This is a genomic window from Streptomyces sp. NPDC043726 (genome assembly GCF_056436565.1).
Genome location: NZ_JBWKCI010000004.1, coordinates 57,672 through 113,818 on the forward strand (window position 1 = coordinate 57,672; position 56,147 = coordinate 113,818).

The window sequence follows — 56,147 nt, forward strand, 5'->3', positions numbered from 1 at the left end:
TGCTGTTCCTGCCACTCGGGGGCGAACACCCCGTGCGAGGTGCCCACTTGGAACAGCGGGTTCTTCACGGTCGCGGTGCCGACGTTGCCGACGGTGAACACCAGGGTCCGGGCGGGCGGGGCGCCGAACCAGGTGAGCAGGCCGCTGGAGCCGTCGAGGCGGGTGTCGGTGAGGACGGAGAGGCGTCCGCCGGACGCGTCCGCGGGCAGCGGCTCGACGGCGTGCCCGGCGACCTGGAAGGCGGCGTCGGCCTCGGCCCGCGCGCCCTGGACCGTGGCCACGTGCACCACACAGGGGCAGGGCACCGGCGGTTCGGCCACCGGCAGCTTCCGGCTGAACCGGCCCTCGGCGTCGGTCGTCACGGCCCGTCCGTCGGCGTTGGCACAGGAGTTGGTGCCGCCGGTCACGCCCGAAGCGGGCACCGACTGCCCGCAGATCAGGATCATCAGCAGCGCGCGGGGCCGCCAGCCCTCCCCGGTGACGGTGATCGAACCACCCGTGCCCGCCTGGGACTTGGAGGTCTCCACGGTCGGCGGATCGGCGGCACCGGCGGGCGCCACCGCGAGCGCCAGGAGCAGCAGGGCGAGCAGCGCCGAGATCCGCACTTTGCCGTTCACCGCACGGCTCCCGTCAACTCGGCCTCCGCAGAGGGAACTTGTCGTGCACGGCGCCGGTGACGCCGTACGAGGAACGCGGCGCCGACGGCCGCGCCGCCCGCCACCGGGGCCCACGGCACATGGCCCACCGAGGTCCGTGCCGTGTCGCGCGCGCCTCCCTGGGCGGTCACCGTGAGGCGGACGTCGGCCGCGTCCAGGGCGGGGCGGTCGGGCCAGGGTTCGGTGAGCTTCGCCCGGTGGCCCGGGGGGAGTTCGACGGGGAGGGTGCGGGCCGGACGGTCCAGGAGGGGGCCGAGGAGGCCGTCGGCGCGAACGGCGAGGCGCGGGACGAGGGTGGTCGTGCCGCGGTTGACGATCTCGTACGTGATGCTGTCGCCTCGGACGCGCAGGTGCTCGACCGTCAGGGCGGACAACTCCGGGATCCTGACCCGCAGTCGGAGGGTCACCGAGCGGGGGCCGCCCCCCGGGCCGCGGGCGACGATCTCGGCGGAGCGGTCGGCGCCGGGGACGGTGACCGTGAAGGGGACGTCGGCGCGGGTACGGGGCGGGACGCGGATCGCGGAGCGGGCGAAGGCGACCTCGGCGCCGGTGGCGGAGAGCCGGACGGTGACCGGGTCGCCGCCGCGGTTGGTCACCGACACCGTGTCCTGGAGGACCGCCCCGGGCGCGCCCTCGGCGTAGAAGGAGGGGCGCCCGCCGCCGGAGGGCGCGACGGACCAGTCCCCCGCGGCGGCCGCGGGCGGGGCGGCCGCCAGCAGGAGCAGCAGGGCGGGGACGAGAACACGGGAGGTCGGCGACATCGGCGGCTCCAACGGTCGTACGAAATCCTCAACGGCGAACCGTCCGGCTGCACCGCGCCCTCAGCGACGAACCGTCCGGCTCTACCGCCACCTCGGCGGCCAACCGTCCGGCGGCGCCGCGCCCTCAGCGGCGAAACGTCCGGTGGCACCGCGCCCTCAGCAACGAACCGCCCGGCTCCACCGCCACCTCAGCGGCGGACCATCCAGCTCCAGCCCCACCTCGGCGGCCAACCACCCGGCTTCACCGCCACCTCACCGGCGGACCGTCTGGTTCCGTCGTGTCAGCCACAGGGCGCCGGCCGCCCCCGCGAGCAGGACCGTTCCGCCGAGGGTGCCGAGGGCGACGGCCGAGTCCTCGGGGCCGGTCTGCGGGAGATCCGAGCCGGAGCCCGAGCCGGATTCCGAGCCGGAGTCCGAGCCGCTCTGCGGGGTGCCGCCCCCGCCGTCGGCCGCCTTCGCGTCCAGTGTCAGCGCGGGGCCCGGACTGTTGGACGGGGTGCACGTCGTCGTCGTGCCGAGCGCCTTGATGGTGAGCACGGCCGGGGTGAAGGTGACCTCGCCGGACTTCTTCGGGGTGTAGGTCCCCGTGAGGTCGTTGATCTTGATCGGGGTGTTGGCCGGGATGGCCTCCTGATTGGCCGGACCGGTCACCGTCAGGGTGCCGCTGTCGGCGCCGCCCAGCTTGATGGTGGCGCTCGGGCTCATCGCCCCCTTGCCCAGCTCGACCGGGCTGGAGGAGACGCCCTTCTGCCAGGACATGGTGATCTTGTAGCCATCGCCGCTCCGCACGCCCTTGATGTCGATGGGCGAGACGGCGCTCTTGTCACCGATCGGTGTCTTGCACTGGTAGTTGACGTCGACGACCTCGGCTCGGGCGGCGGGGGCGGCCATCAGCACCGCCGAGCCGGCCAGGGCCGCGACGGACGCGAGCGCGGTTCGTTTCCGGTACGACACGGTTCCGCTCCCTCTCGATTCCTGACGGCACATCAGATCGGGCCGTCAAGGTACGCCCGGGGCCGAGAGGAGGGAAGACAAGTCACGCGCCGGAGTTGTGACGATCCGGCGCGCACGAAAGGGGGTTCGAGTGGAGCTGGTGACCCGGGATGACCCTAGGCGGGGGCGCCGAGCTCCGCCCAGACCGTCTTGCCCGTGCCGCCGGGGGTCCGTACGACCCCCCAGTCCAGGCAGAGTCGCTGCACGATGAACATGCCGTGTCCGCCGGGACGCCCCGCGCGGTGCGGGGTCCGGGGCGCGGGCTGGCCTGCACCCCGGTCGGAGATCTCCAGCCGGATCACCTTGTTGTCGCAGCTGATCCGGAGCCGGTCGGGGCCCTCCGCATGCAGGCACGCGTTGGTGACCAGCTCGGACACCACCAGCAGCACGTCCTCCGCGGCGGCCCGCTGATCGGCTCCGGCCGCGGGCAGCCAGCCCCAGGCGTACAGCGCCTGACGGGTGAAGTCGCGGGCCAGCGGCACGACGCCGCTCTCCCCGGCGAGGCTCAGGGTGCGGACCTGCCCACCCGCCACCGGCTCAGGCTGCCCGGAGGGCTCGTCGGGCATCCCGGAAGCGCCGCCTGGCTCAGGGCCGCGGTCGCCCGGCGAGTAGGGCCGGGTGGTGCTCATCAGCGCTTCACCTCACCGATTCACCAGTTCACACTTGAAGAAGATCACTCAGTACCCAGATCCGGTCGGGGGTCCGTGCCGCCACGACAGCGACATGCTCAGGATGACTCCTGCCCGGGCGGACCGGTGGAACACCCCCGTATTCGGCACGAATCACGTGACGTCCGGACAGTGGCGTTCCACAGGGGGCACCGGATGCGGCGCGCGGGCCGCCGGACCGGCTCAGTCGGCCTCTCCGGCCAGGGCGGACGCGAGGCTGTCGTGGACGACGAATACCGCGTCGGCCCCGGTGATCTCGAACACCCGTGCGACCACTGGCTGCATCGCGGCGAGGTGCACGGCGCCGCCCGCGGCCTCGGCCTTCAGCCGGGCACCGAGCAGAACATTGAGCCCTGTGGAGTCACAGAAGTCGAGCCGTGCGCAATCGACGACCAGCCGACTGAACCCCTTCTCGAGGCAGTCCTCGAGTGGCTCACGCAACAAATCGGCGGTGTGGTGATCCAACTCACCTACGGGGGTCACGACGGCACTGGAGCCCTCTTCCCGCACCTCCACCAGAAGTCGGCCAGACTGTGTGCTGCCGACTGTCCCGCGGTCCATGCCGTCTCTCACTCCTGACGTCGTGGCTGCTGACTGACGCCCCCGAACATTACGCCTTCCCTCCGCCCTTCGATACCCGAACATCCACCCGCAAACGGACATTTCGCCACAGAACGCACTTGCGATGTGCTGCGAAAAACGGGTAGGGCTAGTAGAGACACGTAACCGACACGGCCGGCTTTGGAGGCGCCGCACACCGCAGTGCACGCACAGGCTTCGGCAGCCGTATTTGCCGAGAACGATGGAGGACATCATGTCACCCCGGCTCGACGCCTCGCATACCGACGAAGCGACGTCGACAAACCCCCCGGAACATCTGGCTCCCATCGAGCAGGACGACGTACTCGCCGGACTTCCGGAGATCCCGCCTTACGACGAGGTGGGCCCGGTGGACGCACGGGCCCTGTCCAAGACCCTCTTCGCGCGGCTGGAGTCGCTGGAGGAAGGGACCCACGAGTACTCGTACGTCCGCAACACGCTCGTCGAACTCAACCTCGCGCTGGTCAAGTTCGCCGCCTCCCGCTTCCGCTCGCGCAGCGAGCCCATGGAGGACATCGTCCAGGTCGGCACCATCGGCCTGATCAAGGCGATCGACCGCTTCGAGCTCAGCCGCGGAGTCGAGTTCCCCACTTTCGCGATGCCCACCATCGTGGGCGAGATCAAGCGCTTCTTCCGTGACACCTCCTGGTCCGTGCGCGTGCCGCGCCGGCTCCAGGAACTCCGCCTGGACCTGGCCAAGGCGGGCGACGAACTGGCCCAGAAGCTCGACCGCGCCCCGACGGTGGCCGAGCTCGCCGAGCGCCTCGGGATCTCCAACGACGAGGTCGTCGAGGGCATGGCCGCTTCGAACGCCTACACCGCCTCCTCGCTGGACGCCCAGCCGGAGGACGACGACGCCGAGGGAGCGCTGGCCGACCGGATCGGCTACGAGGACCACGGACTCGAAGGCATCGAGTACGTCGAGTCGTTGAAGCCGCTGATCGCCGAACTCCCGCCCCGGGACCGGCAGATCCTCTCGCTCCGGTTCGTCGCCGGCATGACCCAGTCGGAGATCGGCGAGGAGCTGGGCATCTCCCAGATGCATGTCTCGCGGCTGCTCTCCCGGACGCTGGTGAGGCTGCGCAAGGGGCTGACCATCGAGGAGTGACGGTCGAGGACTGGCGGTCGATGAATTGCCGTCGAAGGATGACCGTCGAAGGATGCCCTGAGCACGTGTCCCACGGCCCGGTTCCCGCGAGGGAGCCGGGCCGTCCGGGTGTCTCCGCCCACCCGCCGTCTCTTTCTGTGCGCCCGCTGTGAGTTACCCACGGAAACACTTTCCCCCGGACTTGCCGTCCACCACTATGTGCCGTCATACCCGCCGGTAGGTGTGGGCTGCGAGGAGGCAGTGGATGGTGGCGTGGGCCGACGAGACTGACGCACGGCTGACCGAGCTGATGCGGGCCGACTCCACCACCGCGTACACCGCGCTCCAGGAGCTGCGCGCCCGGCACCGGCCCGCCGTGGTGGCGTACGCCCGGCTGTGCACCACGAGCGACTCCGTGGCCCGGCAGCTCGCGGGACAGGTCTTCACCCTCGCGGCCCGCGAGACGGCCCGCGGCATCGACCCCGGCGGGCCCTGGCGGCACCGGCTGCTGCTGCTCACCGGGCGCCTCGCCGCGTCCTGGGCCGCCGACGAGCGCGCGGCGGGTCTCGACCCCGGGCTGCTGCTCGTGCTCAACGCGGCGGGCCCGTCAGGACCCGTGCCGCCCATGCTCGGCGCGTTCCAGTCGCTGCCCGCCCGCGCGCAGGGCGTGCTCTGGTACGCCGTGGTGGAGCGCGAACCGGACGAGCGTACGGCCGGCCTCGTGGGCCTCACCCGCGAGGACGTGACCCACGGCACGAGCGCCGCGCTCCACCAGCTCGGCCGCGCCTGTCTGCGCGCCCGCCTGGCCGCCTCCGCCGACCCCGACTGCCGCGACTTCCACCGGCTGATCGAGGAGTCGGTACGGCCGGACAGCCCGCGCGGGAGCACCGATCTGCACGCCCACATGGCCCGCTGCGCGACCTGCACGGTCGCCTGCGAGGAACTCTCCGCCCTGCGCGACGACCCCCGCAGGACCCTCGGCGAGGGCCTGCTGCCGTGGGCGGGCACGGCGTACGTCCTGGACGACCCGGCGCCCGGGGACGCGGAGCCCAGGGCCACGGCAGGCACCGGCTGGCCGCTGTCCCGGCGGTACGCGCTGATGTCTGCGGCGCTGGGGGTGGCCCTGGCGCCGCTGCTGGTCTTCCTGCTCGCCCGGGGCGGATCCACGACGGACGGCCAGGATCCGGTGAGCGCGGTGAGCAGCCCGACGAGCGCACCCCCGGTGACCGTGACGGCGACGGTGTCGGCGACTGCCGCGACCTCGCCCTCACCGTCCCGGACGGCGAAGTCGCCGTCCCCCACGCGGAGTTCGTCGCCGACGCCGTCGAGGACGCCGAGTGCGACGCCCACGCCGACGTACCGGCCGCCGGGACCGTCGTACGCGCGCGTGGTGAACGTCGCCGACGGGCTGTGCCTGGACATCCGCGACGGGGACATGGACAACGGCACGGACGTCGTCGCCGCCCCCTGCGACTCCTCCCGCACCCAGCTGTGGCGGGTCGACGCAGGGCGCGGTGTCGTGCAGTCGTACGAGGACCCCTACTACTGCCTGGACAGCCGGGGATCCGTGGAGCGGGGCGTCGGCATCTGGGACTGCTCCGCGATCGAGCGGAGCCCGAACCTGCGGTTCGCGGTCGACGCGCGCGGGGTCATCCGGCCGGGCATCGCCCCGGACCACGCCGTGGCCCCGTCCGGGGGCGGCTCGGTGTCCCTGGTCGCGGAGGCGGGGCAGGCGCGGCAGCGGTGGCGGGCCGGATGATCAGGACTGGCGTACGCCCTTCCGCCACACCCCGCTGACCAGCGGTACACCGGGGCGGTAGGCCAGGTGAACGTGGCTCGGGGCGTCGAGGAGGGTGAGGTCGGCGCGGGCGCCCGGGGTGATCCGGCCGATGTCGTCGCGGCGCAGGGCCGCCGCGCCGCCCGCCGTGGCCGACCAGACCGCCTCGTCCGGGGTCATCCCCATGTCCCGTACCGCGAGGGCGATGCAGAACGGCACCGACGAGGTGAAGGACGAACCCGGGTTGCAGTCGGTGGACAGGGCGACGGTGACGCCCGCGTCGAGGAGACGGCGCGCGTTCGGCCATTCGGCGCGGGTGGAGAACTCGGCGCCGGGCAGCAGGGTGGCGACGGTGTTGCCGCCGGCCAGCGCGTCCACGTCGGCGTCCGTGAGGTGGGTGCAGTGGTCGGCGCTGGCCGCGTCCAGCTCGACGGCGAGCTGGACGCCGGGGCCGTAGGAGAGCTGGTTGGCGTGGACGCGGGGGTGCAGCCCCTTGGCCTTGCCCGCCGTCAGGATCGCGCGGGCCTGGTCGCCGTCGAAGGCGCCCTTCTCGCAGAAGACGTCGATCCAGCGGGCGTACGGGGCGCAGGCGTCGAGCATCGCGCCGGTGACGAGGGCGACGTAGCCGGCCGGGTCGTCGGCGTAGTCCGGGGAGACGATGTGGGCGCCGAGGTAGGTGACCTCGTCGGTGTGGGCGGCGGCGATGCGCAGGGCGCGGGCCTCGTCCTCGACGGTCAGGCCGTAGCCGGACTTCGTCTCGAAGGTCGTGGTGCCCTGGCGCAGGGCCTCGGCGAGGTAGCGGGTCAGGCCCGCCTCCAGCTCGGCGTCCGTGGCCGCCCGGGTCGCGGCGACCGTGGTCCGGATGCCGCCCGCGCTGTACGCCCGCCCGGACATCCGGGCGTTGAACTCCTGCGTCCGGTCGCCCGCGAAGACCAGGTGGGAGTGGGAGTCCACGAAGCCCGGCAGGACCGCCCGACCGCCCGCGTCGACCCGGTTGTCAGTGGCGGGTGCTTTGCTTGATTCACCGGTCCACGCGACGCGGTCGCCGTCGATGACGACGGCCGCGTCCTGGATCAGACCGAGGGGGGAGTTGTCGCCGAGGGAGGGGTCGTTGGTGACGAGCGTGGCGATGTTGGTGATGACGGTGCTGCTCATGGCGTCCTCGTGGGTGGTCGTCAGGCGCGGAGGGCTTCGACGGCCCGCGCCAGGGCCTCGGGCACATCGGGTACGAGCGTGTGGGCCCCGTCGCGCACGACGTGCCGGCCTCCGACGATCGTGTGCCGTACGTCCGCTGCCGTCGCGGCGAATACGGCCGTCTCGGCGCCGAGCCTGGGCAGCGGCCCCGCCGTTCTGACCGAGTCGAGCGCGATCGTCGTCAGGTCGGCGAGCGCGCCGGACTCGAGGGTGCCCGCCCGGTCCCAGCCGAGGGCCGCGTGGCCGTCGGCGGAGGCGGCCCGGAGCAGGGCGGCGGCGGTCCAGTGGCCGCGGGTGCGGGTGCGCAGCCGCTCGTTGAGCTCCATCGCGCGGGCCTCTTCGAGCAGGTCGATGACGGCGTGGCTGTCGGAGCCGAGGGAGAGCGGGGAGCCCTGCCGCTGGAGGGCGACCGCGGGTCCGATGCCGTCCGCGAGGTCCCGTTCCGTCGTCGGGCACATGCAGGTGCCGGTGCCGCTGCCGCCGATCAGGGCGATGTCCTCGTCGGTGAGGTGGGTGTTGTGGACGCCGGTGGTGCGGGGCCCGAGGACCCCGTGCTCGGCGAGCAGCTGGGTGGGCGTGCAGCCGTGGGCCGTGCGGCAGGCGTCGTTCTCGGCGGTCTGCTCCGACAGGTGCACATGCAGCGGGGCCCGCCGCTCCTCGGCCCAGCGGGCCACGGTCGCCAACTGGTCGGCGGGCACGGCCCGTACGGAGTGGACGGCCGCCCCGATCCGCGCGTGATCCCGTTCCTTGAGAACTGAACAGCGTGCGGCCCAGGCTTCGGCGGTCCGGTCGGAGAAGCGGAGCTGGTGGGTGTCGGGCGGCTGTCCGAAGCCGGCGGAGAGGTAGGCGGTGTCCAGGAGGGTGATCCGGATCCCGGCGTCGGCGGCGGCCGCGATCAGGGCCTCGCCCATGGCGTTGGGGTCGGCGTAGGGGGTGCCGCCGGGGGCGTGGTGCAGATAGTGGAACTCGCCGACGGCGGTGATGCCGGCGAGCGCCATCTCGGCGTACACGGCCCGCGCGAGGGCGTGGTAGGTCTCGGGGGTCAGCCGGTCCGCCGTGGCGTACATGACCTCGCGCCAGGTCCAGAAGGTGCCGCTGCCGACCTGGACGGTGCCGCGCAGGGCGCGGTGGAAGGCGTGGCTGTGGGCGTTGGCGAGCCCGGGGAGGGTGAGACCGCGCAGGATCTCGGCGCCGGGGGGCGGCTTCTCGGTGTCGGTGCGGACGGCGGTGATGCGGCCGCCCGCGATGTCCACGGCCACGCCCGGCTCGACGTGGGTGTCGAGCCAGGCGTGCTCCAGCCAGTACGTCTGCGTCACGTGCAGGCCAGTCCTTCCAGTACGTCGGCGAGGGCGAGGACTCCGGCCACGCAGTCGTCCTCGGCGGCGAACTCGGCCGGGGAGTGCGAGACGCCGGTGGGGTTGCGCACGAACAGCATGGCGGTCGGGATCGTCCCGGACAGGATTCCGGCGTCGTGTCCGGCGCCGGTGCCGAGGACGGGGACGGTCAGGCCGGTGTCCGTGCCGAGGATGCGGGCCAGTTCGTCGCGCAGGGCGTGGTCGAACTCGACGACCGGGGTGAAGGACTCCCGGACGACGTCGAGGTCGATGCCGTGCGCCGCCGCGTACTCCGCCGCGGCCTTCCGGATGCCGCCGACCACCTGGTCGAGGGCGGCCTGGTCCTCGGCGCGGGAGTCGAGCCAGCCGCGGACGAGGGAGGGGATGGCGTTGACGCCGTTCGGCTCGACGGAGATCTTGCCGAAGGTGGCGACGGCACCGGCGAGTTCGGCCTCCCGGCGGGCGGCGAGCACGGTCTCGGCGTACGACAGCATCGGGTCGCGGCGGTCCACGAGCCGGGTGGTCCCGGCGTGGTTGGCCTCGCCCCGGAAGTCGAACCGCCATCGGCCGTGCGGCCAGATCGCGCTGGCGATGCCGACCCGGTCGCCGGAGAGGTCCAGCGCGCGGCCCTGCTCGACATGCAGCTCGACGAAGGCGCCGATCCGGGACAGCCGCTCGGGGTCCGGCCCGATGGCGTCGGGGTCGTACCCGGCGGCCTCCATGGCCCGGGGCAGGCTGACCCCGTCGCCGTCGGTCAGCCGGTGGGCGTTCTCGACGGTGAGCTGTCCCGCGGTGAGCCGCGACCCGACGCAGGCGAGCCCGAACCGGGCGCCTTCCTCGTCACCGAAGTTGACCAGGGCGAGGGGCTTGGTGAACCGCGCGTTCCGGCGGCGCAGTTCGTCCAGGGCGGCGAAGGAGGACACGACGCCGAGGGGGCCGTCGAAGGCGCCGCCGTCGGGCACGGAGTCGAGGTGCGAGCCGGTGACGACGGCGTCCCCGGCGGTCGGGTCCCCGAGCCAGGCCCACTGGTTGCCGTTGCGGTCGACCTCGTAGACCAGCCCGCGCGCCTCGGCCTGCGCCCTGAACCAGGCCCGGCACTCACCGTCGGCCCCGGTCCAGGCGAACCGGCGGTACCCGCGGGAGTCGGGGTGCCGGCCGATGGGGAGCAGCTCGCGCCACATGTCCTGGAAGGAAGGGGCGGGCCCGGCAGTCGCTGAGACGCCCGCCCCCACCGGAGAGTTGCCGCTTTGCGTCACGCCGGGTCACCCTCGCGCATCGGCACCCGCACACCCTTGTCGTCCGCCACGGACTCGGCGATGTCGTAGCCCGCGTCCACGTGCCGGATGACGCCCATGCCCGGGTCGTTCGTCAGCACGCGCCGGATCTTCTCGCCGCCCAGCTTCGTGCCGTCCGCCACCGTCACCTGCCCGGCGTGGATGGACCGCCCCATGCCGACCCCGCCTCCGTGGTGGAGGGAGACCCAGGACGCGCCGGAGGCCACGTTGACCATGGCGTTCAGCAGCGGCCAGTCCGCGATCGCGTCGGAGCCGTCGAGCATGGCCTCCGTCTCGCGGTAGGGGGAGGCGACGGAACCGCAGTCGAGGTGGTCGCGGCCGATGGCGAGGGGTGCCGCCAGCTCACCGGAGGCGACCATGTCGTTGAACCGCTCGCCGGCCTTGTCCCGCTCGCCGTAGCCGAGCCAGCAGATCCGCGCGGGCAGACCCTGGAAGTGGACGCGCTCGCCGGCCATCTTGATCCAGCGGTGCAGGGACTCGTTCTCCGGGAACAGCTCCAGGATCGCCTTGTCCGTCTTGGCGATGTCGGAGGCCTCGCCGGAGAGCGCGGCCCACCGGAAGGGGCCCTTGCCCTCGCAGAACAGCGGGCGGATGTAGGCGGGGACGAAGCCGGGGAAGGCGAACGCCCGGTCGTACCCGGCGAGCTGTGCCTCGCCGCGGATGGAGTTGCCGTAGTCGAAGACCTCGGCGCCGGCGTCCATGAAGCCGACCATCGCCTCGACGTGCCGCGCCATGGACTCCCGCGCGCGGGTGGTGAAGCCGGCCGGGTCCTTCGCCGCGTAGGAGGCCATGTCGTCGAAGTCGACGCCGACGGGCAGGTACGACAGCGGGTCGTGGGCCGATGTCTGGTCGGTGACGATGTCGATGGGGGCGCCCTCGGCGAGCATCCGCGGCAGCAGCTCCGCCGCGTTGCCGAGCAGGCCGATGGAGAGCGGGCGGCGGGCGTCCCGGGCCTCGACGGCGAGCTGGAGGGCGTGTTCCAGGGAGTCGGCGCGGACGTCCAGGTAGCGGTGCTCGATGCGGCGCTCGATGGCGCGGGGGTCGACGTCGACACAGATCGCGACGCCGTCGTTCATGGTGACGGCGAGCGGCTGGGCGCCGCCCATGCCGCCGAGGCCCGCGGTGAGGGTGATCGTGCCCGCGAGGGTGCCGCCGAACTTCTTCGCGGCGACCGCGGCGAAGGTCTCGTAGGTGCCCTGCAGGATGCCCTGGGTGCCGATGTAGATCCAGGATCCGGCCGTCATCTGGCCGTACATGGTCAGGCCGAGCTGCTCCAGGCGGCGGAACTCCTCCCAGTTGGCCCAGTCGCCGACGAGGTTGGAGTTTGCGATGAGGACGCGCGGGGCCCACTCGTGGGTCTGCATGACGCCGACCGGGCGGCCGGACTGGACGAGCATGGTCTCGTCCTGCTTCAGGGTCCGCAGCGTGCGGACCATCGCGTCGAAGGAGCGCCAGTCCCGGGCGGCCTTGCCGGTGCCGCCGTAGACGACGAGCTTGTCGGGGTGCTCGGCGACCTCGGGGTCCAGGTTGTTCTGCAGCATCCGCAGGGCGGCCTCCTGCTGCCATCCCAGGGCGCTCAGTTCCGTACCGCGCGGCGCTCGTACGGGGCGGGGTCCTGACATGGTCTGCCTCCTTGCGGATGGTGCTGCCGGATTGTTGCTGCCGTTATTCACATCCTGGCGTTCTGAATAGAGCTAGTCAATACGTTCGTGCGCCAGCGCGGGCGCGTCGCGGATGTTTGTCTGGATACGTGGTCCCGGGGCAGGCGGTCCCGGGGAACGACGCGACGGGGGCTGCGGTGGACAGGGTCAAGGACGGCGGGACGGGCGAGCACGAGCACGGGGCGCGCCGGGACGAGGCGGTGCGGGCCGCCGTGGAGCAGGGGCTGCTGAGCCCGGACTCCCCCATCGTGGGCCTGCTCGACGTGACCGGCATCCGGGAGTCGGCGGCGGCCCTGCGGTCGGCGTTCAGGGCGGTCACCGCGCCTGACACCCCGGTGCTGCACGCCTTCGCGGTCAAGGCGACCCCGCTGGTGCCGGTGTTGCGGCTGCTGCACGAGGCGGGGATCGGCGCGGAGGTGGCGAGCCCGGGCGAGCTGGCGCTGGCGCGCGCGGCGGGGCTGCCGCCGGAGTGTACGGTCCTGGACTCGCCCGCGAAGACGCCCGCCGAGCTGCGCGAGGCGCTGGCCCTCGGGATCGCCGTCAACGCCGACAATCCGCAGGAGCTGGACCGGATCGACGCCCTGATGAGGTCGGCCCCGAGCCGCTCTCCGCTCGGCGTCCGGGTCAATCCGCAGGTGGGCGCCGGTGCCATCGAGGCGCTGTCGACGGCGACGGCGACCTCGAAGTTCGGGGTGGCGCTGCGCGACGAGGGGGCGCGCGAGTGGGTCGTGCGGGCGTATCTGGACCGGCCGTGGCTGACCCGGCTGCACGCGCACACCGGCTCCCAGGGCGTCCCGCTGTCGCTGATGGCGCGGGGCGTCGCGGAGACGTACGCGCTCGCGGAGGAGATCAACGCCCGGATCGGGCGGCGCCAGATCGACACGATCGACATCGGCGGCGGGCTGCCGGTCAACTTCGCCTCGGACGCCATGACGCCGACGTACGCGCAGTACGCACGACTGCTGAGCGAGGCGGTACCGGGGCTGTTCGACGGCCGCTACGGTCTGGTGACCGAGTTCGGGCGCTCACTGCTGGCCAAGCACGGGACGGTGCTGGCACGGGTGGAGTACGCCAAGAGCGCGGGCGGCCGGCCGGTGGCGGTGACGCACGCGGGCGTGCAGGTGGCGACGCGCACGGTGTACGCGCCGGGGGCCTGGCCGCTGCGGATCGCCGCGTACGACCCGAAGGGGCGGCCGAAAACGGGCGCCGAGGTGGTGCAGGACGTGGCCGGTCCCGCCTGCTTCGCGGGGGACCTCCTGGCCGAGGCGCGGGCGCTGCCCCTGCTGGAGCAGGGGGACCTGGTGGCCGCGCTGGACACGGGCGCGTACTACTTCGCGCACCACTACGCCTACAACTCCCTGGCCCGGCCCGGCATCTACGGCTTCGCGCCGGGCGCGTCCGGCGGTGTCGCCTTCGCGACGGTGCGGGAGCCGCAGAGCGTGGACGCGATCGTGGCCGAATCCGGAGGGGCGCACGCGTCCGCGCTCACCACCCTCCGGGCACCCGAGCACCCTTGACGCACTCCGGCGGCTCCGCGGTTCATCGGAATCAACCGGCTGCGAGCACGTGGCCAGTTGACCCACTTTAGCCATCCGCCGCATGTTCCACCGGAAAATGCCAGAACCCTCACCCGTCGCCCACACGTTGCGTAGTTTCGGCGTTACTCAGCCGAACCCCGAGGCGGGAGGGGAAGCACGGTGCCCGGAATCGACGAGTGTCTGCTGGAGGCCATGCGGCTGCCCGGAGCCAGGGGCGCCGCTCTGGTCGACTGGACCAGCGGGCTGGCCCTGGGCACGGTAGGCGAGTCCCCGGGCGGCGATCCGGAGGCCAGCGCGGCGGAGGCCGCGGAGCTGGCCCGGCTGGCCGCGGAGCACCGGGCGTTCGCGCCCGGTGACGAGGGCGTCGGCGCGGAGGAGCTGCCGGTCGAGGATCTGATCCTCAGCAACCGCGACAGCTATCACGTGCTGCGCTTCGTGTGGACGTCGTTCGACAGCAGCGTGTTCCTGCATCTGTGGCTGGGCCGCGAGGAGGGCAATCTCGCGCTGGCCCGGATCCGGCTCGGCGAGCTGGCCGGACGGCTGGTGCTGGGATGACCGCGCTGCGGGCCACCCCGGCCGGACTGCCGCGACTGCCGGTGCGCGACCGGAGCACGGCCGGGGAGCGGGTGACGCGCGGGCTGTCGCCGATGCTGAGCCGGCTCGCCGCGGAGCGGGCCACCGGCGTGCTCCAGCGCGAGCGGGGCGCGCTGTACCTGGCCGAGGGCCGGGTGGTGCACGCCGAGAGCCCGGCCGCCCCCGGCCTCGACGTCCTGCTCACCGCGCACGGCACCCTCTCCACCGCCGCCTGGCAGGACGCCGTAGACCGGGCCGACGACCGGCTGGGCGCCGCCCGCCTCCTCGTCGACAGCGGCCGTCTCGCCTCCGGCACCCTGGAGCTGTGCCACCTGGGCGCCCTGTACGACGCCGCCTACTTCGCGCTCGCGCCCAGCAGCACCCCCGGCCGCTTCCGCTACGGCACCGGGCACTGGCTCGGACCCGTGCACCCGGTGCCGGTGGCCGCCGTGGAGCGCGAGACCCTGCGCCGCCGCGACCTGCTGGACCGCATCTGGCCCGACCCCGGCACCGACAGCGCGCCCCTGGCCCGTGCCGACCCGCCCCGGCTCCCGGCGCTCACCGCCCGGCAGCGCGCGGTCGTCTCCCTGCTGGACGGCGTCCGCACGGCGACGGACATAGCGCGAGCCCTGGGCCGCCCGGCCTTCCACACCCTGGTGGACATACGGCGCCTCGCGGCAGCGGGAGTCCTGGCCCCGCGCGCACCGGAGCACGACCCCGACTCCGCGCCCGCCGGCACCGAGCCCACGAGACCGGAACCGGCCCCTTGGTCCGGGGATCCGGCCGGACATCCGGCCCCGGAGCAGCACGAGCACTCCGGACCGGAGCCGGACCCGACCCGGCCCGGACTCCCGAGCCGCGCCCGGCCCCCGGTCCCGCCGCCCACCCGGCCCGAGCCCCCGCCCTGGTCCCCGACCCGGCCCGCCCCCACGGAGCGGCTCGCGCCCGACGACCCCGACGTCGCCCTGCTGAAGAGAGTCCGGGATGCGCTGGAGGCCCTTTGACCGACAGGACCGACAGAGGAGAAACCTGATGGCCGCCGAGGCGCCGATTCTCGACGAGCTCCACCGGCTCAGAGCCCGCATCCCCCAGCTGACCGGCTCCCTCGCGGCCAGCGTCGACGGCCTGGTCGTCGCCGAGGACACCCCCGGCGTCGAACCGGAGGGCGTGGCCGCGCTCACCGCCGCCGCGCTGGGCGTCGCGGTACGGCTGACGGACGTCACCGGCCGCGGTGAGCTGCGCGAGCTCCTCGTGCGCGGCCGGGACGGCTATGTGGCGACGTACGCCGCGGGCCAGGGCGCCGTGCTGACCCTGCTCGCCCGGGACGACGTCAGCGTCGGCCGTCTCCATCTGGAGGGCCGCCGGGCGGCCACCCGGATCGGGGAGCTGGTCGACGGGGCGGCGGACGAGGGCAGGGTCCGCGCGCCCGTCAGGTCCCCCGCGGTCGCGCGGACCAGGACCCCGCGCGCCCAGCGCACCGCGGCCACGACCAAACCCAGTACGAACAACGAGAGTTGAGAGGAAACCACCGATGGCCAACACCGAGACCTCGCTGAAAGAGGCGCTGACCTCGATCGAGGGCGCGACCGGAGTCGCGCTCGTCGACTACACCAGTGGCATGGCCCTGGGCACCCTGGGAGGCGGCAAGAACTTCGACCTGGGCGTCGCCGCCGCCGGCAACACCGATGTCGTGCGCGCCAAGATGCGCACGATGGAACACCTCGGTCTCAAAGGCGAGATCGAGGACATCCTGATCACCCTGTCCGACCAGTTTCACCTGATCCGGCTGATCGGCGGGCGCGGCGGCAACGGCCTGTTCATGTACCTGGTGCTCGACGCCAAGCGCGCCAACCTGGCCATGGCCAGGCACCAGTTGCGGAAGATCGAGCAGGACCTGGAGGTCTGACCGACCGGGGCTAGACCAGCACGTCGGCGCGGCGGCGCGCCCCGCCCGGGGCCGCGTCGCCCGCCGCGATCCCGGTGCCGCGGTAGGCCTTGGCCGCCTTCCCGGCCGGCCGTCCGCCGCGCGCCGAGAGCCAGTCCACGCGCACCCACAGCAGCGCGTCCCCGGACCGTTCGCGCCGCCCGATCCAGCCGGACTTCAGCCACAGTCCGGCGCCCGCACCGGCGAGCAGCATGCCGCCCGCGGCAGGCACCGCGAACGCGCTGCCGAGCGCGGCGGCGAAGGCGAGCAGCAGCCACCAGCGGTGCCCCCGGCGCCAGTTGCGCACGGTCACCGCCCGGTCCTGGAGCACATCGTGCTTGCCCGCGCGGGCCGCCCCGGCCATGAGGGCGACGTACCGCCGGCGCCGCCGGTACGCCACGACCGCCGTCGTGACGATGAACAGCGCCGCGCCCGCCAGGACGCCGATCCGACGCCCCGTCAGCCCGGGCACCAGGACACCGGTCCCGGCCGCGAACACCCCGAGCCACCACATCGGTGCCGCTCCGGCCCTTACGACGACGGCCACCCGAGCCAGTCCCTGACCTCCGCGTGCCACGTCCGCCTCCTCGTCGTCCCGGAGTCCGGAGCCGAATTCCGGACTCGCCGTGGCGGGAGACTAGCGGGCCAGTGTGAGACGAGGCTGAGAAATCACTCCACGAACAGCCCGCGCGCCGCCGCCCGCGCGTCGAACTCCTCCAGGCGCGCCTGCGCGTCCGGCAGGTCGTCGCACATCGCCTCCAGCAGCACCCGGCCGAGCAGCATCGGCGCGCACGCGGTGTCGAAGGCGAGCCCGGTCCCGACGGCGGCCGGGAGCAGCAGGTCGGAGGCCTTGGCGACCGGCGCGAAGGCGGAGTCGGCGACGGTGACCACGGTCAGCCCGGCCTCCTTGGCGTAGCCGAGGGTGTCCAGGACCTCGCGCGGATGCCGGGGCAGCGCGAAGCAGAGCAGCGCCGTGGCGCCCGCGCGGACGCAGGCGTCGATCCGGTCGTGGACCATCGTGCCGCCCTCGTGCAGCAGCCGGACGTCCGGGTGGACCTTGGCGGCGAAGTAGGCGAAGCCGTACGCCTGGGAGGCCGCCGCGCGCAGTCCGAGCACCGGCAGCGGCCGGGAGGCGGCCAGCAGCCGGCCCGCCCGCTGCACCGGGCTGGGATCGGCGAGCAGCTCCGCCAGGTGCCGCAGGTTCTCGATCTCGGCCTCCACGGCCTGCTGGTACTCGTTGCAGGTGCCCGCGGCGGCCACCGGCTCGGCGGGCGCGACCTCGCGCAGGTGCTTGCGCAGGGCCGGGTAGCCGTCGAAGCCGAGGGCGACGGCGAAGCGGGTCACGGACGGCTGGCTGACGCCCGCCAGTTCGGCCAGTTCGACGCTGGAGAGAAAGGGCACGTCGGCGGCCCGCCGGACCATGCTGTGCGCGATGCGCCGCTGGGTCGGCGTCAGCCGGTGCCCCTCGAAGAGCGCCTGCAGCCGGGCTGCCGGGGTGTCCACCGTGTTCCTGTCCGCGCTCATGCCGCGCTCCCCCTCCAGATCTCCGTGAACCGGTCGAGCAGCCGGGCCGCCGCGCTCACGTCGTCCGTGAGCGGCCGGTCGGCCTGGTCCTCGTCGAGCACCGCCTCGGCCAGTTCCAGCGCGCGCCCCGCCGGGAGCCCCGGCTCGGGCCTGAGGCCGCGCTGGCGCAGCGCCCGTACGGCGGCGACGAGTTCACAGCCGACGACGAGCCGGTACGCGCCGCACGCGCGCAGCGTCTGCCGGGCGGCGAGCGAGGCGAAGCTGGCCTGTTCCTCGACGCCCCGGGAGAGTACAGCGTGGCCGAGGGAGGCGGGAGCCGAGAAGGCGCGCAGGTCACCGAGGGCGGCCGCGGCGGAGTACTCCAGGATCATCACCCCGGACGAGGCGGGCTCCTGGTCGGCGAGGAAGGGCTTCAGGCGGGTGTAGGCGGGCTCGTTGAGGGTGGACAGCCGGGACGTGGACAGGCGCGCCACCTGGGTGACGGCGAGCCTGAAGTGGTCCAGCGCGAGGGCGAGTTGAGCCTGGTAGAAGCCGCCGTGGTGGTAGGCGGCCAGGTCGTCCACGGCGATGAGGGGGTTCTCGGCGGCCGCGTTGATCTCCACCGCGAGCACGGCCTCCAGGGCGTCCGCCGCGTCGTGCGCGGGGCCGTGGATCTGGGGCAGACAGCGGAAGCCGTACGGGTCCTGGATCCGCCCGAGCGGGGGCGTGGGCCGGTCCGCCGCGCCGATCAGCTCCCGCATGCGCCGGGCGACTTCGGCGGTCCCGCGATGCGGGCGGGCCTCGTGCACGGGCGCCGCGTAGGGCTCGTGCGAGCCGTCGACGGCGAGGAGGGACAGCGCGGCGACGACCTGCGTGGCGGCGATGAGCCCGCGCAGTTCGTGCAGGGCGAGGGCGGCCTGGCCGAGGGTGAGGGCGTTGCTGCTTATCAGGGCGAGCGCGTCGTTGTTGTCCAGCGGCTGCGGCTCGGGGGCGCCGGCTCCGCGCCAGGGGTGTTCCCCGGCGAGCGCGAGTCCGACCTGGGCGAGGGCGGCGAGGTCGCCGGTGCCGACCGAGCCGAACTCGTTGACGACCGGGAAGGCCCCGCTCTCCAGGGCCTCGCACAGGGCGGTGACGACGGTGGGCCGCAGGCCGGCGCCCCCGGCCAGCAGTTGGTTGGCCCGTACGGCGAGCATGGCGCGCACCTGGCGGGCGGGCAGCTCCTCGCCGATGCCCCCGGCGTGGCTCCGCAGCAGCCGCAGGCCGTGTCCGGCGGCGGCCTCGGTGGGCACGTCCTCGTTCCGGTTGGCACCGACGCCGGTGGAGCGGCCGTAGACGCGTCCGGTGGCGGCGATCTGCCGGGCGGCGTCCCAGGAGCGGGTGGCCCGCTTCATCGCCGCGTCGTCCGGCACCGGCCGCGCGGCCCCGTCGGCGAGGCGCACCACGTCCGCGACGGAGAGTTCACGGCCGTCGAGGAGCACCGACCCGGTGCCCACGACCGAAGGCCCGTCCACGATCCCAGACGACATCAAGCCCAGACTCCCCAACCTATTCAGACAGCAAGAACTCTGCATGACGTTATACAGGCCGGGCAAGGGACATCTCATGATCCAGTTGGACGCGCCCGCCTCCGGCACCATCCGGCTCGGCAACGTCCTCACCACCGCCCGGCTGACCGAGCTCAGCCGCCGGAAGCAGCCGGGGGGACCCCCGGCCGAACAGGGGGGCTAACCCCAGTGCGACCGGCGCCCGCGCTTTCTACCGTAGGTGCCATGACCGGAATGGACGCGCGGGACACCGAGCTGAAGAAGGAACTCAACGCGACTCTGCACGCCCGCAGGGATCTCGGCGAGGAGTACGAGTCCGCGCTGGTCGACTCGTTCCTGGAGAAGGTCGACCAGCGGATCGACGGGGCGGTCGAGCGCCGGGTGCGCCGGCAGCTCGCCGAGCAGCAGATGGTGGTGGCCCGGGGCGCCCGGTCGCCGCAGACGACGGACAGCTGGGGCGAGCGCTTCGGCTTCGGCCTGGTCTCGCTGGTCCTGGCCATCCCGCTGTCCGGCATCGGCGGCGGCGTCGCGGGCCTGTCCGGCCTGTTCGTCGCCTGGGCCGGCATCGTCGGCGTCAACGTCGTCCAGGCGGTCCGCATCAACCCGGACCTGTTCCGCCGGGGCCGCAAGGCCCGCAAGGACTCGGACTGGGAGGACTGACCGGCGGGACCGGGGTCCGCGTACGGCTGCCCGGCGCCGCGATCCGCTGTGGACGGGCGAGGGATCACACCCCCGACCGGCTCGGATCCGCCGGATCCGGGCTGAGCTGGGGCTCCGCCACCCGCCGCCGACGCCTGCGCTTGAGCAGGGCCCATGGGCCCCGGGGCCCGGTCGGCATGGCCGCCGTGACCTCCGTACCGGCCTCCGAGGCCGCCTCCGCGGCGGCCCGGGCCACCGGCAGGAAGCCCTCGCGGCGGGAGACGTCGGGGCGCTCCTCGTCCGCGGGCCACAGGCCGAGCGCCGCGCAGACCGTGGGGAGGACGGCCATGGCGGCCGTCGCGTAGCCCTCCGCCGAGGGGTGGTAGCTGTCCGCGCCGAACATCTCGCGCGGGTTCGCCGCGAACTCCGGGCCCAGCAGATCGCCCAGCGACACCGTACGGCCGCCCTGTTCGACGACGCCGATCGTCTGGGCCGCCGCGAGCTGGCGCGAGGCGCGCCGGGCCAGCCAGCGCAGGGGCTGCTGGACCGGCTCGATGGTGCCGAGGTCGGGGCAGGTGCCGACCACCACCTCGGCGCCGGCCGTGCGCAGCCGTCGTACCGCCGTGGAGAGGTAGCGCACCGAGCGCGTCGCGGGCATCCGGTGCGTGACGTCGTTGGCGCCGATCATGATCACGCAGACGTCGGGCACCTGGCCGGAGTCTGCCAGGGCCTCGGACACCTGGCGTTCCAGGTCGTCGGAGCAGGCGCCCGGCAGGGCGACGTTGCGCAGTTCCACCGGCCGCTCCGCCACCGCCGCGAGCCCTGACGCCAGCAGCGCGCCCGGCGTCTGTCCGGACCGCCGTACCCCCTGGCCCGCCGCCGTGGAGTCGCCCAGCAGCAGCAGGCGCAGCGGCGGCTCGCCCAGCGTCGTGTACCCCAGGCCGTACCGGCCCTCCGCGCTCGGCGCGTGCGGCGCCGTGCCGTTGCCCACGGCCCGCTTGGCCAGCTGGACCTCCGCCAGCACCAGACCCACGACCGCCGCGCCCGCCAGACCGATCCCGCCGCCGCCGTACGCGGCGCCGGCCGCGATCCGCCGGGCCACCCTCGCCCTCGACATGCTCGTCATGCCTCGCCGCCACCTCCTCGAACCCGTACATCCACTGCTTGCCCCGCACGGACCGTGGCCCAATCCCAACGGCGAGTGAACGACCGTCATGGCCCTCGCCCAGGCCATAGGCTGGCGGAACCACTAACGACCACATCTTTTGCAAGCATCCGGAGACAACGGTGCATTTCCACGACTCGATGATCAGTCTCGTCGGCAACACCCCGCTGGTGAGGCTCAACAGCGTGACCAAGGGCATCAAGGCGACCGTCCTGGCCAAGGTGGAGTACTTCAACCCCGGCGGCTCGGTGAAGGACCGGATCGCCCTGCGCATGATCGAGGCCGCGGAGGAGAGCGGTGCGCTCAAGCCCGGCGGCACCATCGTCGAACCGACCAGCGGCAACACCGGGGTCGGGCTCGCCATCGTGGCCCAGCAGAAGGGCTACAAGTGCATCTTCGTGTGCCCCGACAAGGTGAGCACCGACAAGATCAACGTCCTGCGCGCCTACGGCGCCGAGGTCGTCGTCTGCCCGACCGCCGTGGACCCGGAGCACCCGGACTCCTACTACAACGTCTCCGACCGCCTGGTCCGCGAGACGCCGGGCGCCTGGAAGCCCGACCAGTACTCCAACCCCAACAACCCGGCCTCCCACTACCACTCCACGGGACCCGAGCTGTGGGAGCAGACGGAGGGGCGGATCACCCACTTCGTGGCGGGCGTGGGCACCGGCGGCACCATCTCGGGCACCGGCCGCTATCTGAAGGACGTCAGCGACGGCAAGGTCAAGGTCATCGGCGCCGACCCGGAGGGCTCGGTGTACTCGGGCGGGTCCGGGCGGCCGTACCTCGTCGAGGGCGTCGGTGAGGACTTCTGGCCGACCGCCTACGACCGCACGGTCGCCGACGAGATCGTCCCGGTCTCCGACAAGGACTCCTTCCAGATGACCCGCCGTCTGGCCAAGGAGGAGGGCCTGCTGGTGGGCGGCTCCTGCGGCATGGCGGTCGTCGCCGCGCTGCGGGTCGCCGAGCGTCTGGAGGAGGACGACGTGGTCGTCGTCCTGCTGCCGGACAGCGGCCGCGGCTACCTCAGCAAGATCTTCAACGACGAGTGGATGGCCGACTACGGCTTCCTGGAGGACGAGGGCCCGAGCGCCCGCGTCGCCGACGTGCTCAGCGACAAGGAGCACGGCGCCATCCCGTCCCTCGTCCACATGCACCCCGACGAGACCGTCGGCCAGGCCATCGAAGTCCTGCGCGAGTACGGCGTCTCGCAGATGCCGATCGTCAAGCCGGGCGCCGGCCACCCGGACGTGATGGCGGCGGAGGTCGTCGGGTCCGTCGTCGAACGGGAGCTGCTCGACGCCCTGTTCACCAAGCGGGCCTCGCTGGAGGACCCGCTGGAGAAGCACATGTCGGCCCCGCTGCCGCAGGTCGGCTCCGGCGAACCGGTCGGCGACCTGATGTCCGTGCTCGGTACGGCGGACGCGGCGATCGTCCTGGTCGAGGGCAAGCCCACCGGGGTGATCGGCCGTCAGGACCTGCTGGCGTTCCTCGCCAAGGGCGGTAAGTAGCGGCGAACGTCCGGTGAACGGCCCGTGTCGGCGGCGAACTTGCGGTGATCAGCACCCTTCGTCGCTTCGCGGAAGTGGTACGAGCGTGTCACGTCCGCGCAGCACCCGCTTAACACGGGTACGGCAGATTGGGGGTTGTCGGCAGGGCGGGAGCGGCTCCCCGCCCCGGCCGGCGCCGAACGGCGCCAAGGACCTCCGGAGCGGCTCCCGGACCTCCATGGACGCCACGGACGCGAGGCCCGGTCCTGACCCGGCCCGTGTCCCTCGCGGGGACCGCCGTCGTCCCGCCCCCCGGCAACGGGGGTGCGGCGGTCCCCGCGCACAGCTCTTTCAGCGGCCGGTACGGCCCGAGGCCCCCTCCGGGCACGCACATGATTCCGCGCCAGGTCCTGGTGCCGCCGACCTGGCGGACGCGAACCGGAAGGCCCCCCTCCTGCGGATCCGCCTTCCGTACACGCATCGTTCACCGTCCGAGCGGGATGACGTAACCGGATCACCCCCGCCTTGGGCGAAGGTGTGCATCCGCTGTCATGCTGCTGTCAGGAGCACGCCCCCGCGATGGAAAAGCCGCCGACGAGTTCCACCGGCCAGAGCCGGATCCGTGACCCCTGGTGGGACAACGCCCGGTTCGTGTCCGCGGCACTGATCGTGGTCCTGCACACCGTGGGCAGCCTGATGACCCGCCACGACCCGCTGGGCGCCTACCACGTCGGCACCTGGGCGTTCCGGGTCCCGCTCTTCGTGATCCTGGCCGGCGTGTTCAGCGGCGGCGGCCCGCTGGGCGCGCGCCAGCTGAGGACACTGCTGCACTCCATCGCCCTGCCGGCCCTGATCTTCAGCCTGCTGTACTCGCTGGAGGTGTACGCGCTCGGCGGCCGCTTCACGGTGCACATCACCCAGCTGCCGTGGACGCTGTGGTTCCTGATGTCGCTCTTCTTCTGGCGGCTGCTGAGCCCCTGGTGGTCCAGCTGCGCCATCCGCTGCTGGTCACCACGGCCGTCGCGCTGGCGGTCGGGTACGTGGAGGAGTTCGGCATGCAGTTCTCGGCCAGCCGGACCCTCGTCTACCTGCCGCTGTTCTACCTCGGGTGGCGCCTCGGGCAGGGCGCGCTCCGGGAGTGGTTCGAAAGCCGGTGGAGTCTGCCGGTCGCCATGGCGGGGGTGCTCGCCTCGTTCACCGTCGGCTGGTTCTGGCACGACGACGTGAAGGGCACCTGGCTGTCGATGCGCCACGCGTACCAGGCCGACACCCCACTGGGCATGGAGGGCGCCTGGCTGGTCCGGCTGGCGGTGCTGGCCTCGGCCGCGGGCCTGGTGCTCTGCCTGCTGCGCCTGATACCGAGACGACGGCTGCCGCTGATCTCCGCGCTCGGCTCGGGCGGCTTCACCATCTACCTGCTGCACCCGCTGATCATCCTGCCGCTGCGCGAGCGCGGTCACATCGCCCGCGCGGACACCCACGCGGAGCTGCTCGGCCTGATGGTGTGCGGGGTGCTGCTCGCGGTGGTGCTCGGTACGCCCTGGGTACGCCGCCTGGTCCAGCCGCTGACCAAGCCGCCGGTGGACTGGCTGTTCGTCCCCGCACCCGCCCCCGCCGAGCCGAAGGCGGCCGACACCCCGGAGGAGGCCCTAAGCAAGCGCTTGGAAAAGAGGTCCGCATCACACCCGGATAGCGGTGACCGAAGCCTTACGTACAGGTAACTTCCCCCGTACGCCCCTCTTCCGTCGTCGTCTGGAGCCGTGATGCCCGAAGCCGTGATCGTCTCGACCGCCCGCTCCCCCATCGGCCGCGCTTTCAAGGGCTCCCTCAAGGACCTGCGCCCGGACGACCTCACCGCCACGATCATCCAGGCCGCCCTCGCCAAGGTCCCCGAGCTGGACCCGCGCGACATCGACGACCTGATGCTCGGCTGCGGTCTGCCCGGCGGCGAGCAGGGCAACAACCTCGGCCGGATCGTGGCCGTCCAGATGGGCATGGACCACCTGCCCGGCTGCACCGTCACCCGGTACTGCTCCTCGTCCCTGCAGACCAGCCGCATGGCCCTGCACGCCATCAAGGCCGGCGAGGGCGACGTCTTCATCTCGGCCGGTGTCGAGATGGTCTCCCGCTTCACCAAGGGCAACTCCGACTCCCTGCCGGACACGCACAACCCGCTCTTCGCCGAGGCCGAGGCCCGCACCGCCGAGGTCGCCACGCAGGAGGGCACGACCTGGCACGACCCGCGCGAGGACGGCCTCGTCCCGGACGCCTACATCGCGATGGGCCAGACCGCCGAGAACCTCGCCCGCTGGAAGGGCGTGACCCGGCAGGACATGGACGAGTTCGGCGTCCGCTCGCAGAACCTCGCCGAGGAAGCCATCAAGAACGGCTTCTGGGAGCGCGAGATCACCCCGGTGACCCTGCCCGACGGCACGGTCGTCAGCAAGGACGACGGCCCGCGCGCCGGCGTCACCCTGGAGGGCGTGCAGGGCCTGAAGCCGGTCTTCCGCCCGGACGGCATGGTCACCGCGGGCAACTGCTGCCCGCTGAACGACGGTGCCGCGGCGGTCGTCATCATGAGCGACACCAAGGCCCGCGAGCTGGGCCTGACCCCGCTCGCCCGGATCGTCTCGACCGGCGTCTCCGGCCTCTCCCCCGAGATCATGGGCCTCGGCCCGGTGGAGGCGTCCCAGCAGGCGCTGCGCCGCGCCGGCCTGACGATCGACGACATCGACCTGGTCGAGATCAACGAGGCCTTCGCCGCGCAGGTGATCCCCTCCTACCGCGACCTGGGCATCGACCTCGACAAGCTGAACGTCAACGGCGGCGCCATCGCGGTCGGTCACCCCTTCGGCATGACGGGCGCCCGCATCACCGGCACGCTCATCAACTCCCTGCAGTTCCACGACAAGCAGTTCGGTCTGGAGACCATGTGCGTGGGCGGCGGCCAGGGCATGGCGATGGTCATCGAGCGTCTGAGCTGAGCGTGTTCGGCGTACGACCCTGAGTGACCCATAGGCCCGGAACCCGGTAACCGCCAAGGTTCCGGGCCTTTTTGTGATCCAATCTCCCCCAGGATGTGACCTATCTCCCTCTGACGAGGGGTTTTCGCAGGTCAGACGCGTTTCACCCGACCCCGCCAGACCCAAAGTCCTGTCCGGTTCGTGACGTTACGCACTGACAGCTGGATAGTCCTCCCTTCAAGCTGATGTAGGAAGTCGGGGGTCGACTTTGAACCGGGAGTACGTCAGTGAGCGCCATGCCCATCGCCCTGCTGCTCACCACGGCCGCCACCGGCGCCGTGGGCGTCGCCGTCCTGCGCACCCTCATGGTGTTGCGCCGGCAGGTCGCGGCCCTGCACACCGAGCTCGCCGCGAGCAACGCGGCCGCGGCCCGGGGTCTGGTGCCCGCCGCCCGTCCGGCCGCCGACACCGACGAGATACGCGCCGCCGTGGCCGAGGCCCTGGCGGAGGAGCGGGAACGGGAGCTGGCGGAGGCGCGCGCGTTCTGGGCCGCCCAGGAGGCCCGGGACGCCTCCGACGCGCCGACCCTGCTGGGCCTGAGCGACAGCGAGCTGTACCTGCCGCGGCAGGCCGATTTCGTGGGCCTTGAGCCCCTGGAGCCGGTCGCCGAGCCGAGCGCGGACGCCGACGAGTTCGCCGGGGAGTCCCCCGAGCTGGCCGCGGCCCGCCGCCGGCACCCCTCGCACCCGGACTTCGTGCCGGTGCAGTCGCCGGTGGTGAACGACCATGAGCGTACGGTCGCCGCCCTGGAGGAGCTGGCCGCCTCGGCCACCGAACTCACCGACGTCCGCCCGGGGCCCCTCGGCACCCTCGACGTCTACGTCTTCGCCGACGGCACGACCCTGTGCATGACCCCGGGCCACCGCGAAACGGCGGAACGCCTCGCCGAGGCCCTCCGCACGGGTGAGACCCCGTTCCTGCTGGGCGGCTCGGGCATCTCGGGCGCGTACACGCTGACCTTCGCCTGCGGCGAGGAGAACGTGTACATCCTGGCGGACCGGGTCATAGCGAGCCTGTAGGAGTCACACTCCGGCGCGCTTCTGGGCCGCTGCCACCAGTTCCACAGCTTCTTCCACCTGGGCCTCGTCCGTCAGGACGAGGCCCAAGTCGTGCACCGCGACGGTGATTTGGTCGGCGGCGGCGAACATCCCCGCGTCCGGCATCTCCAGAGGCTCCCGCGAGGCGTCCTCGAGCAGCTGCGCCCGCCGGGACAACTCCCTGGCCAGACCCAGCGCCTCGGCCGCGGCCCCCCGTTGCAGTCGGGATTGCGGTGCCGCCCTCAACCGGTCGGCGAAGTGATCCACAGCCTGCGTCAGACGCGTCGTATCCACCACGCCGCAACCGTACGCGCAGCACCGGGACTGTTGCCAATACGCGAACGCTCAGGCACCGTGACCTGAAGGACCGGCTTACATCCCCTTTGCGTCCGGAGGCGCCGATGTCCCACGTCCTCTCCGAGGAGACCCACCGCAACATGCTCGCCCGCATCCCCCATTGCACCGGTCGTGAAGTCTCCGACTGGCTGCGCACCGTGGAGGAAGGCCCGGCCCTCTTCCGCTTCGAAGAGAAGGTCAGCTGGCTTCGCCACGAGTACGACCTCGCGTACGGCCACGCGAAGGCGATCGTCCACGAGTACGACCTGAGGAGGGCGGCGCGCAAATTCCTCTAGGCGCTGTCGTCAAATTCCCGTCGTCCGCCCGAAGGGCGGGCCCCGCGGCGTTTGGCGCGTGCGATCGCAAGGCGCCGGGTCGTCCGCGTGGCGGAGTCACGTGGACGACCCGGCAACGCGGCGAGCGTGCGTGCCAAACGCCGCGGGGCAGGCGGGAATTTGACGGCAGGGCCTAGGCGCGCACAGACGGCGAAGGGCCCCGGGCGGGAAGCCCGGGGCCCTTCGGAACAGCCGTGTCAGACCGGCCGAAACCGCCGATCAGTCACTGCTGTTGAGGATCGAGATGATCCTCAGGAACTCCATGTAGATCCACACCAGCGTCAGCGTGAGGCCGAAGGCGGCGAGCCAGGCCTCCTCGCGCGGGGCGCCGTAGGCGATGCCGTCCTCGACCTGCTTGAAGTCCAGGGCCAGGAAGGCCGCGCCGAGCAGGATGCCGACGACACCCATGAGGATGCCGAGCGGGCCGCTGCGGAAGCCGAGGCCGTCGCCGCCGCCGAAGACCGCGAACAGCAGGTTGACCGCCATCAGCATGATGAAGCCGAGCGCGGCCGCCATCACGAAGCCGACGAAGCGGCGGTTGACCCGGATCCAGCCCGCCTTGTAGGCGATCAGCACGCTGAGGAAGACACCCATCGTGCCGAGCACGGCCTGCATGGCCGCGCCGTCCGCGATGCGGTTGTCGACGACGCTGGAGACCACACCGAGGAAGACACCCTCGAACGCGGCGTACGTCAGGATCAGCGCGGGCGAGGCCTTGCGCTTGAAGGACTGCACCAGCGCCAGGACCATGCCGATCAGGCCGGCGACGATGGCGATGCCGTAGGACTTGTTGATGTTGGCGTCGTCGACCGGCAGCAGCGCCCATGCGAGCGCGGCGGTGACGATCAGGGTGCCGAGGGTCGTGCCGGTGCGCAGGACGACGTCGTCCATCGTCATCCGGCCGGTGGTGACCGGGGCCTGCGGCGGCGCGCCGTGCTGCAGGTCCTGCTGGGCGTAAGGGTTCTGCGCGTACGGGTTCTGGGCGTACGGGTTACCACCCTGCGGCTGGGCATACGGGTTGCCCTGCGTGCCCACAGCGGCGCCCCCGGCCTGCGGCTGGGCGTTGAAGCCCGCGTAGCCGTTGTCGCGGCTGAACCCCCGTCGCGAGAAGACCGGGTTGCTGCTCCTCATTTCACTCCTCCATGGACGCCTACGCGACCTTGGCCTCAAGAGTAATGGAAAGGCAAAGGATTGACCCTACTACCTGCGGAGGATCTTTCCCTCACCATGCTGCCCAACACGCTACGCGACCGGGTGATTCCCGCCACCACCACCGCTCACTCTTAACCGAACGGGAACCCCGTGTACGCCTCGGCCAGATCGGTCTCGGCGGCCCGCGAGGAGGCGATCCGCGCGAGCCGGGCGAGCTGGAGGCGGTCCTCGAAGGGGGTCGCGCCGGGGGCCCGGTGGAGCAGGGCCGTCATGTCGTAGGAGAACCGCTCGGCCTGCCACACCCGCTCCAGACAGGTCGCGGAGTAGGCGTCGAGCAGCTCCGGCGAGCCGGTCTCCTTCTCGTACGTCAGCGCCCGCGCGAAGGTGACGACGTCCCCCACGGCCAGGTTCAGCCCCTTGGCCCCGGTCGGCGGCACGATGTGCGCCGCGTCACCGGCCAGGAAGAGGCGGCCGTGGCGCATGGGCTCGTGGACGTAGGAGCGCATCGGGGTGACCGACTTCTGGGTGATCGGGCCGCGGTCGAGGCGCCAGTCGTCGGCCGTCTCGAAGCGGCGCTCCAGCTCGGCCCAGATCTCCTCGTCCGGCCAGTCCTCCGCGTCGGTGCCGTCGGCCACCTGGAGGTAGAGGCGGGAGACGGAGGGGGAGCGCATGGAGAGCAGCGCGAAGCCCCGGTCGTGGCGGGCGTAGACCAGCTCGTCGTGGGACGGGGGCACGTCGGCCAGGATGCCCAGCCAGGCGAAGGGGTACGTCCGCTCGAAGACCCGGACGAGCTCCGCGGGGATCGCCCGGCGGGCCACACCCCAGAAGCCGTCGCAGCCGACGACGTAGTCGCACTCCAGCACCTCCTCGCGGCCCTCGTGCCGGAAGCGGACGCGCGGGCGGTCGGTGCCGGCGTCCTCCACCGCCAGGGCCTCCGCCTCGAACAGCAGCGGGCCGCCCTCCTTCAGCTGCAGGGCGATGAGGTCCTTGCAGACCTCGGTCTGGGCGTAGACGGTCACCGACCGGCCGCCGGTGAGGGCGGGGAAGTCGACGCGGTGGCGGGTGCGGTCCCAGCGCAGCTCTATGCCGTCGTGGCGCAGGCCCTCGCGGTCCATGCGCTCCCCGGCCCCGGCCGCGCGCAGGACGTCGACCGTGCCCTGTTCGAGGATCCCGGCGCGCTGCCGCTGCTCGACGTAGGCGCGGTCCCGGCTCTCCAGGACGACCGAGTCGATCCCGGCGCGGTGCAGCAGCCGGGCGAGGAGGAGCCCGGCGGGGCCGGCTCCGATGATGCCGACGGTGGTGCGCATCGAGCAGCCTCCCTCTCACTTGTTCGCGCAGTGAAGTTTGTTTCACTGACTTTCGCCCATGAGTTTCCGACCGCGTCCGCGCGCTGTCAACGGCTCTGCGGTGAAGTCTTCAATGGACGGTGCAGGTGTCGGAGGTGCCCGGAACCGGACTTGAACCGGTACGCCCGCGAGGGGCAGCGAGGTTTAAGCTCGCCGTGTCTGCATTCCACCATCCGGGCAGGCCATGGGCTCCGCATCGAGGTTCCGAGCCTATCGGGATACATCCCCCGAACAGCGGAAGGACGGCCCGATGTTGTCTTATTTTATTGACGTCTGAGGGTGCATCAGCCCACGGAACGGGCCATCCGCACTTGCCAATAGCCTTGCGTGAGGCGCTCGGCCACGCATGCGGAATGACGGAATTTCACCGCCCGAACAAGGACGCTCCACCTGTTCTCGACACAGTGGTTCTCAGGGGCCGCCGTCATCCCCAGGTATGACACGAGCACGCCCGGTCCGACCCGAGTCTGCCTTCGGAACCGGAACAGCGGCTGACTACACGGGCCCCGGCGGCCATGACGATGGATGACATCCCCCGAACACCTTCCGTCGCATGCCGAGGAGCGCCTACTCGTGACCACCGCATCCATCGCCGGCCGGGCCACCGCCGTGGCCGCGCGCGCCCAGGATCTGTCGAAGATCTACGGACAGGGCGAGACCCAGGTGGTCGCCCTGGACCGGGTCTCCGTCGAGTTCCGCCAGGCCGAGTTCACCGCGATCATGGGCCCGTCCGGCTCCGGCAAGTCCACGCTGATGCACTGCGTGGCGGGCCTGGACACCTTCTCCTCCGGCTCCGTGCGCATCGGCGACACCGAGTTGGGCTCGCTGAAGGACAAGCAGCTCACCAAGTTGCGCCGGGACAAGATCGGTTTCATCTTCCAGGCCTTCAACCTGCTGCCGACGCTGACCGCGCTGGAGAACATCACCCTCCCGATGGACATCGCGGGCCGCAAGCCGGACAGGCAGTGGCTGGATTCGGTCATCGAGATGGTCGGCCTGTCGGACCGGCTCAGCCACCGCCCCGCGCAGCTCTCCGGCGGCCAGCAGCAGCGCGTCGCGGTCGCCCGCGCCCTCGCCTCCAAGCCGGAGATCATCTTCGGTGACGAGCCCACCGGAAACCTCGACTCCCGGTCCGGCGCCGAGGTGCTGGGCTTCCTGCGCAACTCCGTACGGGAGTTGGGTCAGACCGTGGTGATGGTGACCCACGACCCGGTCGCCGCCGCCTACGCGGACCGGGTGGTCTTCCTCGCCGACGGCCGCATCGTGGACGAGATGTACGGCCCCACGGCCGACAACGTGCTCGACTTCATGCTGCGTTTTTCTGGGGGGAACCCCCAGACCCCCGAGATCGACGCGAAGGGCCGCACCTCCTGATGTTCCGCACCGCCCTGCGCAACGTTCTCGCGCACAAGGCCCGGCTGCTGATGACCGTGCTCGCCGTCATGCTCGGCGTCGCGTTCGTCTCCGGCACCCTGGTCTTCGCCGACACCCTCTCCAACGCCTTCCGCAACCAGTCGGCGAAGAGCTACGACGACGTCGCCGTCGCCGTCACCTCGCACGCCGACCCGGACAACCCCGAGGAGGAGCCCGGCCTCTCGCGGAAGACCGTCGACCGGATCTCCGCCGTGGACGGCGTCGCCGGCGCCTACGGCCGTGTCGAGGGCTTCGCCGGGGTCGCCGACCCCGACGGCAAGCTGATCGGCGTCGGCTGGTCCAACAAGGGCTCCAACTTCGCCCCCGGCAAGGACGGCGAGGACCCCGCGTACGAATTCACCGACGGCTCGGGCCCGGTGAAGGACGATCAGATCGCCCTGGACGAGGAGTCCGCCGCCAAGGGCCGGTACGAGGTCGGCGACCGGGTCCGGGTCGCGACCAACGGGCCCGTGGCGGAGTACACCCTCAGCGGTGTGTTCACCACCGAGGACGGCGCCGTGAACGCCGGCGGCAGCCTCGTCCTGTTCGACACCGCCGTCGCCCAGAAGCAGTACCTCGAGCCGGGCTACTTCGAGAGCGTCACCGTCACCGCCGCCTCCGGCGCGACCGACACGCGGATCCTGAACGCGGTCGAGCCGCTGCTGCCGGACACCGCCGAGGCCCAGACCGGCCAGGCACTCGCGGACGAGCAGGCCGAGGAGATCGAGCGGGGCCTCGGCAACCTCAAGCAGGTCCTGCTCGGCTTCGCCGGCATCGCGCTGTTCGTCGGGGTCTTCCTGATCTCCAACACCTTCACCATGCTGGTCGCCCAGCGCACGAGGGAGATCGCCCTGATGCGCGCCGTGGGCGCGTCCCGCAAGCAGATCACCCGCTCCGTGCTCGCCGAGGCCGCGGTGGTGGGCCTGGTCGCCTCGGTGATCGGCTTCGCCCTCGGCATCGGCCTCGCGGTCGGTCTGCGGTCCGGCATGGCCGCGTTCGAGATGAAGATCCCGGGCGGCCCGCTGGTCGTGTCCGCCACGCCGGTGCTCGCCGCGATCGGCGTCGGTGTGCTGATCACGATGTTCGCCGCCTGGCTGCCCGGCCGCCGGGCCGCGAAGATCCCGCCCGTGGCCGCCATGAACAGCGTCCACGCCGTGGCCACCACCAAGTCGCTGGTGCTGCGCAACTCCATCGGCGCGGCCATCACCGCCCTCGGCGCCGCCGGGATCGTGCTGGGCGCCTCGACCGGCGGTGACGACGGCCGCCTGTACATCGGCGTGGGCGCGTTCCTCGCGCTGGTCGGTGTGATCATCCTGATCCCGCTGCTGTCCCGGCCCGTGATCGCGCTCGTCCGTCCGCTGCTCGTCGGCCCGTTCGGGGTGGCCGGCAAGCTGGCCGGCCAGAACGCGGTCCGCAACCCCCGGCGCACCGGAGCCACCGCCTCCGCGCTGGCGATCGGACTGACGCTGGTGACCGGCCTGTCGGTGCTCGGCATCACGGTCGGCACGGCCATCGACAAGATGACCACGGACAACATCAAGGCCGACTACATGGTCTCGATGGCCAACGGCGGCGACCTGGACCAGTCCGCGCTGACGGCGCTGGAGAAGGCCAAGGGCGTATCGGCGGTCTCCCCGCAGCAGGACGCCTATCTCCAGGCCGGCGACGACTACGTCTCCGCCTCCGCGGTCACCCCGGGCGACATCCAGCGCGTCCTGAACGTCGACGTCGTCGACGGTGACGTCGACTCGCTCGCCGAGGGGCGGATCGCGGTCGCCGAGAAGACGGCGAAGAGCAAGGGCTGGAAGCCCGGCGACCGGGTCGAGTTCACCTTCGCCGACGAGAAGAAGGCCACGCTGACGGTCGGCGCCGTCTACGAGGACAGCGAGTTCCTCTCCCCCGTGCTCGTCGACCGGAAGGTCGTGAGCGAGCACGAGGCGAAGCCGTACATCCGTCAGATCTTCGTGAAGGTGGACGGCGGCCAGTCGGCGGCCAACGAGAAGGTCCTCGTCGACGCGCTGGGCGACAACCCGGCGATCACCGTCATGGACCGCCAGGACATCCGCAACGAGTTCGGCGGCGCCATCAACACCCTGCTGAACATCATGTACGGCCTGCTGGCGATGGCCCTGATCATCGCGGTGCTGGGGGTGGTCAACACCCTGGCGATGTCGGTCTTCGAACGGCAGCAGGAGATCGGCATGCTGCGGGCGATCGGCCTCGACCGGCGCCGGGTCAAGCGCATGGTCCGGCTGGAGGCCGTGGCGATCTCGGTGTTCGGCGCGGTGGTCGGCATCGGCCTCGGCGCGTTCCTCGGCTGGGCGATCGGCGAGACCTTCGCCGACGCGATCCCCGGCTACGCGCTGGTCCTGCCGTGGGACCGGATCGGGATCTTCCTGGTGCTGGCCGGTCTGGTGGGAGTCCTGGCCGCGATGTGGCCGGCCCGCAACGCCGCGCGGCTGAACATGCTCAACGCGATCAAGACGGAGTAGCCGTGCACAGCGCGAGGGCCCCGTTCCCGGGAGGGAGCGGGGCCCTTGGCGTCTCAGCCCCAGGTTCGGGCGCGCAGCGGCATCCCGGACGCGCCCGAGTCGGGGGTGCGGACCGCCAGCACCTGGTTGACGCCGATGCGGTTGTGCTCGAAGGCCAGCGCCGAGGCCGCCATGTACAGGCGCCACACCCGGGCGCGGCCGGGGCCGGTGAGCCGTACCGCCCGGTCCCAGTCGGCCTCCAGACGGGCCACCCAGTGGCGCAGGGTGAGGGCGTAGTGCTCCCGGATCGACTCCACGTCCCGCACCTCGAACCCGGCGCGCTCCAGCCGGTCGACCGTGACGCCGACGGGCTGGAGTTCGCCGTCGGGGAAGACGTAGGCGTCGATGAACTCGTCGACGCTGTACGACGACTCGTCGCGCTGCGGGCGCCGGGCGATCTGGTGGTTGAGGAGCCGCCCGCCCGGCGCCAGCAGCCGGTGCAGGTCCTCGGCGTACGCCAGATACCGCTCGGCGCCGACGTGTTCGGCCATGCCGATGGAGGAGATCGCTTCGTACGGCCCGTCCATGACGTCCCGGTAGTCCTGGACGCGGATCTCGATCCGGTCGGTGAGGCCCTGGTCGGCGGCGCGCTTGCGGGCGTAGGCCGCCTGCTCCTGGGAGAGGGTGATGCCGACGACGCTCACCCCGTGGTCGCGGGCGGCGTGGATCGCCATCGAGCCCCAGCCGCAGCCGACGTCGAGCAGTCGCGTGCCGGGAACCAGGCCGAGTTTGCGGCAGACCAGGTCGAGCTTGTCGTGCTGGGCGGCCTCCAGGCTGCTGTCCGAGGCCTCCCAATAGGCGCAGGAGTACACCATGGACGGGCCGAGGACGATCTCGTAGAAGTCGTTGCCGACGTCGTAGTGGTGGCTGATGGCGCGGCGGTCGGTGCGCTTGGTGTGGAGGTGGCCGCGGCGTCTGCGGACTTCCTCCTCGGGGGGCGCGGGCGGCAGCGGCGGCCCGGCCATCCTGAACAGCCCGGCGATCGCCGAGCGTGCCTCGGGATCGCGCAGCGTCTCGCCGAGCGAGCGGGCGTCCTCGCCGCGCTCCCAGATCAGCCCGGAGAGCACGTCGAGGGCGCCGTAGAGGTCCCCCTCGATGTCCAGGTCGCCGGCCACCCAGGCGCGGGCGAGCCCGAGTTCGCCCGGCCGCCACAGCAGCCGGCGCACGGCGCGGCGGTTGTGGACGACCAGCGCCGGTGCGCCGGGCGGGCCTGCCTGTGATCCGTCCCAGGCGCGGATACGCAACGGGAGCGGTGCTCCCAGCAACTGCTCGACGAGGCCCTTCAGCCGCGGCGCGGCGTCTGCCATGGCGCACACCTCCATGACGGAGATCCGGAATGTCCCACACCCACGTAAACACCAACGGGGCGGGGGCGCAGTCCCCCATCTGCGTTAAGAGTTCGGTGTGACGCGGCCGCGGACCGCACGGGAACGCCGAAGGGCCCCCCGCACCACGGATGGCGGGAGGCCCTTCGGATGGATCAACGACCGTCAGGTCAGGAGGCCTTGGCCTTCTCCTCGGTCTTCGGCGCGGCGGCCGCGGGAGCCGGGGCGGGCTTGGCCGCCTCGTAGAACTCCTCGCGCGGCGACTCGAGCGCGCCGAGCGCCACGACCTCGCGCTTGAGGAACATGCCGAGCGTCCAGTCGGCGAAGACGCGGATCTTGCGGTTCCACGTCGGCATCGCCAGGCCGTGGTAGCCGCGGTGCATGTACCACGCGAGCCGGCCCTTGAGCTTGATCTTCATCTTGCCCATGACGATCATCGCGACGCCCTTGTGGAGGCCGAGGCCGGCCACCGCGCCCTTGTTGGCGTGCTCGTAGTCCTTCTGCGGGAAGCCCCGCATGCCGGAGATCACGTTGTCGCCGAGGACCTTGGCCTGCCGCAGCGCGTGCTGCGCGTTCGGCGGGCACCAGGCGTTCTCGTTGCCGGCCTTGCGGCCGACCAGGTCCGGAACCTGGGCGTTGTCGCCCGCGGCCCAGATGTAGTCGGTGCCCGTGACCTGGAGCGTCGGCTGGCAGTCGACGTGACCGCGGGGGCCGAGCGGCAGACCGAAGCGGGACAGGACCGGGTTCGGCTTCACACCGGCGGTCCAGACGATGGTGTTGGAGTCGACCTCGAGGCCGTTCTTCAGCACCACGTGCCCGTCGACGCAGGAGTCCATGGAGGTGGAGAGGTAGACCTCGACCCCGCGGGCCTCCAGGTGCTCCTTGCCGTACTGGCCGAGCTTGGGGCCGACCTCGGGAAGGATCTTGTCCGCGGCGTCGACGAGGATGAACCGCATGTCCTCGCGGGAGACGCTGGTGTAGTACTTGGCCGCGTCGCGGGCCATGTCCTCGACCTCACCGATGGTCTCCGCGCCGGCGAAGCCGCCGCCGATGAAGACGAAGGTGAGCGCCTTGCGGCGGATCTCCTCGTCGGTGGTGGAGTCGGCCTTGTCGAGCTGCTCGAGGACGTGGTTGCGCAGGCCGATGGCCTCCTCGATGCCCTTCATGCCGATGCCCTGCTCGGCGAGGCCGGGGATCGGGAAGGTGCGGGAGACCGCGCCCATCGCGATGACCAGGTAGTCGAAGGGCAGCTCGTACGCCTCGCCGACCAGCGGGGCGATCGTGGCGACCTTGCGGTCCTGATCGATGGTGGTGACCCGGCCGGTGAGGACCTCCGCCTTGGGCAGCACGCGTCGCAGCGGGACGACGACGTGGCGCGGGGAGATGCTGCCGGCGGCGGTTTCGGGGAGGAAGGGCTGGTAGGTCATGTACGACCGGGGGTCGACGACCGTGACGGTCGCCTCTCCGTAGCGCATCTTCTTGAGAATGCGCCGAGCTGCGTACAGGCCTACGTACCCACCGCCTACTACGAGGATCCTGGGACGCTCCGTGGTGCTCATGCCATCGAGTATCCACCCGCCCCTGGGGGGTCGCTCGTGCGCCCCTTCACAAGCTCTTCGAGGGGGTGTGTTATCCTCCGCGACCCGCGTGACCCAGGTCATGGCGTGGACCGGGAACGGCGGTGTAGGGGAGACCGTTGTCAATGCCGCGTGAGCTGCCTCTCTGGGCATCCGGGGCCACGGTGAGCCCTCCGAAACACCCTCGCGCACCCTCCCCTTTCGACACCCCCGGCCACCCCTTCTGAACGCGTTCAAGGGGCCGTTGGGGCCCCGGAAGGGTCAACGTGACCCCTTCCGGACCCCGACCGGGCCGAATTCCTTGTGAAGAACTTCACGAACTTTCCCGACGAAGTGTCGCCCGGAGGCCCTCGAGAGCCACTCAAACCTTGCTCAGACGGCGACATGGCCTGCTCAACCGAGGCTACCGGCGAGTAACAAAGGGTGGCAAGGGCGGGCCGGGAGCGCGTCGGGAGAGCGCCGGGAGCGCCCCGCGGAAGCTACGCCACCGACCACGCGATGCCGTCGAGGATGTCGTGCTCGCTCACGACGACCTCCTCGGCACCGATCCGCTCCATGATCGCCAGCAGGACGAGGGCGCCGGCCGCGATGACGTCGACCCGTCCCGGGTGCATCGACGGTACGGCCGCCCGCTCGGCGTGGGTGGAGCGCAGCAGCCACTCGGTGATCTCGCGGACGCGGTCGTGGGAGACCCGTGAGTGGTGGATGCGCGCCGAGTCGTACTCGGGCAGCTCCTGGGCGATGGCGGACACGGTGGTGACGGACCCGGCGAGTCCGACCAGCGTGTGCGCCTCGCGCAGCGGCACGGTCCGCTCGGCGAGGTCGAGGGCGGCCTCGATGTCGGCGCGCATGGCGGCGATCTGCTCGGCGGTGGGCGGGTCGGAGACGACGCCGTCCCGCACGAGGTGCCGCTCGGTCATCCGCACGCATCCGACGTCGACGGACCGGGCCGCCCGTACGTGCTCCGCGCCGACGACGAACTCGGTGGACCCCCCGCCGATGTCCACCACGAGGTAGGGCCCCGGGAGATGGTCGTGCTCGGCGAGTTCCCTGGTGGCCCCGGTGAAGGAGAACTCGGCCTCCTGGTCCCCGCTGATCACCTCCGGCTCGACGCCCAGGATGTCCATGACCCCGCGCACGAAGTCGTCCCGGTTCTCGGCGTCCCGGGAGGCGGAGGTGGCCACGAACCGCAGGCGCTCGGCGCCGTGCTCCTTGATGACCGCCGCGTACTCCCGGCAGGCGGCGAAGGTCCGTTCCAGCGCCTCCGGCGCGAGCCGCCCGGTCCGGTCGACCCCCTGCCCGAGCCGGACGATGGTCATACGGCGGTCCAGGTCGACGAGTTCGCCCGTCACCGGGTCGGCGTCGGCGACGAGGAGCCGGATCGAGTTCGTACCGCAGTCGATGGCGGCGACACGGGTCACTTGGCCTCCTCCTGAACCGGCGTCACGCACGAGCCCTTGCGCCACCACTCCGGCAGCATCGCGAGCGCCTCGTCCCCGAGCGGGTTCACGCCGGGTCCGGCGGCCAGCGAGTGCGCGACCAGGACGTGCAGGCACTTCACGCGGTCCGGCATGCCGCCCGCGCTCGGGAAGCCCGTCAGCTCCTCGATCTCGTCGCGGCGGCGGATGTAGTCCTCGTGGGCGGCGCGATAGGCCGCGGCCAGCTCCGGGTCGGTCGCCAGGCGCGCGGTCATCTCCTTCATCACGCCGTTCGCCTCCAGCGTGCCGATCGCCGAGTTGGCCTTCGGGCACGTCAGGTAGTACAGCGTCGGGAACGGCGTGCCGTCCGGCAGCCGGGGCGCCGTCTCCACCACGTCCGGCTGTCCGCAGGGGCACCGGTGCGCGATGGCGCGCAGCCCGCGCGGCGGCCGCCCGAGCTGCTGCTTGAAGGCCTCGACGTCCGCGTCGGTCGGCTCGGTGCGGGGAGTGGTGGGCGGGGGCGTTTCCATAAGGGCCTTAACAGTCTTTCGTCTTCGTTTGTCGGTCGGCGGCGAGTACCGGTCGGCGGCGGCTACCGGTCGGCGGCGTCGGACTTGTCGACCCCGTCCCACACGTTCGCGTACCAGGGCCGGTCGGCCGCGCCGAGGTCGGTGCGCGCCTGCTTCGCCGCGTCGGGATCGATCACCACGAAGCCGGTCTCCCCCGGCATCACGTAGTGCAGCCGCTCCCGGATCCGCTGCTCGGCGTACGCGTCGTCCTTCCAGCGTGCCTTGAGATCGCGCAGTTCCTCCACCCGCTCCCGGGCCTGCTGCTGCTGCCGTTCCAGATCGGCGATCTCGGCGCGCTGGGCGACGTACTGCCTTATCGGATAGGCGAGGGCGACGACCAGGGTGCAGACGACGAGGGCGAGCAGGGCCGCGCGGCCGGTGAGCCGGGAGCGACGGGCCTGCCGCTTGGTCTGGGAGCGGTAGACACGGGCCGCCGTCTGCTCACCCAGCAACCGGATCCTGGTCGCGGTGGAGAAACGGTCCCGGTCCTTGACGGCCATCTCTCACTCCCGTTCACACACGCGCGTACGTCCCCGCACACGGTACGGGACCGAGTACGGGGACGTACGTACGACTGGCTACGCCGGGAGAGGTCAGCCCTTGAAGCGCGGGAAGGCGCTGCGGCCGGCGTACACCGCGGCGTCATCGAGGATCTCCTCGATGCGCAGCAGCTGGTTGTACTTGGCGACGCGGTCCGAGCGGGCCGGGGCACCGGTCTTGATCTGGCCGCAGTTCACGGCGACGGCGAGGTCGGCGATGGTGACGTCCTCGGTCTCACCGGAGCGGTGGGACATCATGCACTTGAAGCCGTTGCGCTGGGCCATCTCGACGGCGTCCAGGGTCTCGGTCAGCGAGCCGATCTGGTTGACCTTGACGAGCAGGGCGTTGGCGGAGCCCTCCTCGATGCCGCGGGCGAGGCGCTCGGGGTTGGTGACGAAGAGGTCGTCGCCGACGATCTGGACCTTGTCGCCCAGCTTCTCGGTGATGGTGTTCCAGCCGGCCCAGTCGTCCTCGAACAGCGGGTCCTCGATGGAGACGAGCGGGTACGCCTCGACGAGCTCGGCGTAGTACTCCGTCATCTCGGCGGCGGAGCGGTCCTTGCCCTCGAAGGTGTAGACGCCGTCCTTGTAGAACTCGGAGGCGGCGACGTCGAGGGCGAGGGCGATCTGCTCGCCGGGGGTGTAACCGGCCTCCTTGATGGCCTCGATGATGAGGTCGAGGGCGGCGCGGTTGGACTCCAGGTTCGGGGCGAAGCCGCCCTCGTCGCCGAGACCGGTGGACAGGCCCTTGGTCTTCAGCACCTTCTTGAGGGTGTGGTAGACCTCGGCGCCCCAGCGCAGCGCCTCGGAGAAGGACTCCGCGCCGATCGGGGCGATCATGAACTCCTGGATGTCCACGTTGGAGTCGGCGTGCGAGCCGCCGTTCAGGATGTTCATCATCGGCACCGGCAGCAGGTGCGCGTTCGGGCCGCCCAGGTAGCGGAAGAGCGGGAGGTCGCTGGCCTCGGAGGCGGCGTGGGCGACGGCGAGCGAGACGCCGAGGATGGCGTTGGCGCCGAGCGAGCCCTTGTTGTCGGTGGCGTCCAGGTCGAACATCGCCTGGTCGATCAGGCGCTGCTCGGTGGCGTCGTAGCCGACGAGCTCCGGGCCGATCTGCTCGATCACGGCGAGGACGGCCTTCTCGACGCCCTTGCCGAGGTAGCGGTTGGGGTCGCCGTCACGGAGCTCGATGGCCTCGAAGGCACCGGTGGAGGCACCGGACGGAACGGCGGCACGACCCGTGCTGCCGTCGTCGAGGCCGACCTCGACCTCGACCGTGGGGTTGCCTCGGGAGTCCAGGATTTCCCGGGCTACGACGACGTCGATGGACGGCACGAGCATCTCCTTCATGGGATGTGACGCTGGAAGTGCGGGGCACGTGAGCCTTGCGACTAGAGCCTAACCGCCTGAGGGACATCGGCCAGCCGACCGACCGTCCCGTGGACAAGGACAGACGGTACCCATTGTTTCTCGCCGGAACAAAGGATCCGTGAACTACGGGAGAAGAACTGCTCGTAGAAGGACCGCTCACAGAAGAAACCCCGCCCCGGTGCGTACGGGGGAACACGCACCGGGGCGGGGAGCCCGTGGGGACGGGGGTGACCCTCACGAGGCCTCCAGTATGGAGGACCCGGATAGGAGGGCCCTGTGGTTCGGCTACGGGATTACTTGAGGTGCAGCTGCTGACCGGGGTAGATCAGGTCGGCGTCCTCAACGATGTCCTTGTTGAGCTGGTAGAGCTTCTCCCAGCCGCCCTTGACGTCGTGCTCCTCGGCGATGGTGCTGAGGGTGTCGCCCTTGGTGACCTTGTACTCGCCGTCGCCCTTCTTGACCTTCTTGCCGGTCGGGGTGGTGACGGTCTTCTTGGCGGCCGGGCGCTCGGCGGAACGGGAGGCGGGCTGCTCGGTCTCACGCGGCGCCGGGGTGCTGCTCTCGGTGCTCTCGGTGCCCTCGGAGGAGCCGGAGGTGCTGGAGCCGCCGTTGTACGCGGCGCTCGACAGGCCGACGCCGCAGTGCGGCCAGGCACCCTTGCCCTGGCCCGCGAGAACCTTCTCGGCGATCTCGATCTGCTGCGCCTTGGAGGCCTGGTCGGCGGTGGAGGCGTAGGCCGTACCGCCGTACGCGGCCCAGGTGGAGGCCGAGAACTGCAGGCCGCCGTAGTAGCCGTTGCCGGTGTTGATGGACCAGTTGCCGCCGGACTCGCACTGGGCGACGGCGTCCCACTCGGAGGCGGTGGCGGCGGAGGCGTTGCCGGCCGCCATCAGCGGGGCGGCGACGGCGGCGCCGGTCACACCGGCGATGGCGATGGCGCGAGTGGCCTTGGACGGACGACGGTGCTTGCCCTTGCCGGAAAACAGCATGGATCGATCCCCTCACCGACGCCTGCGAGGTGAGCTGTCGGGTTCGGGCCGGTTGAGTTGCCCGGCCGTACACCTTTCGGCGTACGGCTCCACCCCAAGCCGCTCCGGTCAACCGACCGGCGCGGCGCTTACCTTGGGTCCCCCGCTCCTGCCTACGGCGCATGACGCGACGACTGTTCCCGTACGGCCACCGGCAGGATTCGGCGTGCGGCAGTCGGGGCCCGCTGCTTGCGAGCGGTCATGACCGTAGACAGGCGATCCGCGGAATTTCAAAGACGATCAGGGCTTCTGAGACTCATCCCACACTTTCGCCAAAGCGGACATTCGGCGCGAAGCGTGACGCGAACTGGCCCTGGTTTTCGACCGGTTAGTCCGCTACTTCAAGGGTCTGACCGGGAGTGATACGGCTGGGGTCGGGGCCGATGGCCGACTCGTTGGCGGCATAGAGCCCGCGCCATCCGCCGCTGAGGTCAAGGGAGTCGGCGATGCTCGCGAGGGTGTCGCCGGCGCGCACGACGTACGACCCGTCCGCCCCGCTCTCGTCCGCGGGCTTGCCGCGATGACGGCCGGCGCCGGTGTCGACGAGGACGGAATCGCTCCCGACCCAGAGGATGTTGTCCGAGTTGTCCAGCCCGGAGATGCCCGTGAACAGACCGTCGGCCTCGCGCGAGGGGTCACTCTCGGACGAGCCGGACGAGCCGGACGAGCCGGACGTCCCGGACGAGCCGGATGATTCGGACGAGCCCTTCGATCCCTTGGACGCGGAAGCCTCCGCGGATTCGGTTGACTTGTCCGACTTCTTCGGATTTGCCGACTCGGACGAGCCCGTCGACTCCGGCGAGCCGCTCGACGCTTCGGGCGACGCGGAGGCGCCGGGGTCCGTCTCGGAGTCGGAGTCGGCGTCCGAGTCGGCCGCGGACTCGGAGGCATCACCGCCGAGGGAGTCCAGCAGGCCGGACGAACCGGACGAGCTGGATGAGTCGGATGATTCAGACGAGTCGGGCGAATCCGCCTCTTCCTCGACGCCCGTGTCGACGCCGACCGAACCGGACTTGGGGTCCAGACCGGAGAGCGGGCCACAGGTGGGCCAGGCGGCGAGCCCCTGGTCGGCGAGGATGCGCTCGGCGACGGCTATCTGCTGGGAACGGCTGGCCTGGTCCGCGCTGTCGGCGTACGTCGTACCGCCGTACCGCTCCCAGTTCTCCTGGGTGACCTGAAGGCCGCCGTAGTAGCCGTTGCCGCTGTCCTCGCTCCAGGAGCCGCCGCTCTCGCATTCCGCGACCCTGTCCCACGTGTTGCCCTCGGCGGCGCTGGCGCCCGAGGCGCCGAGCAGCGGGATGGCGATGGCGGAGCCGGTCACTCCGGCCGCGACGATGAGAGCCGGAGCCTGGCGGGGGCGACGGTGACGACCGTTCCCGGAGAGCATGCGGGTGCCTTTCGAAGACAGCGGGGACCGACGCGGCGCCGGTGGGGCGAGGCGTCGCGTTGACGAGTGAACGTATCGGCAGACGATCACTTGTCACAAGTTAATGCCGCACAGATCACGTGAAGATCACGGACTTGAGGGTGTGTCACGTTTGACCTGACGGCACCTCAGGGGGAGGTAGGCGTGCACTCGACCGGAAGGGGGAGTTCCGGCACAGGGGGTGAACTCGGCCAAAGGGGGAGTTCAGGCACGGGGGGTGAACTCGACCAAAGGGCGAATCTCAGTCGGGGGGCGTGAACTCGACCGGGAGGGCGAATCTCAGTCGCGGGGCGTGAACTCGACCGGGAGGGTGCGCAGTCCGCGCATGATGAGGCCGCCGCGCCAGCGCAGGTCGGTGGGATCGGCGGCGAGCCGGAGGTCCGGCAGCCGGGTCAGGAGGGTGGCCAGCGCGGTCTGGCCCTCCAGCCGGGCGAGCGGGGCGCCGAGGCAGTAGTGGATGCCATGGCCGTAGCCGAGGTGCTGGTTGTCGCGCCGGGCCAGGTCGAGGGTGTCGGGCTCGGCGAACCGGGCCGGGTCCCGGTCGGCGGCGGCCAGAACGACCAGCACGGGGTCGCCGGCGGCGATGTCCTGGCCGCCGATGGTGAGCGGCCGCGTGGCGAACCGCCAGGTGGCCAGCTCGACGGGACCGTCGTAGCGGAGAAGCTCCTCCACGCCGGTCTCCAACAGGCCCGTCTCCCCCGCGGCCAGGGACCGCTGGAGCCGGGTGCGCTGCTCGGGGTGGGTGAGCAGGGCGAAGGTGCCGTTGCCGATCAGGTTGACCGTGGTCTCGAAGCCGGCGAAGAGAAGGATGAAGGCCATGGCCGCGGCCTCGTTCTCGGTGAGGTGCTCGCCGTGGTCGGAGGCGCGGATGAGACCGGAGATCAGGTCCTCGCCGGGGGCCGGCTCGGCGGGCAGCGCCTCGCGCTTGCGGTGGATGAGCTCGGCGAGATAGCCGCGCATCTTCTTCACGGACCGCGCGACACCGCCCCGGGGTCCGCCCTGGTGGCGGATCATCATGCCCGCCCAGTCCCGGAAGTCGTCCTGGTCCTCTGGGGGGACGCCGAGCAGGTCGCAGATGGCGTAGATGGGCAGCGGGAAGGCGAACTCGTGGATGAGGTCGGCGGAGCCCCGGTCGGCGAACCGGTCGATGAGACGGTCGGTCAGCTCCTGCACCCGCGGGGCGAACTCGGCGACCCGGCGGGGCGTGAACGCCTTGCTGACCAGGCGGCGCAGCCGGGTGTGGTCCGGCGGGTCGATGTTGAGCAGATGCGTCATCAGCTCGGCCTTGCGCTCACCGGGGATACCGGTCTTGCCCTTGGCGTGGGCCGGCTCGTCGTGGTGCTCGGGGTTCTTGCTGAGCCGCTGGTCGGCCAGGGCCTGCTTGGCATCGGCGTACCGCGTGACCAGCCACGCCTCCACACCGCTGGGCAGCCGTGTCCGGTGCACGGGGGCGTGCTCCCGCAGCCAGGCGTACGCCGGGTAGGGATCGGCGGCGAACTCCCAGGTGAACAGCTCGGGGGCCGGGGGTCGGGTGGCTTCGGGGGCTGCGGAGGGGGCGGGGGTGGGGATGGGGGTGGGGTGGTCGGTCACTCCTTGACGGTATCGGGCGGTGGGGCGGGGGTCGCTTCGGGTGACGGCCGGCTGTGGCGACGGGCGAGTACGACGGCCATGCTGACGGCGCGCCGGACCGACAGCTCGGGACCGGGAAGCGCCGGGTGCTCCGGGTCCGGCGTGTAGTGCTGCGTCATGACGGCCTCGAAGCCCTTGTCCCGCAGGGCTGCTCGGAGCGCGGGGACGACTTCGGCCGCGGCGGCACCGCCGTTCCTGGCCGCGCTGCCCAGCCAGTGCAGGGCACGCTCGAGGAAGAGGAATCCGAGCTCCTCCACCGGTTCGTTGTTTCCCGCCTCCACGGCGGTCCGGAGGTGGGGGATGGCCTCGTCGGGGTCGCCCCGTCCGAGGAGGAGATACCGACCGAGCATGTGGGCCTTGCCCGGGTCGTCCTCCGCGACCTTGCCCCACCAGCGCCGTGTCTCGGGGTCGTCTCCGGCCCAGGTCGACAGGACGGCGAGGAGCAGCACGGCCTGCTGGTCGCCCGCCTCGGCCGGGCCCCGTAAGGCGTCGCGGGCCGCCCGGGAGACCTCACCGCGCTCCGGCAGCTCCCGCTCCGCCGCCACCCGGGCCATGGACCCCCACACACGGGGCGTCAGGGCCGGCAGGTCGGGGCAGCGGCTCGCGTCCGCGACAAGCGTCCCGCTCGCCCGCCAGGTGCCCGCCTCCTCCCCGGGGACGAGCAGTCCGCAGACCTCGAGCCGGGGCCGGGTCGCCCAGTCCAGGTCCTCCTGCGAGAGGGGGCCGTCGAGGACCAGCGGACCGTAGATCGCGCGGGTGTTGATCAGGTGCTCCCACGCCTCCGGCGGCAGACCGCTGGTGAGCCCGCAACGGGCCGCGTCGACGGCGGCGCGCACCAGCAGATGCCCGTTCGCCCGCCCGCCCGGACGGCTCGCCCGGCGCCACTCCTCCCAGAGCAGGGGGCCGACCGCGAGGAACTCCGTGACACCGAGGCCGCCCCGCCACCGCGGGACGTCCGTCAGCCGTCGGTCGTCCGCCCGCGCGAGACGGGCGAGTTCGGCCTCGCTCCACTCGCAGGTCAGATCCACCGTCCGGGCACCACGCAGGGCACGCGCCGTCGGATGGTCGCCGAAGCGGTGTGTCTCGTACGCCGTGTCCCGCATCGTCGCGAGGACGAGCGCGCCCCCGTGGACGAGCTGCGCCAACGGCCCCGCCACCAGCCCCCGTTCGTCGAGGTGGCTCTCCAGGTCGTCGAGCCACACCACGTAGGCCGTGGCGGGGTCGCGACCGCGTAAGGCGGCGGACAGCTCGGGCAGATCCGTGCCGGGGTGTGCGTCGAACAGCCGGGTGCTGTCCTCGGCGTTGCGGTTGAGCGCGGCCCAGGCGGTCATGGTCTTGCCGGACAGGGACTCACCGGTGACGATGACCAGACCGCCCTCGCGCAGCCCCTCGGTGACGAGCATGTCGAGCTCGTCATCACTGTCGCGCGGGACGTACGGCGGCATCTTCGCCTCGTCGCCGAAGGCGGAGACGGGCCGTACGCCCAAGGTCTTGCGCCGGAACTCGAAGAAGCGGGGCCAGCTGTCGGCGGTCGCCGCCGGGGCCGCGGTGCCGTAGTTGTGCTGTACCCCGATGACGGGGCCGTGGAAGTTGGCCCGGCGGAAGTCGACGTGGTCCTGGGCGGTGGGCACGGGCGGCTGAACGATGAAGTCCAGGGCAGCCTGGTCGATGACTCCGCGGGCCTCGATGGAGGGTCCCGGCGCGGGGACCGGGACAGGCCCGCCGAGGACTTCGCCGCACTCCCCGCAGTAGATGTCACCGGCCTCCACTCCGGCAGCGCAGGACGGGCAGGTGCGGAAGGCGACGTCGGGCCTGAAGTCCTCTATGAAGCGGTGAACCTCGTTGGCGATGACTCCCCGTTTGAACGCCATACGGATCTTGGACTTCCAGATCAGCGCCGCGTCCCGCGCGGAGAGCGTCCCGCTGTACACATCACGCCGGAAGCTGTCCAGAGTCGGGCCCACGTCCTCCTTCATGGCCATGCCGTAGATGTGGACGAACGTCGGCCTGACGCGCTCCTCCCAGTGGTCCGAGCCCATCGACGCCACCAGAACCCCGGCCGCCGCACCCGCCAAATCGTCCAACACACCTGACATTTGAGCCCCCGTGCCCGAACCCGACCCTGGAGGCAACCGTACTAACCTTCACGCCCCCCGTCCTCCAGTCCTTCGGCCACCCGCACCGCGTCCCGGTACGCCCGGCCGGCCGCCCGCAGCGCCGCCTCCGGATCGACGCCTTCCGCCTCGGCGCGCACCGCGAGGGCGAGGAGGTCGTAGCCGATGCCCTCGGTCTGCGGCAGCGGCACGTCCAGGCCGGCGGTTCTGACGCGGGAGGCCAGCTTCGCCGCGAGGGCGAGGCCGGGCTGGCCGAGAGGGATGCCGTCGGTGACGGACTCCCTTCGTTTCTCCTCCGCCTTGGTGCGCAGCCAGTGCTCCTTGACGTCCTCGGGGGTGGCGGCGGTCTCGTCCCCGAAGACATGCGGGTGGCGGTGGATCAGCTTGGCGATGATGGTGCCGGCGACGTCGTCGACGGAGAACGGCGCGTCCGGATCCTCCTCGGCGATCCGGGAGTGGAAGACGACCTGGAGGAGCACGTCCCCCAGCTCCTCGCGCAGTTCGTCCCGGTCCCCCTCCTCGATCGCCTCGACGAGTTCGTACGCCTCCTCGATGCCGTACTTGGCCAGCCCCTTGTGGGTCTGCTGGGACGACCAGGGGCACTCGGCGCGGATGCGGTCCATGACCTGGACGAGGTCGAGCAGGCGGGCGCCCGGCAGGTCGTAGGAGGCGGGGAGCAGCTCCAGGTCCGGCATGCTGACCTGGCCGGAGCCGGCGAGGCGGGCGAGGCCGTCGGTCAGCGCCGGGTCGCCCTCGCCGGTCGCCACGACCACGACGGTGCGGCCGCCGGCGCAGGTGTCGACCAGGTCCTGGGCGGTAGGGGCGGCCTCGGCCACCTGTATCCCCGCCTCGCGCAGATACGGCAGCTGAGGGTGCGCGCCGTCCGCGCACAGCACGCTGTCGGCGGAGCGCAGCGCCTGCCAGGCCGGCCAGGACAGCAGGCCGGGGGCGACGCGATGGCTGGTGGTGAGCAGGACGATACGGCCGGGATCGGCCGGGGCGGCTGCGGGGCTGGTGGTGTTCACGGTTCGAAGCTAACGCACGGCGGTGACGGGGCCGGTCGGGTTTTCCACAGGTCAGGGTGTGGAGTGTGATCGTATGACCGCACGGCGCGGCACAGGGGCCGGTGGCAGCGCGCCGTGCCGTCGTCCGCCGCTTCCCGCTGCGCCGCTTCCCGCCGCGCCGCTTCCCGCTACGCCGCTTCCCGCCGCGCCGCTTCCCGCTACGCCGCTTTCCGCTACGCCGGCTCCTGCGACCCGGCTGCCGTCACGTCACGCACCCACGGCGTCTTGGCGTCCACGCGGCTGCTCTTCTGGACGTCCCAGGTGCCGTAGCGCGGGTTGAGGTCGACGCCGAGCTTCTCGGAGGCCTCTGACAGGGCCTTCCAGAACTCCGGGCGGGTGGTGTCGGTGCCGAGCTTGGCGGCGAGCTTCTGGGCCTCCAGCTGGAGGCGGAGGTTCTCCTCCAGGCGCTGCGGGGCGACGCCGTACTCCTGGAGCCACGCCGTCTCCAGCGCCTTCGCGCCGCCGGCCTGCTGCTCCAGGCCGCTGCGCATCTGCTGGATCTCCTTGCGGCTGACGGTGACCCCCGCGTCCTCGGCGGCCTGGTGCAGCACGCGGTCCAGGACCATCCCGTGCAGGGTGTCCCGGGTGAGACTGCCGGTCCGGGCGACGGCCTGGGCGTACTGCGCCTCGTCCGTCACGACCGCGCGCTGGGCCGCGCGCACCTCGTTCACCCGGTTCTCCAGCTGGGAGACGGTGATCCGCTGCTCGCCGACGACGGCCGCCGCGCCGGGATGCGCATCGTTTCCGCAGGCGGTGAGCAGGGGCGCCGCCGCGATCGCGGCGGCGAGGAGGAGCGCGGTGCGACGGCGGCTGGTACGGCTGCTGCGGCGGTGCAAGGGAGCCTCCCGGTCGGAGATTGTGCGACGGTGCACAAAGTCTTGCGGTGATCGATGGTAGGCAGTGGCCAAGCTCTGGCCAACCCATTCGACCAACGATTCACGAGGACTTCGGGCACCGGCGCGCTAGGGCTCGACGGTGTCTCGAGCGCCCGGGGGGAATTCGTTGCCGTCGCGGTCGGTGACCGTGGCGAACCAGGAGGTGGCCCAGACCGTCAGGCACCCGGGCTCGTGGACCGTCTCGAACGGATGGTCGTTCCACTCACCGTACGAGGTGACGTACACGGACTCGCCCGGCTCCAGCCAGTAGTCCTGCCCGAACGGCTCCAGCCACAGCTCCAGCCGTGCCTCGCCGCGGTTCTGGACCAGCATCGGCACCGGGTTGCCCAGCCGCCGGATCCCCTCGAAGCCGAAGTCGTCGGCCTTGGGCATGTTGGCCTTCAGCGGGGCGATGATCCGCTTGATCGACTTGCGAGCGGCTCTCTTCCGGAACCAGCTCTCAGCCACGCACCTGTCCCAGCCACTGAAGCGTGCGCCTGATGTCCGCCGCCAGCGGGTGGCCGGGACCGTGCAGGCGTTCCACGTCGTGCAGGAGGCGTACGAGGGTGTCGTGGGCGGCGGCCCGGTCGCCGAGGGCGAGCAGGAGGTGGCCGATGCGGCGGCGCACGTCGTGGGCCGTCTCGGGGTCGCCGGCGACGTACTGGTTCTCGTAGTACGGCAGCAGCGCCCTGAACTCCGTCAGCGCCGCCGCCGGATCGCCGAGCTGCTCCAGGCACTGGGCCACGTCGTAGCGGAAGCGCAGGGACTGGGGGTCGGCCTGGCCCGCCTCGGCGGCGCGTTCGGCGGCCAGGGCGCGCAGGACGGGCAGCGCGCGCCGGTACTGGCCGTCGTCCATGAGCGTGGCCGCGTACTGCTTGCGCAGGGTGCGCACCACCGGGGAGTTCTCGCCGTGCTGCTCGGCGGCGACCGGGAGGATCGCGCCGAGGATGTCGACGGCCTGGGTGATCCGGCCCTCGCCGAGGAGGCGCTTGACCTCGTCGACCGCGCGGGCGACATCGGGCTTCTCCACGGCGGGCGGGACCGGCGCCGCGGGCTGGGGCGCGGGGGTGCGCGCGCGGTCCGGCCAGGGGGCGTGCGGGCGAAGGAAGGGGCGCGTGGGATCCAGGGGCGCCCCGGTGGGCATCCCGCGCGCGGGCAGCAGCGCCGCCAGGTCCTCGTAGACCTCCTGCGCGGAGGCCGGGCGGTGCTGCGGGTCCTTGGCGAGCAGGCGCAGGACCAGCGCCTCGAGCGCCTCGGGCACCTCGGGGCGCATCCGGCGCACCGGCAGCGGGGGCTCGTACAGATGCCGGTGCAGCACGCCGAGCGCCGTGGAGCCGGAGAACGGCACGTCGCCGCTGAGGAGTTCGTGCAGGAGCACACCGAGCGCGTACAGGTCGGTGTACGGCCCGACCGCGCCGCCCATCGCCTGCTCGGGCGCCATGTAGGCGGGCGAGCCGATGGGTGTGCCGGTGTGGGTGAGGCGGGTGGTGTCGGCGTCCATGACGGAGGCGACGCCGAGGTCGAGGACGGTGACGGTGCCGTCCTGCTTCACCATCACGTTGCGCGGCTTGAGGTCGCGGTGGACGATCGGCACGGCGTGCACGGCGCTCAGCACGGCGCACAGTTGCGCGGCGACCGCGACCGCCCACTGCCAGGGGTACGGGTCGTGCTCGGCGAGATGGTCGGAGAGGTCCGCGCCGTCGACGTACTGCATGACGAGGAACAGCTCCTCGCCCTCGGTGCCCGCGTCATGCACGGTGACCAGGCCGGGGTGGTCGACCTGCGCGGTCACGCGGCACTCGCGCAGGAAGCGGCGGCGCAGCTCGTCCGCCTCCTGCCCGGCCACCTTGTCGGGGCGCAGCAGCTTCACCGCCACGCGCCGGTCGAGCCGCTGGTCGTAGGCCGTCCAGACCTGGCCCATGCCTCCCTGCCCGATGAGCGTGGACAGTTCGTAACGGCCGGCGACGACACGCCCTGTCGTCACGGTCACCTTCCGCCCTCGTGGTCGCCGCGGCCGTCGTGGTTGCGCAGGTAGTCGCTGAGCTCGTCGAGTTCGGCGCGCACCTGGTCGATCCGCGCGGGCTCGTGGCGCTGGGGCGGCGGGGGCGCCGGTACGGGGCCCGGGGGCACGGCTGTCCGGGGCATCGGGGTGTGCGGCACCGCAGGGGGCTGCTGCTGGGCCGGGGGCTGCTGCGGCAGGGGCTGCTGCGGTACGGGCTGCTGGACCGGTGTGGTCGTGTACGGCGACATCTGCTGCGGGTAGCCGTAGCCCGCCGGTCCGTTGGGGGCGTGGACCGTGGTGGCGGCGTGCGCCGGCGGGTAACCGGCGTACGGGGGCCGCAGCGCGCCGTGGAAGCGGATGTCCATCACCAGGAAGTACACCGCGCTGAACGCTCCGAGGAGCAGGACCGCGGCCAGCGCGATGTCCGACTTCACGTCCTCCTCCGGCACCGTGCCGACGACCGCGAAGCACGCGATGGACACCGGCAGGCTGACCCAGGCCAGCAGCCAGTCGGGCCAGCGCCCGCGCAGGATGGCCACCCGGAACAGCGGCACGCACGCGAGGATCCCGCAGGACAGGAAGCCGACGGCGGCGAACAGCACGCGCAGGGAGATGACCGTTGTAGCGCTGCGGGTGGGCGGCGCCGCGCCGTGGCCGTACATGACTGCTCCTGGACCGGTGGGCCGATGGGGACGGACGAACGAACGACAGAGTTCGAGCGTATAGGCCGACACGGACAACCGGTCCCGGGTTGTACCGAACCGTTGTTGTACTGATCACTTCCCCCGGCCGCACCTCGCCCCGGCAGTCGCTCCTGCGGTCGGTCCTGCGGTCGGTTCGGATGTCGGTCCGGATGTCAGTCCGGCGCGACCGTGCCGTCGGTCAGGCCGTCGTACATCCCGCGCACGAGCTGGTCCCCGAGCCGGCTCGCGTGCCTGAGCGCCCGCTCGAACTCGTCGAGTGCGCGGAAGCGCGCGCCGTAGCGCCGTTGTTCGTCGAGCGGGAGCCGGGGCAGCTGAAGCCGGCGCACGTCCAGGCGCGTGGCCGTGGACGCGTAACTGCTGGCCTGGCGGTTGTTGGCGGTGCCGCGCAGGAAGCCGGCGAGGAACCACGCGTCGAGCGCCGCGGGATCGGGGCGCAGCAGCACGAGGCTGCGCCCCAGGGCGGCGCTCCCTGTCGTCTCGTCGATCACGCGCGCCATCGAGCCCCCGCCGAGCACCGGCACGACGACATCGCCGGGCTCCGTCAGCACGGGCTCCTCGTCGCTCTCCGGCAGCGTCCCCGAGGGCGCCGTCCCGGCGAGGACGTCATGGTCGGTGAGGACGGGCACGCGCGCGTGGCCGCCGTTTCCGCCGGTACGCAGCACCAGGGCGCCCCCACGCGCGAGTTCGCCGACGGTGGTGAGCGGCCAGCGCGCGGGCCCGGCCCCTGCGGCGGGCGGCGGGGTGAGCTCGGCGGCCAGACCCAGGGTCTTCCCCAGGCGCTCGCGGACGGCCGTGAGCGCCTCCGCGCCGTCGGCCGCGGCGGGGGGCGGCAGGTGGCGGGCCGGGGCGAGGTCGACGTCGTCGTCGAGGAGGTCGATGACGGGCAACGCGCGGGCGAGACCGGGCCGCTCGTCGAGGGTGCCGGTGCGGTCGAAGACGCGCCAGGCGTCGAGCACGGCGTCCCGCACCGCCCGCCAGTCGGGTCCGCCGCGCCCCTCGGTCGCGAACTGCCCCGCGTCCGCGAGGAGCACCTCGGGCCGCGCGGGAGCCTTGTCGGGCCGGCGCAGCACCCACAGGTGGAGCGGGATGTTATACGGCGGTGCCGCCCCGACCGGCAGCGCGACCACCGCGCGCAGCGCGCCGCGCCGCAGCAGGTCGGCCCTGATCCGGCGTCCGGAGCGGCGGGAGGCGGCGGCGGGCGGCATGAGCAGCACGGCGGTGCCGCCGTCCGTCAGCCGCGCGAGCGCGTGCTGCACCCAGGCCAGCTCGGACTCGGTGCGCGCGGGGAAGCCGTACTCCCAGCGGGGGTCGTAGGCGAGTTCGTCGTGACCCCAGTTGCGCTCGTTGAAGGGCGGGTGGCACAGGACGGCGTCGGCCCGCAGCCCGGGGTACGCGTCGGCGCGCAGGGTGTCACCGACGGCCGTGCGCACCGCGGCACGGGTGCGCAGGGCGAGCCGGAGCGCGGTGACCGCGGCGAGGTCGGGCGCGGCGTCCTGGGCGTAGAGCTCCTGTTCGGGGCGGGGCGCGACGGCGCGCAGGAGGGCCCCGGTGCCGCAGGCGGGGTCGAGGGCGGTACGGGCCGGGCCGGCCAGGTCGGCCATGAGGCCGGCGAGTTCGGCGGGCGTGAGCGTGTACTGGCGCGGGTTGGCGTCGAGGTGCCGGCCGAGGAGGAACTCGAATGCCTGCCGGGCGCCGCCCAGCTCGGCGGCGAGTTCGGCGGCACCGCGGAGGAGGGGCGCCGAGGTGAGGACTTCGGGGCCGGTGGGGGTGTGAACGGCCTGGGTGTGTGCGGTCGGGGTGTGCGCGGTCGGGGTGTGAACGGTCGGAGCGTGAACGGTCGGAGCGTGAACAGCTGGGGTGTGAACAGTCGGGGTGCCTGCCGCCGAGGCGTGAACCGGGTGCGGAGTGTTCACAGCAGGTGCGGCGTTCACGGCGTGCGGTGCGTTCACAGCGCCGTCCGACTTCTCGTCGGCGCCTGCGTTCACACCACTTGTCGAGTTCACAGCGTCGGGCGACTGCGCGGCCGAACGCGAGTTCACACCCCCACGCGAGTTCACAGCCGAACGCGAGTTCACAGCCGCCGAGCCCTTCCGCGTCGACGTCACCCCGAACCGCGGCGCCAGCACCTGCTCCAGCGCCCCCGGCAGCATCGCCGCGAGGCGTTCGTCGGAGCCCGAGGAGACCTCCAGCCAGAGGGTGGGCCGGTCATGGATGAGCAACAGCACGCAGCCGGCCTGGGTGAGGGCGGTGACCGGACCCTCGGGGTGGCCCGCGAGCTGCTGCCAGACGCGTTCACGCAGCGGGACCTCGGCGAGTTTGCCCTGGCGGCGCAGCCACGCCTCGACTTCGGCGAGTGCGAAGGAGGGGCTGGTCTCGGTGCCGCCCACGGGCTTGGGGAAGTCGGCGTGCCGGCGCCGCCAGTTGCTGACGGCGGCGCGGCCGACGCCGGCCAGCCGGGCGATTCCGGCAGCGGTCACCTCTGTCGCATTGTCCTGCACCGCCCGGCTCCCCTCGCCCGCCCGTTTCACCTGCATCTGGTCTGTGGCGACGAGCATACCGACGTACGCCGGTTCCATGCATTCACGGCCGTGTACACACGACATCCCGTGAACCGTGTTGACTCGGTTCACAAGCTCTGGTCTTATTGACCCAGCGAACGAGCGACCGCCGGATCGGAGGACGGTCGCCGCTCAGGGGAGGGGAAACAGCCATGGGCATGAAGGGCAAGGTCGCGCTGGGGGCCGTCGTGGGGATCGTCGTCATCGGCGCCGTTTCGGCGAACGCCGGCAACGACGGCGGCGACTCCACCGCCAAGGGCTCTTCGGCCTCCGCCGACCGCGGCACGGGCGGGGAGAAGAAGTCGGACACGGCGGAAGTCGCCGAGAAGAAGGTCGCGTTCGCGGGGGACGGCGACTACCAGGTCGGTTCGGACGTCAAGCCCGGCACCTATCGCACCACCGGCAACACCGACGGCATGTGCTACTGGGAGCGGGCCAACGACGCCTCCGGGGAGATGGACTCGCTGCTCGCCAACGACAATGTGACCGGCACGGGTTACGTCACCATCAAGGCCACCGACAAGCTCTTCACGTCCAGTGGCTGCGAGGACTGGGAGGCCGTCGACGAGAAGGCGAAGGGCTCCCCGGCCGCCGAGATGGCCGGCGACGCCGGAATGCTCAGAGTGGGCGTCGACATCGCGCCCGGCACGTACAAGTCCACCGGCAACACCGATGACTCCTGCTACTGGGAGCGCGCCAAGAACGCCGACCACTCGATCGACTCGATCATCGCGAACAACAACGTGACCGGCACGGCCGTCGTCACCATCAGCGCCTCGGACGTCTTCTTCAAGACCTCCGGCTGCCAGGACTGGAAGAAGTCCGCCTGATCCGGCCCACGAGGCCCATTCGTCGCGACGCGGGGCGCGGCACGTATCCGCCACGCCCCGCTCGCGTCACCGGCCGCCCGCCCCCGGAGCGCGGCCCACCCGTCAGTTCACCTCCAGCGCCCCCGCGCGCTCCGTCTTCACCGAGGAACCCCCATGCGTCGTACCGCACTTGCCGCCCTCTGCCTCACCGCCGTCACCGCCGTGACCCTCACCGGGTGCCAGGGCGAGGACAAGACCGAGGGCAGGGCGAAGGACAAGTCCAGCGCCTCCCAGTCCGACAAGGCAGCGTCGGCCGACAAGCCGAAGGAACCGTTCGCCGGACTGAGCGGCGGGGAGATCGCCGACCAGGCCGTGAAGGCCACGAGCGGGGCCGACTCGTTCCGGATCAAGGGCGACATCCCCGACGACGAGACCGGCGGCACCATCAGCATGGACATGGCCATCGACAGCAAGGGCGACTGCGCCGGGCACATGAGCATGGACGGCGAGGGCCGGGCCGATCTGATCAAGAGCGGTGACACGCTCTACATGAAGTACGACGCCGACTTCCTGCGGAGCCAGAGCGAGGGCGAGCCGGAGGCGGACGTCGACGCGGCGGTGGCCATGCTCGCCGGGAAGTGGACCAAGATGTCCGCGACCGGCGCGGACGCCGAGGAGCTCACCGGCTTCTGCGACCTCGACACGATCCTCGGCGACGCCAAGGACGGCGAGTCCGACGCCACCCGCGGCAAGACGACCACGGTCGACGGCGCGCCCGCGATCACCCTCTACGAGAAGGACGGCAAGGACAGCTTCACGCTGTACGTCGCCACGGAGGGCGAGCCGTACCTGCTGAAGCTGGTCAGCACCAACCCCGACGACGCCGGCTCAGTCTCCTTCAGCGACTACGACAAGCCGGTCCCGGCGGACAAGCCCACCGGCGACATCCTGGATTTGGACGCCCTCGGCGCCTGAGCCGGTGGAAATCCGGCCGTAGTGGGGCGTTGCCCACCGGTCGTTCAACCGGCCGATCCAGGGCCGGTTGAAGCCGGTTCAGGCCGGGTTCAGCCCCCGCACTGGCGCAGCATCATCTGCTTGTCCGGCGGCGTCACGGGCAGTTCGTACTTCAAGGAGACCTGCGCGAAACGCACCGCGTAGGAGCAGCGGATCCGCTTGTTCGGGGGGAGCCAGGAGGCGGGTCCGGAATCGCCCTTGGAGCCGTTGGTCGGCCCGTCGACCGGCATCAGGTTGAGTGGGTCGTTGGCGATGTCCTGGCGCTTTCCCTCGGTCCAGCGGGCGGCGCCCATCTGCCAGTCGTAGGAGAGCGGCATGACGTGGTCGATCTGGACCTCCGTGGCGCGGGACTTGGCCCAGTCGATGGTCCGTCCCGTGTACGGGTCGTGCAGTCGCATCGCCATGACGACGCAGTCCGAGCCGGACCGGAAGCGCAGGTCCTCGCCGTCCCGGCGCAGGAGGTCGTTGCGGGTGTCGCAGCCGTTGCGGGCGTAGGGGATGCCGCCCGGAGCCGAGTCCATCCAGGCGTAGCCGAACTCGTCCCGGTCGT

Annotated in this window: 52 protein-coding genes, 1 tRNA gene and 1 riboswitch (2 of these 54 cut by a window edge); of the genes, 18 read left to right on the forward strand and 35 right to left on the reverse strand. The window is 71.9% G+C overall.

What is annotated here, in order from left to right; translation table 11 throughout:
* The 5 genes from AC068Z_RS12570 to AC068Z_RS12590 all read right to left on the reverse strand — a co-directional run.
* A protein-coding gene (locus AC068Z_RS12570) for a hypothetical protein (RefSeq protein ID WP_478554596.1) crosses the window boundary here: on the reverse strand, positions 1-617 show its 5' portion. The gene continues 451 nt to the left of window position 1, outside the view; 617 of the gene's 1,068 nt are visible here — the first part of the coding sequence; the start codon lies at positions 615-617; its stop codon lies off the left edge, out of view.
* On the reverse strand, positions 614-1,417 hold the full coding sequence (locus AC068Z_RS12575; protein ID WP_478554597.1) for a COG1470 family protein: 804 nt from the start codon (positions 1,415-1,417) through the stop codon (positions 614-616). The genes AC068Z_RS12570 and AC068Z_RS12575 overlap by 4 nt, the downstream gene beginning before the upstream one ends.
* A 252-nt stretch (positions 1,418-1,669) precedes the next feature.
* Positions 1,670-2,371, reverse strand: coding sequence for an LPXTG cell wall anchor domain-containing protein (locus AC068Z_RS12580; protein ID WP_478554598.1), 702 nt, complete (start codon positions 2,369-2,371; stop codon positions 1,670-1,672).
* A 155-nt stretch (positions 2,372-2,526) separates the two neighbouring features.
* Positions 2,527-3,039, reverse strand: a complete 513-nt coding sequence (locus tag AC068Z_RS12585) for an ATP-binding protein (RefSeq protein ID WP_478554599.1) — start codon at positions 3,037-3,039, stop codon at positions 2,527-2,529.
* A gap of 222 nt (positions 3,040-3,261) precedes the next feature.
* On the reverse strand, positions 3,262-3,639 hold the full coding sequence (locus AC068Z_RS12590) for an STAS domain-containing protein (RefSeq protein ID WP_478554600.1): 378 nt from the start codon (positions 3,637-3,639) through the stop codon (positions 3,262-3,264).
* A 241-nt stretch (positions 3,640-3,880) separates the two neighbouring features.
* Here AC068Z_RS12590 and AC068Z_RS12595 point away from each other — a divergent pair, with 241 nt between their 5' ends.
* Positions 3,881-4,786, forward strand: coding sequence for an RNA polymerase sigma factor SigF (locus tag AC068Z_RS12595; RefSeq protein ID WP_478554601.1), 906 nt, complete (start codon positions 3,881-3,883; stop codon positions 4,784-4,786).
* Positions 4,787-5,030: 244 nt separating this feature from the next.
* The gene (locus AC068Z_RS12600; RefSeq protein ID WP_478554602.1) at positions 5,031-6,524 is read left to right on the forward strand and encodes a ricin-type beta-trefoil lectin domain protein; all 1,494 of its coding nucleotides are present in this window, start codon (positions 5,031-5,033) and stop codon (positions 6,522-6,524) included.
* Here AC068Z_RS12600 and hutI read toward each other — a convergent pair whose 3' ends face one another.
* The 4 genes from hutI to hutU all read right to left on the reverse strand — a co-directional run bounded on the left by hutI (position 6,525) and on the right by hutU (position 11,987).
* The gene (hutI, locus tag AC068Z_RS12605; RefSeq protein WP_478554603.1) at positions 6,525-7,697 is read right to left on the reverse strand and encodes an imidazolonepropionase; all 1,173 of its coding nucleotides are present in this window, start codon (positions 7,695-7,697) and stop codon (positions 6,525-6,527) included.
* Positions 7,698-7,717: 20 nt separating this feature from the next.
* Positions 7,718-9,052 (reverse strand): formimidoylglutamate deiminase, encoded by a 1,335-nt coding sequence (locus tag AC068Z_RS12610; RefSeq protein WP_478554604.1) that lies wholly within the window; start codon positions 9,050-9,052, stop codon positions 7,718-7,720.
* Entirely contained in the window at positions 9,049-10,251 is a 1,203-nt protein-coding gene (locus AC068Z_RS12615) for an allantoate amidohydrolase (RefSeq protein ID WP_478554605.1), read from the reverse strand. Before AC068Z_RS12615 ends, AC068Z_RS12610 begins: the two co-directional genes overlap by 4 nt.
* A 71-nt stretch (positions 10,252-10,322) precedes the next feature.
* Positions 10,323-11,987: a urocanate hydratase gene (gene hutU, locus AC068Z_RS12620; protein WP_478554606.1), complete on the reverse strand. Its 1,665-nt coding sequence runs from the start codon at positions 11,985-11,987 to the stop codon at positions 10,323-10,325.
* 17 nt (positions 11,988-12,004) lie between these two features.
* On the opposite strand from hutU, the gene AC068Z_RS12625 reads away from it, so the two are divergent.
* The 5 genes from AC068Z_RS12625 to AC068Z_RS12645 all read left to right on the forward strand — a co-directional run bounded on the left by AC068Z_RS12625 (position 12,005) and on the right by AC068Z_RS12645 (position 16,043).
* On the forward strand, positions 12,005-13,543 hold the full coding sequence (locus AC068Z_RS12625; protein WP_478555346.1) for a type III PLP-dependent enzyme domain-containing protein: 1,539 nt from the start codon (positions 12,005-12,007) through the stop codon (positions 13,541-13,543).
* A gap of 180 nt (positions 13,544-13,723) precedes the next feature.
* Positions 13,724-14,119 carry a hypothetical protein gene (locus AC068Z_RS12630; RefSeq protein ID WP_451722165.1) on the forward strand — a complete coding sequence of 132 codons (396 nt, stop codon included), beginning with the start codon at positions 13,724-13,726 and terminating at the stop codon, positions 14,117-14,119.
* Entirely contained in the window at positions 14,116-15,141 is a 1,026-nt protein-coding gene (locus AC068Z_RS12635; RefSeq protein ID WP_478554607.1) for a prolipoprotein diacylglyceryl transferase, read from the forward strand. Before AC068Z_RS12630 ends, AC068Z_RS12635 begins: the two co-directional genes overlap by 4 nt.
* 28 nt (positions 15,142-15,169) lie before the next feature.
* Entirely contained in the window at positions 15,170-15,655 is a 486-nt protein-coding gene (locus AC068Z_RS12640; protein WP_478554608.1) for a roadblock/LC7 domain-containing protein, read from the forward strand.
* 13 nt (positions 15,656-15,668) lie between these two features.
* Positions 15,669-16,043: a roadblock/LC7 domain-containing protein gene (locus AC068Z_RS12645; protein WP_478554609.1), complete on the forward strand. Its 375-nt coding sequence runs from the start codon at positions 15,669-15,671 to the stop codon at positions 16,041-16,043.
* A gap of 10 nt (positions 16,044-16,053) precedes the next feature.
* Here AC068Z_RS12645 and AC068Z_RS12650 read toward each other — a convergent pair whose 3' ends face one another.
* From AC068Z_RS12650 to AC068Z_RS12660, 3 genes are all read right to left on the reverse strand, one after another.
* Positions 16,054-16,638, reverse strand: a complete 585-nt coding sequence (locus AC068Z_RS12650; RefSeq protein ID WP_478554610.1) for a hypothetical protein — start codon at positions 16,636-16,638, stop codon at positions 16,054-16,056.
* A 92-nt stretch (positions 16,639-16,730) separates the two neighbouring features.
* The gene (locus tag AC068Z_RS12655; RefSeq protein ID WP_478554611.1) at positions 16,731-17,585 is read right to left on the reverse strand and encodes a MurR/RpiR family transcriptional regulator; all 855 of its coding nucleotides are present in this window, start codon (positions 17,583-17,585) and stop codon (positions 16,731-16,733) included.
* Positions 17,582-19,090 carry an aromatic amino acid ammonia-lyase gene (locus AC068Z_RS12660; protein WP_478554612.1) on the reverse strand — a complete coding sequence of 503 codons (1,509 nt, stop codon included), beginning with the start codon at positions 19,088-19,090 and terminating at the stop codon, positions 17,582-17,584. The genes AC068Z_RS12655 and AC068Z_RS12660 overlap by 4 nt, the downstream gene beginning before the upstream one ends.
* 76 nt (positions 19,091-19,166) lie before the next feature.
* Here AC068Z_RS12660 and AC068Z_RS12665 point away from each other — a divergent pair, with 76 nt between their 5' ends.
* Both AC068Z_RS12665 and AC068Z_RS12670 read left to right on the forward strand, forming a co-directional pair.
* Positions 19,167-19,292: a hypothetical protein gene (locus AC068Z_RS12665; RefSeq protein ID WP_478554613.1), complete on the forward strand. Its 126-nt coding sequence runs from the start codon at positions 19,167-19,169 to the stop codon at positions 19,290-19,292.
* A gap of 50 nt (positions 19,293-19,342) precedes the next feature.
* Positions 19,343-19,768, forward strand: coding sequence for a hypothetical protein (locus AC068Z_RS12670; RefSeq protein ID WP_478555348.1), 426 nt, complete (start codon positions 19,343-19,345; stop codon positions 19,766-19,768).
* 64 nt (positions 19,769-19,832) lie between these two features.
* On the opposite strand, the gene AC068Z_RS12675 is transcribed toward AC068Z_RS12670, so the two are convergent.
* Entirely contained in the window at positions 19,833-20,873 is a 1,041-nt protein-coding gene (locus tag AC068Z_RS12675; RefSeq protein WP_478554614.1) for an SGNH/GDSL hydrolase family protein, read from the reverse strand.
* A gap of 161 nt (positions 20,874-21,034) precedes the next feature.
* Here AC068Z_RS12675 and AC068Z_RS12680 point away from each other — a divergent pair, with 161 nt between their 5' ends.
* Positions 21,035-22,423 carry a cystathionine beta-synthase gene (locus tag AC068Z_RS12680; RefSeq protein WP_478554615.1) on the forward strand — a complete coding sequence of 463 codons (1,389 nt, stop codon included), beginning with the start codon at positions 21,035-21,037 and terminating at the stop codon, positions 22,421-22,423.
* Between the two features lie 701 nt (positions 22,424-23,124).
* Here AC068Z_RS12680 and AC068Z_RS12685 read toward each other — a convergent pair.
* On the reverse strand, positions 23,125-23,400 hold the full coding sequence (locus AC068Z_RS12685; RefSeq protein WP_478554616.1) for a hypothetical protein: 276 nt from the start codon (positions 23,398-23,400) through the stop codon (positions 23,125-23,127).
* On the opposite strand from AC068Z_RS12685, the gene AC068Z_RS12690 reads away from it, so the two are divergent.
* The 3 genes from AC068Z_RS12690 (at position 23,383) to AC068Z_RS12700 (ending at position 26,444) form a co-directional block, all read left to right on the forward strand.
* The gene (locus AC068Z_RS12690; RefSeq protein ID WP_478554617.1) at positions 23,383-24,123 is read left to right on the forward strand and encodes an acyltransferase family protein; all 741 of its coding nucleotides are present in this window, start codon (positions 23,383-23,385) and stop codon (positions 24,121-24,123) included. The genes AC068Z_RS12685 and AC068Z_RS12690 overlap by 18 nt on opposite strands.
* Before the next feature lie 42 nt (positions 24,124-24,165).
* Positions 24,166-25,386, forward strand: a complete 1,221-nt coding sequence (locus AC068Z_RS12695) for an acetyl-CoA C-acetyltransferase (RefSeq protein ID WP_478554618.1) — start codon at positions 24,166-24,168, stop codon at positions 25,384-25,386.
* Between the two features lie 275 nt (positions 25,387-25,661).
* Positions 25,662-26,444 carry a hypothetical protein gene (locus AC068Z_RS12700; RefSeq protein ID WP_478555350.1) on the forward strand — a complete coding sequence of 261 codons (783 nt, stop codon included), beginning with the start codon at positions 25,662-25,664 and terminating at the stop codon, positions 26,442-26,444.
* Between the two features lie 3 nt (positions 26,445-26,447).
* On the opposite strand, the gene AC068Z_RS12705 is transcribed toward AC068Z_RS12700, so the two are convergent.
* Entirely contained in the window at positions 26,448-26,759 is a 312-nt protein-coding gene (locus AC068Z_RS12705; protein ID WP_478554619.1) for a hypothetical protein, read from the reverse strand.
* A 104-nt stretch (positions 26,760-26,863) separates the two neighbouring features.
* Here AC068Z_RS12705 and AC068Z_RS12710 point away from each other — a divergent pair, with 104 nt between their 5' ends.
* Entirely contained in the window at positions 26,864-27,094 is a 231-nt protein-coding gene (locus AC068Z_RS12710; protein ID WP_095753563.1) for a DUF4287 domain-containing protein, read from the forward strand.
* 258 nt (positions 27,095-27,352) lie between these two features.
* Here the strand turns inward: AC068Z_RS12710 and AC068Z_RS12715 are convergent, their stop codons facing one another.
* The 3 genes from AC068Z_RS12715 to AC068Z_RS12725 all read right to left on the reverse strand — a co-directional run bounded on the left by AC068Z_RS12715 (position 27,353) and on the right by AC068Z_RS12725 (position 29,810).
* Positions 27,353-28,264 (reverse strand): Bax inhibitor-1/YccA family protein, encoded by a 912-nt coding sequence (locus tag AC068Z_RS12715; protein ID WP_478554620.1) that lies wholly within the window; start codon positions 28,262-28,264, stop codon positions 27,353-27,355.
* A gap of 152 nt (positions 28,265-28,416) precedes the next feature.
* Complete coding sequence (locus AC068Z_RS12720) at positions 28,417-29,592, reverse strand: 4-hydroxybenzoate 3-monooxygenase (RefSeq protein ID WP_478554621.1); 1,176 nt, start codon at positions 29,590-29,592, stop codon at positions 28,417-28,419.
* Between the two features lie 135 nt (positions 29,593-29,727).
* Positions 29,728-29,810: transfer RNA gene (locus AC068Z_RS12725), tRNA-Leu, on the reverse strand.
* A 394-nt stretch (positions 29,811-30,204) separates the two neighbouring features.
* Here AC068Z_RS12725 and AC068Z_RS12730 point away from each other — a divergent pair.
* Together AC068Z_RS12730 and AC068Z_RS12735 are read left to right on the forward strand one after the other, a co-directional pair.
* Positions 30,205-31,005: an ABC transporter ATP-binding protein gene (locus AC068Z_RS12730; protein ID WP_478554622.1), complete on the forward strand. Its 801-nt coding sequence runs from the start codon at positions 30,205-30,207 to the stop codon at positions 31,003-31,005.
* Positions 31,005-33,536: an ABC transporter permease gene (locus AC068Z_RS12735; protein WP_478554623.1), complete on the forward strand. Its 2,532-nt coding sequence runs from the start codon at positions 31,005-31,007 to the stop codon at positions 33,534-33,536. The genes AC068Z_RS12730 and AC068Z_RS12735 overlap by 1 nt, the downstream gene beginning before the upstream one ends.
* A gap of 53 nt (positions 33,537-33,589) precedes the next feature.
* Here AC068Z_RS12735 and AC068Z_RS12740 read toward each other — a convergent pair whose 3' ends face one another.
* The 16 genes from AC068Z_RS12740 to AC068Z_RS12815 form a co-directional block, all read right to left on the reverse strand.
* A complete protein-coding gene (locus AC068Z_RS12740; RefSeq protein WP_478554624.1) occupies positions 33,590-34,882 on the reverse strand; it encodes a class I SAM-dependent methyltransferase in 1,293 nt (430 codons plus the stop codon).
* 188 nt (positions 34,883-35,070) lie between these two features.
* On the reverse strand, positions 35,071-36,459 hold the full coding sequence (locus AC068Z_RS12745; protein ID WP_478554625.1) for an NAD(P)/FAD-dependent oxidoreductase: 1,389 nt from the start codon (positions 36,457-36,459) through the stop codon (positions 35,071-35,073).
* Positions 36,460-36,956: 497 nt separating this feature from the next.
* Entirely contained in the window at positions 36,957-37,898 is a 942-nt protein-coding gene (locus AC068Z_RS12750) for a Ppx/GppA phosphatase family protein (RefSeq protein ID WP_478554626.1), read from the reverse strand.
* Entirely contained in the window at positions 37,895-38,425 is a 531-nt protein-coding gene (locus AC068Z_RS12755; protein WP_478554627.1) for a DUF501 domain-containing protein, read from the reverse strand. The genes AC068Z_RS12750 and AC068Z_RS12755 overlap by 4 nt, the downstream gene beginning before the upstream one ends.
* Before the next feature lie 62 nt (positions 38,426-38,487).
* A complete protein-coding gene (locus tag AC068Z_RS12760) occupies positions 38,488-38,964 on the reverse strand; it encodes an FtsB family cell division protein (RefSeq protein ID WP_478554628.1) in 477 nt (158 codons plus the stop codon).
* Positions 38,965-39,057: 93 nt separating this feature from the next.
* Positions 39,058-40,338, reverse strand: coding sequence for a phosphopyruvate hydratase (eno, locus tag AC068Z_RS12765; protein ID WP_478555352.1), 1,281 nt, complete (start codon positions 40,336-40,338; stop codon positions 39,058-39,060).
* Positions 40,339-40,667: 329 nt separating this feature from the next.
* Positions 40,668-41,363 carry a transglycosylase family protein gene (locus tag AC068Z_RS12770; RefSeq protein WP_478554629.1) on the reverse strand — a complete coding sequence of 232 codons (696 nt, stop codon included), beginning with the start codon at positions 41,361-41,363 and terminating at the stop codon, positions 40,668-40,670.
* 4 nt (positions 41,364-41,367) lie between these two features.
* A riboswitch (cyclic di-AMP (ydaO/yuaA leader) is annotated at positions 41,368-41,533 on the reverse strand.
* A gap of 197 nt (positions 41,534-41,730) precedes the next feature.
* The gene (locus AC068Z_RS12775) at positions 41,731-42,723 is read right to left on the reverse strand and encodes a LysM peptidoglycan-binding domain-containing protein (protein WP_478554630.1); all 993 of its coding nucleotides are present in this window, start codon (positions 42,721-42,723) and stop codon (positions 41,731-41,733) included.
* Positions 42,724-43,107: 384 nt separating this feature from the next.
* Positions 43,108-44,418 (reverse strand): cytochrome P450 family protein, encoded by a 1,311-nt coding sequence (locus AC068Z_RS12780; RefSeq protein ID WP_478554631.1) that lies wholly within the window; start codon positions 44,416-44,418, stop codon positions 43,108-43,110.
* Positions 44,415-46,553: a hypothetical protein gene (locus tag AC068Z_RS12785; protein WP_478554632.1), complete on the reverse strand. Its 2,139-nt coding sequence runs from the start codon at positions 46,551-46,553 to the stop codon at positions 44,415-44,417. Before AC068Z_RS12785 ends, AC068Z_RS12780 begins: the two co-directional genes overlap by 4 nt.
* Before the next feature lie 41 nt (positions 46,554-46,594).
* Positions 46,595-47,596 carry a nucleoside triphosphate pyrophosphohydrolase gene (locus AC068Z_RS12790; RefSeq protein WP_478554633.1) on the reverse strand — a complete coding sequence of 334 codons (1,002 nt, stop codon included), beginning with the start codon at positions 47,594-47,596 and terminating at the stop codon, positions 46,595-46,597.
* A gap of 212 nt (positions 47,597-47,808) precedes the next feature.
* On the reverse strand, positions 47,809-48,471 hold the full coding sequence (locus AC068Z_RS12795) for a SurA N-terminal domain-containing protein (RefSeq protein ID WP_478554634.1): 663 nt from the start codon (positions 48,469-48,471) through the stop codon (positions 47,809-47,811).
* A 126-nt stretch (positions 48,472-48,597) separates the two neighbouring features.
* On the reverse strand, positions 48,598-48,978 hold the full coding sequence (locus tag AC068Z_RS12800; RefSeq protein ID WP_478554635.1) for a hypothetical protein: 381 nt from the start codon (positions 48,976-48,978) through the stop codon (positions 48,598-48,600).
* A complete protein-coding gene (locus AC068Z_RS12805) occupies positions 48,971-50,458 on the reverse strand; it encodes a serine/threonine-protein kinase (protein ID WP_478555354.1) in 1,488 nt (495 codons plus the stop codon). Before AC068Z_RS12805 ends, AC068Z_RS12800 begins: the two co-directional genes overlap by 8 nt.
* 38 nt (positions 50,459-50,496) lie before the next feature.
* Positions 50,497-51,174, reverse strand: a complete 678-nt coding sequence (locus AC068Z_RS12810) for a hypothetical protein (protein ID WP_478554636.1) — start codon at positions 51,172-51,174, stop codon at positions 50,497-50,499.
* A gap of 194 nt (positions 51,175-51,368) precedes the next feature.
* Positions 51,369-53,750 carry an N-6 DNA methylase gene (locus AC068Z_RS12815; protein ID WP_478555356.1) on the reverse strand — a complete coding sequence of 794 codons (2,382 nt, stop codon included), beginning with the start codon at positions 53,748-53,750 and terminating at the stop codon, positions 51,369-51,371.
* Between the two features lie 176 nt (positions 53,751-53,926).
* Here AC068Z_RS12815 and AC068Z_RS12820 point away from each other — a divergent pair, with 176 nt between their 5' ends.
* Both AC068Z_RS12820 and AC068Z_RS12825 read left to right on the forward strand, forming a co-directional pair.
* Positions 53,927-54,604: a hypothetical protein gene (locus AC068Z_RS12820; RefSeq protein ID WP_478554637.1), complete on the forward strand. Its 678-nt coding sequence runs from the start codon at positions 53,927-53,929 to the stop codon at positions 54,602-54,604.
* 153 nt (positions 54,605-54,757) lie between these two features.
* Positions 54,758-55,558, forward strand: a complete 801-nt coding sequence (locus AC068Z_RS12825; RefSeq protein WP_478554638.1) for a hypothetical protein — start codon at positions 54,758-54,760, stop codon at positions 55,556-55,558.
* 89 nt (positions 55,559-55,647) lie between these two features.
* Here AC068Z_RS12825 and AC068Z_RS12830 read toward each other — a convergent pair whose 3' ends face one another.
* Positions 55,648-56,147: the 3' portion of an HNH endonuclease family protein gene (locus AC068Z_RS12830; RefSeq protein WP_478555358.1), read on the reverse strand. Its footprint extends 223 nt past the window's final position; only the last 500 of its 723 coding nucleotides appear in the window; its start codon lies off the right edge, out of view; the stop codon is at positions 55,648-55,650.

Excerpts from the sequence above, each read along its gene's own strand:
- AC068Z_RS12735 (WP_478554623.1), top strand. The coding sequence starts at position 31,005 with ATGTTCCGCACCGCCCTGCGCAACGTTCTCGCGCACAAGGCCCGGCTG.
- AC068Z_RS12810 (WP_478554636.1), bottom strand. The coding sequence starts at position 51,174 with ATGTACGGCCACGGCGCGGCGCCGCCCACCCGCAGCGCTACAACGGTC.
- AC068Z_RS12770 (WP_478554629.1), bottom strand. The coding sequence starts at position 41,363 with ATGCTGTTTTCCGGCAAGGGCAAGCACCGTCGTCCGTCCAAGGCCACT.
- AC068Z_RS12665 (WP_478554613.1), top strand. The coding sequence starts at position 19,167 with ATGATCCAGTTGGACGCGCCCGCCTCCGGCACCATCCGGCTCGGCAAC.
- AC068Z_RS12785 (WP_478554632.1), bottom strand. The coding sequence starts at position 46,553 with ATGTCAGGTGTGTTGGACGATTTGGCGGGTGCGGCGGCCGGGGTTCTG.
- hutU (WP_478554606.1), bottom strand. The coding sequence starts at position 11,987 with ATGTCAGGACCCCGCCCCGTACGAGCGCCGCGCGGTACGGAACTGAGC.
- AC068Z_RS12600 (WP_478554602.1), top strand. The coding sequence starts at position 5,031 with ATGGTGGCGTGGGCCGACGAGACTGACGCACGGCTGACCGAGCTGATG.
- AC068Z_RS12825 (WP_478554638.1), top strand. The coding sequence starts at position 54,758 with ATGCGTCGTACCGCACTTGCCGCCCTCTGCCTCACCGCCGTCACCGCC.
- AC068Z_RS12685 (WP_478554616.1), bottom strand. The coding sequence starts at position 23,400 with ATGGCGCAGCTGGACCACCAGGGGCTCAGCAGCCGCCAGAAGAAGAGC.
- AC068Z_RS12660 (WP_478554612.1), bottom strand. The coding sequence starts at position 19,090 with ATGTCGTCTGGGATCGTGGACGGGCCTTCGGTCGTGGGCACCGGGTCG.
- AC068Z_RS12595 (WP_478554601.1), top strand. The coding sequence starts at position 3,881 with ATGGAGGACATCATGTCACCCCGGCTCGACGCCTCGCATACCGACGAA.
- AC068Z_RS12655 (WP_478554611.1), bottom strand. The coding sequence starts at position 17,585 with ATGAGCGCGGACAGGAACACGGTGGACACCCCGGCAGCCCGGCTGCAG.
- AC068Z_RS12675 (WP_478554614.1), bottom strand. The coding sequence starts at position 20,873 with ATGACGAGCATGTCGAGGGCGAGGGTGGCCCGGCGGATCGCGGCCGGC.
- AC068Z_RS12815 (WP_478555356.1), bottom strand. The coding sequence starts at position 53,750 with ATGCAGGTGAAACGGGCGGGCGAGGGGAGCCGGGCGGTGCAGGACAAT.
- AC068Z_RS12710 (WP_095753563.1), top strand. The coding sequence starts at position 26,864 with ATGTCCCACGTCCTCTCCGAGGAGACCCACCGCAACATGCTCGCCCGC.
- AC068Z_RS12695 (WP_478554618.1), top strand. The coding sequence starts at position 24,166 with ATGCCCGAAGCCGTGATCGTCTCGACCGCCCGCTCCCCCATCGGCCGC.
- AC068Z_RS12740 (WP_478554624.1), bottom strand. The coding sequence starts at position 34,882 with ATGGCAGACGCCGCGCCGCGGCTGAAGGGCCTCGTCGAGCAGTTGCTG.
- AC068Z_RS12670 (WP_478555348.1), top strand. The coding sequence starts at position 19,343 with ATGGACGCGCGGGACACCGAGCTGAAGAAGGAACTCAACGCGACTCTG.
- AC068Z_RS12615 (WP_478554605.1), bottom strand. The coding sequence starts at position 10,251 with ATGTGGCGCGAGCTGCTCCCCATCGGCCGGCACCCCGACTCCCGCGGG.
- hutI (WP_478554603.1), bottom strand. The coding sequence starts at position 7,697 with ATGAGCAGCACCGTCATCACCAACATCGCCACGCTCGTCACCAACGAC.
- AC068Z_RS12640 (WP_478554608.1), top strand. The coding sequence starts at position 15,170 with ATGGCCGCCGAGGCGCCGATTCTCGACGAGCTCCACCGGCTCAGAGCC.
- AC068Z_RS12715 (WP_478554620.1), bottom strand. The coding sequence starts at position 28,264 with ATGAGGAGCAGCAACCCGGTCTTCTCGCGACGGGGGTTCAGCCGCGAC.
- AC068Z_RS12760 (WP_478554628.1), bottom strand. The coding sequence starts at position 38,964 with ATGGCCGTCAAGGACCGGGACCGTTTCTCCACCGCGACCAGGATCCGG.
- AC068Z_RS12645 (WP_478554609.1), top strand. The coding sequence starts at position 15,669 with ATGGCCAACACCGAGACCTCGCTGAAAGAGGCGCTGACCTCGATCGAG.
- AC068Z_RS12635 (WP_478554607.1), top strand. The coding sequence starts at position 14,116 with ATGACCGCGCTGCGGGCCACCCCGGCCGGACTGCCGCGACTGCCGGTG.
- AC068Z_RS12625 (WP_478555346.1), top strand. The coding sequence starts at position 12,005 with ATGGTGCTGCCGGATTGTTGCTGCCGTTATTCACATCCTGGCGTTCTG.
- AC068Z_RS12720 (WP_478554621.1), bottom strand. The coding sequence starts at position 29,592 with ATGCGCACCACCGTCGGCATCATCGGAGCCGGCCCCGCCGGGCTCCTC.
- AC068Z_RS12755 (WP_478554627.1), bottom strand. The coding sequence starts at position 38,425 with ATGGAAACGCCCCCGCCCACCACTCCCCGCACCGAGCCGACCGACGCG.
- AC068Z_RS12590 (WP_478554600.1), bottom strand. The coding sequence starts at position 3,639 with ATGGACCGCGGGACAGTCGGCAGCACACAGTCTGGCCGACTTCTGGTG.
- AC068Z_RS12745 (WP_478554625.1), bottom strand. The coding sequence starts at position 36,459 with ATGAGCACCACGGAGCGTCCCAGGATCCTCGTAGTAGGCGGTGGGTAC.
- AC068Z_RS12575 (WP_478554597.1), bottom strand. The coding sequence starts at position 1,417 with ATGTCGCCGACCTCCCGTGTTCTCGTCCCCGCCCTGCTGCTCCTGCTG.
- AC068Z_RS12585 (WP_478554599.1), bottom strand. The coding sequence starts at position 3,039 with ATGAGCACCACCCGGCCCTACTCGCCGGGCGACCGCGGCCCTGAGCCA.
- AC068Z_RS12820 (WP_478554637.1), top strand. The coding sequence starts at position 53,927 with ATGGGCATGAAGGGCAAGGTCGCGCTGGGGGCCGTCGTGGGGATCGTC.
- AC068Z_RS12700 (WP_478555350.1), top strand. The coding sequence starts at position 25,662 with ATGCCCATCGCCCTGCTGCTCACCACGGCCGCCACCGGCGCCGTGGGC.